Raw genomic sequence first — 46,910 nt, forward strand, 5'->3', positions numbered from 1 at the left:
GTTCGTGACGATCGCGAGCCGCCCCTCATTCGCGTGAGACGCGCGGAGTTAAATCACTGATTTGCCCGACGGCGAAAGCGGATTATTTTTTACGGGAGGGGTGGACAGACTTTTCGCTGATTTGCCCGTCGGGCAGTTTTTGCATAGCTCGCGTCTCAACACACGCCGTCATTCCCGGACGATGCGCCGCCTCGGGGCGCAGCTCCCGCGATTGTCAATTTCCGGACAAGGTCCGGGCTCTCGCTGGCCGCGCCTGCATCGACCGCGGCTTTCACAGTGCCAACGTCGCCTTGCACGATAATAGATATCGGTCCACCTCTGGGTTGTTGCCGAGCGACGAGCTTGACGTTAGCCGCCTTGGCCACGGCGGGCCCCTCCCAACAAAACTGCGAACTCATGCGTCCGTGCTTGAGATTCCTTTGTTTTCCAGACTACCGGCGAAAGTCGACAGCACCCGACTTCGGTTTCACGCTGCACCGCAAACCCTTTCGGCGCGCTGACGACAACTCCCCCCTGGTCGCGCGGAGATGATATAATGTTCGATATCAGGAGCCGCCGAAGCTCCGAGACCAAGGATTTCGCTTACGCAATCAACTGCGATCAAGACGACGGCGCACGAGGAGATGCACTCCGAAATCAGGCAGACGATCGTGACTGCGGTCAGCCGACGCGGGAAATGGAGGACGTTATGGCGTGGCGTGACGACAAGGCCCGAGCAACCCTGATCCACGAGGCCGGTGGGAGCGTGCAGCCGGGCAAGACGCCCCGGGCCTTTGCCGAGCTTCTGTTTGGCCACAGTAACATCGAGGACCTCGCCAATTACGACGCCGCGTCCCTGGCCTTTCTGGCGGAACAAGCCTGGGAACATGTGCAGCGGCGGACAGCTGATAGCGCCGACATCCGCGTCATCAATCCGATGATGCCCGACGGGCGCGAGATTTCCGTGCTCGAAGTTCTCAACGACAACATGCCCTTCCTGTTCGATTCCACCATGGCGGAGCTCGCCGAGCAGGGCATCGAGGTCACGCTGGTCGCCCACCCGATCATTGCCGTGGAGCGCAACGAGCAGGGCAAGCTGCTGCATTTCTACGGCGAGGCGCTCCCCGAGGGGATAACGGGCGAGCGCGAAAGCCTGATTCACTTCCACATCGCACGCCTGGACGCCGAGGCCGACCGCCAGAAGCTGATCGACGGCCTCTCCAAGACGCTGAGCGACGTGCGCGCCTGCGTCACCGACTGGCGAGCCATGCGCGCCCGCGTGGAGCAGGCGATCAAGACCTTCAGCTCCAATCCGCCGCCGATGCCGATCGACGAGGTCGCCGAAGCCACCCAATTCCTGCAATGGCTGTGCGCCGACAATTTCACTTTTCTCGGCCTCCGAGAATACCGCTTCGCACCAGACAGCGATGCGCCGGACGACATCACCACCGGCGAAGGCCTCGGCATCCTGCGCGATCCCGATGTGAAGGTGCTGCGCCGCGGCGCCGAAATGGTGGTGATGACGTCGGAGATCCGCGCGTTCATGCGAGAGCCTACCCTGCTCATCGTCATCAAGGCCAATGTGAGCAGCCGCGTCCATCGCCGCGTCCGGATGGACTATGTGGGCATCAAGCTCTTTACGCCCGACGGCCGGCTTGAGGGCGAATTGCGCCTCGTCGGCCTGTTCACCTCGGCCGCCTATACCCGCTCGGTGCGGCAGATCCCCTATGTCCGCCACAAGGCGGCGCAGGTGCTCGAGCGCGCCGGCTTCGAGCCGGACAGCCATTCGGGCAAGGCGCTCCTGCATATCCTTGAAGAATATCCGCGCGACGAGCTCGTCCAGGTCGACGTCGAGACTCTCTACAATTTCGTCATGGAGATCCTGATGCTTTATGAGCGCCCCCGCGTGCGGGCGCTGGCGCGCGCCGACAAATTCGACCGTTTCGTCTCCATCCTCGCCTTCATTCCGCGTGACAAATATGACACCGACGTCCGCACACGCGTCGCAGGCTTCCTGGCGCAGGTCTATAAGGGGCAACTGGCGGCCTCCTACGCAGCCTTCCCTGAGGGGTCGCTCGCCCGCGTCCACTACATCATCGGGCGGTATGAAGGCGACACGCCTGTCATCGAGCGCGCCACGCTTGAAGCCGGAATCAGCGCCATCGCCGCAACATGGGCTGACAAGCTGAAAGCCGCGCTTGCGACCACCGCTGACGGCATGCGGGCCCGCCTGATCGCCAACCGTTATGCACGAGCCTTTACCGGCGGCTATACCGAGGTCTTCGACACCTCACAAGCGATTGCTGATATCGCCATCATCGAAAAGCTCACTGCCGCTCGTTCCGTGGCGCTTTCGGTTCACCGCATCGACGGCGACGATCCGACGCGTTTCGGCCTCAAGGTCTTTTCGCGCGGCGCGCCCCTGTCGCTGTCCTATCGGGTGCCGGTGATCGAAAATCACGGCCTGCGCGTCGTCAACGAGCGCACCTATGAGATCAGGCCGAGCGCCACGCCCGCACCCGCGCCGGTTTGGCTGCACGACATGACGATCGAGGCCAATGACGGCAAGCCGATCGTCATCACCGCGGAATTCGCCCGTCGCCTGGAAGCCTCGATCATGGCGGTGGTGGGCGATCGCGCCGAATCCGACGGATACAACGCGCTGATCCTGCGCACGGTCCTGAGCTGGCGCGAAGTTTCGGCCATCCGCGCCCTCTCCCGCTACCTGCATCAGATCCGCGCGCCGTTCAGCCAGGACTACATGTCGGAGACTCTGCGCAAGAACACCGCGATCACCACCAGCATCGTCGCTCTGTTCCAGGCTCGTTTCGACCCGCGCCTCACCGCCACCGACGCCGAGCGCTCGGCGCGCGAGACGGCCCTCCTCGCCGAGATCGAAGAGCAGCTCAAATCCGTCGCCTCATTGGATGAAGACCGCATTCTGCGCCGTTTCACCAATCTGGTGCAGGCCGCCATCCGCACCAATCTATGGCAGCTCGGTCCGGACGGGCATCCGCGGCCGGTGATCTCCGTCAAATTCGACGCGCGCAAGATTGAGGAGCTGCCTGCACCTCAGCCGCTCTACGAGATCTTCGTCTATTCGCCGCGCGTCGAAGGCATTCATCTGCGCTTTGGCAAGGTCGCGCGCGGCGGCCTGCGCTGGTCCGACCGGCCGCAGGATTTCCGCACCGAGATCCTCGGCCTGGTCAAGGCGCAGCAGGTCAAGAACGCCGTCATCGTGCCGGTCGGCGCCAAGGGCGGCTTCGTGCCCAAACGCCTGCCACCGCCTTCCAATCGCGAGGCCTGGATGGCGGAAGGCACCGAAGCCTACCGCATCTTCGTGCGCTCGCTGCTCGAACTCACGGACAATCTCGACGGCGACACGATCGTGCCGCCCGAAGACACCGTGCGGCACGATGGCGACGACCCCTATCTCGTTGTCGCAGCCGACAAGGGCACCGCGACCTTTTCCGACATCGCCAACGCGATCTCGACCGAGAAGGGACATTGGCTTGGCGATGCTTTCGCCTCCGGCGGCAGCCAGGGCTATGATCACAAGAAAATGGGCATCACGGCACGCGGCGCGTGGGAAGCGGTCAAGCGCCATTTCCGCGAACTCGGCACTGATATCCAGACCATGCCCTTCACCGCTGTCGGCGTGGGCGACATGTCCGGGGACGTCTTCGGCAATGGCATGCTGCTCTCGCCGGCGACCAGGCTCGTTGCGGCTTTCGATCACCGCGATATTTTCATCGACCCCTCACCCGATCTCGCCTCCAGCCACGCCGAGCGCCAACGCCTGTTCGACCTGCCGCGGTCGAGTTGGCAGGACTACGACAAGTCAAAGATCTCGCCGGGCGGCGGGGTATTCTCGCGTTCGCTCAAGGCAATCCCGCTGGCGCCGGAAGTGCGGACCCTGCTTGATCTCGACAAGCCGCAGGCTACCCCCTTCGAGGTGATGACGGCGATCCTCAAGGCACGCGTCGACCTTCTCTGGTTTGGCGGCATCGGCACCTATATCCGCGCGTCCGGAGAAAGCGATGATCAGGTCGGCGATCGCGCCAACGATCCGATCCGCGTCACCGGCGCTGATATCCGCGCGCGGGTGATCGGCGAAGGGGCCAATCTCGGCGTCACGCAGCGCGGCCGCATCGAAGCCGCACAGAAAGGCGTCAAGCTCAACACCGACGCCATCGACAATTCGGCCGGGGTCAACACCTCTGACGTCGAGGTCAATATCAAGATTGCACTGGCGCGCCCCGAACGCGAAGGGCGTCTCAGTTCGACCGACCGCAATATGCTGCTTGCCGCGATGACCGACGAGGTCGGAGCCCTGGTGCTGCGCAACAATTATCTGCAGACGCTGGCGCTTTCGCTGGCCGAACGCAAGGGCCTGGCCGAGACCGGATTCCTCACTCGGCTGATGCAATCGCTCGAGCAGCGCGGGCTCCTCAGCCGCGCCGTGGAATTCCTGCCGGACGATGCCGCGATCGCCGAACGCGCCCGGCGCGGCCAATCCTTGTCTCGGCCGGAACTTGCCGTGCTGCTGGCTTACGCCAAGCTGACACTTTACGACGATCTGCTCGTTACCAGCGTGCCTGATGATCCATATCTCGCCCGCGAACTATCCGAGTACTTCCCGCGCGAGGTGCAGGACAAATTCCCCACTGCGGTGGAACACCATCGCCTTCGCCGGGAGATTATCGCAACCAATCTCGCCAATGCGTTTGTCAATCGCGGCGGCCCGGCTTGTGTCGTGCGCCTGATCGACGAGACGGATGCCGATGTATCGACCATCGCCATGGCCTTCGTGGCGGTTGACGAGTGCTACGGCCTGAAGCAGCTCAATGACGCGATCGACGGACTGGACACCCGCATCGACGGGCAAGTGCAACTGGGCCTCTACGCGGCGATACAAGATCTGCTGCTCTCCCGCATGCTCTGGTACGTGCGCAATGTTGATTTCAAGGCAGGCCTGGACTCGGTCATCGCCCGCTTCGGCCCGAGCATCCGCGAAATCGCCGCCGGACTCGACAAGACCCTGCCTGAGGATGTGCAGGCCGGGCGCAGCAAGCGGCGACAGGACCTGATCGATGCCGGCGTCCCGGCCGACCTCGCAGGTGATCTTGCGGATCTCGACGCCCTGGTCTCGGCACCGGATATCGTAACCGTCGCGGAGCGCACCAGGCGGACCATCGGCGACGCCGCTACAACCTTCTTCGCCGCCGAGGCCAATTTCCGCCTCGATCGCCTCATCGCCGCCGCACGCAGCGTGTCGGCAAACGATAATTACGAACGTCTCGCCATTGATCGCGCCGTCGACCAGATCGCCGCCGCCGAAAGAAGACTGGCTGCGGACATGCTTGCAACCGGCCAATGCGGCCAGCAAGCCGCGGGCGACTGGCTCGCCGCTCATCCTGAAGCAACGCGCATCCGCCGCTCGGTCGAGGAGATCGCAGCCAGCGGCCTGACGCTCGCCAAGCTGACGGTAGCGGCAAACATGCTGGGCGATATGGTGAAGAGCTGAGCGGGCTCGGAAGATCGCCTCGAGGCTGCCGGCTCGCACCGGCATTCGTCAGGCCGTCGGGAAGCGAGATTCCAGGAGATCGACCTCCCTGACCAACTTGCGGGCGATCTCGTCCGAGAGCTGTCGGCTGCGCGCGATGCGATACAGTTCGGCCCGTTCGGCGCGAAGTCCGACGAGACGGAGGCGGCGTTCGATGTCGTCGATTTTCTGCGCAAGTTCGGCTTCCTGACCGACCTTGGAACGTCCGTCGATACGCTGGCGATACAGCGCCATGATGCGAACGCCGGCATCGGTATAGAGATCGGCGTCAACTTGCCCTTCACCCATGTCATGCTGGGCCTGCTCGATCGCGCGGATCGCGGCTTCCGCCGCAGCGATGCGCGCTCGATCTTCTTCGGCCTGATGCGATGGCTCGGGTGGAAGCTCCAGATCCTTGAGCAAGAACGGCAGCGTTATGGTGGCGGCAACCAAAGATACGATGATGACGCCGCCGGCGAGAAAGATCGCGAGATCGCGTGCCGGAAATGGCGAACCATCGTTCATTGTCAACGGCAGTGTCAGTACGCCTGCAAGGGTAATGGCACCGCGCACACCGGCAATCGAGGTCGCCGCGATCAGGCGCCAGCTTGGAACATACGGCTTCTCGCCCTTCAGATGCGCGCGAAACAGCGTAAATCGTAGTGACGTCCAGACCCAGACGAACCGCAATGCTGCCAGAGCGAGATTGATCGCAACCACATAGACGAGGAGCCAGACTGGCGCATGATGCCCCGTCTCTTGGACCACTCTCGCCGCACCATCGAAGAGCTGCGGGAGCTGTTCGCCAAGCAGGACGAAGATCACGCCGTTCGCGGTGAACTGCACCAGGTCCCAGACGGCACCGCGACGAATGCGGGTCGCAGGTAATGCCTGGCCGCTCTGCTCGGCGTAGCTCATGGTGATCCCGGCGGCGACGGCCGCAAGAATGCCGGAACAATGCACGTATTCGGCCAGGAGATAGGCGCCGAACGGAATCAGTAAACTGATCAGTATCTGCGAGCCCGTCTCTTCGCCAAAATGGCGCGAGACCCAATTCTTCGCGACGGTCACGGCCCATGTCACAACGACGCCGATGGCGATGCCACCGGTAGCAAGCCAAAGGAACGTTCCGAACGCGGCGAACGCCGAAAACGAACCGGTCAGAGCGGCAGCAACGGCGAACCGCATGCAGACCAGGCCCGATGCGTCGTTGAGCAATGATTCCCCCTCGAGGATGTGCATCAGCCGGCGAGGAATTGGTATGCGAGCGGCAATCGCAGAGACGGCGATCGGATCGGTGGGAGAGATGACCGCGGCGAGCGCGAAAGCGATCGCGAGAGGCATCGCCGGAATGATCCAATTGACGAAATATCCGACACCGACGACCGTGAATACGACGAGGCCGAACGCCAATTCCAGGATCGTCCCCTTGTCGCGAAACAGTCCTTCCTTGGGGATGCGCCAGCCGTCCAGAAACAGCAGTGGCGGCAGGAACAGCAGAAAGAAAATGTCCGGCTTCAATTGGACGCCGAGGTCGGCCACCGCAGCAATGAGCACGCCGATGACGATCTGAACGAGCGGCATGGGAAGCGATATCGGCGACATGCGGGCAACCCCGCCGCTGACGACCACAGCCAGCAGCAGAATCAATGCAACGGTAATGGTCTCCACGCTCTCTCTCGCTTGCGTAAAGTCTGGGGATTTGCTTTGCGGGCATCATAGCGACGCCACCCGAGTCATTCCACCATCCATCCCGCGCCCCACCTCCCCGCGGGGTCTGTACTCGCGTTCCAATTACAGGTATGGCAATGCACTGTCTCGGTCCTCAGGTTCTGGATGAACTTCCTGATGAACGATCGATCGGCGAAATATCGCGAGTTCTTCGCCAAATTCGTTGCTGGAAACGCAAACCCAGGAATCGCGAACGCATTTGCGCTCGTCCCACGCGAACGGTTCGCGGGGCCGGGTCCGTGGTCGATCCGTTGCGGCGACGGTTACATCCGCACGCCGGACGACGATCCCGCATTCATTTACCAGGACGTCTTGATCGGGCTCGATCCCGATCGTGGCATCAATATCGGAATGCCCAGCGCCCATGCCGCCTGGCTGGACAAAATGGATTTGAGAGAAGGCGATCGGGTCATCCAGGTGGGGGCTGGAACCGGATACTACACGGCAGTCATTGCCGAGATCGTTGGAGCTTCCGGCACCGTCACCGCCTTCGAGATCGATGAGGATCTGGCCGCGCGTGCGCGACAAAATCTGAAGGACTACAGCCAGGTCTTGGTGCACACTGGGTCCGGAATCGGCCGCGAATTGCCTAAGGCCAACGCCATCTACGTCTGCGCGGCGGCAACAGCTCCGAGCTGGGCGTGGATCGATGCCCTGCTTCCCGGCGGTAGGCTGATGTTTCCGTTGGCACCGGAATTCGGACTGGGCGGTATGCTGCGCGTGACGCGGCCCCAGGCTGGTGACCGGTGGCCCGCAACCTTCGTGTCGCGCGCGCGGTTCATCGGCTGTACGGGATTGCACGGCGATCCAGAGGACCGTGAGCGTCTCATCAACGCCTTCACCGAAGGTTGGGATCGCGTGCGATCGTTACGGTTTGATGATCGAACCGACCGGACGTGCTGGTTTGCCGGCGATGGCTGGTGGCTCTCCACCGCCGAGCCGGCATGACGGTCTCTCTTCAGAGCGCGCGGCTGCTTCCCTCATCCAAGGGCCTTTGCTTGGCACCGATAATCCGAAGCCCGAAGGTTGACGAGCTGCCCAGCCTTATGGCTTGGCGCCGATCTTGATATGGATCGCGTCGGTGCTTTCCTGATTGTCCGGGACCTGTTTCACGATTGCGGTCAATCCCTCGTTCCGCATGGCGTGCAGAAGGACAGCGGCTGGCTTGCCAGCCGCTCCCCAATCCGAGTGTCGCGATTCGGCGATCTGCACTTCAACCCCTTTGAACACGACGATGCCGGCCGCGGGCTTTCCTGGCGGGATATATCCAGAGCCTTGTGCAACCGCCTGTCTCTTCCAGCCAGCGGCATCAAGCGCCTTTCCGACATCTTCCATCAAGGCAACAGCTTCGGGGTCAAGCTCGACCGAGAAATCGAACGGAGTGCCACGAAATTCCTTGAGGGCACCGGCAATCCGCTGTTGGGATGCGGGGCCGAACCTCCTCGGGCTATCGGCCCAATATTCCAGAGCGACGCCGACCAGGACGAGAGCGGCAAACGTGATCGCCAGTCCTCGCTCCCAGGCGCCTTTCGAAATCCCGAGAACCAGAAGAGCGACCTCGCCGCTCAACCCTACCAGAAGCAGGATCTCCCCGATCTCCTTCAGCCAACTGAAGAGGACCAGGGAAAAGGCGGCGGTATTTAACATCAAGCTCTCCAAGTCGCAGGCTGGCAGGCGGCTTGGGGGACCGCATCACTCGTAACTGCGGGTTCGACATGCGAAGGTCTGGACCTAAGCAACGGGAGATTAATAAGTCGCTAGCGGTCAGGGCGCGCGTCGTGCGGTGGTTCGTCGCGCGGATCACGCGGTCCTAAGATGCGCGCCGGGACAGCTCCGCTGGTGCAGCGCGCCGCTCAAAATAGAACTGCGAACTCGTATGTGATTAAGATTTTCAATGGTGCTGGACAGAGCGCGGCAATCAATGCGCGATCACCGCGCATTCGGCAAGGCCCGAGGCTCGACCAGCAGGCCCTGTCGTTCGTAGCGGCGGCGAGTTCTGCTGAAGCGCACGACGACGGCATATCGGGTACTGTTCGCCTTCGCTCGCCGCGTGAGCAGGGCATCGCCCGCCGGCAGAAACTCGAGATCATCGAGGCCAACGCAGTGCAGGCACGCCGGGCCGGGCGCCTCCATCATAAGGAGATCGCCGGTGCCGCCGCACCGATGGCATGTCCACTCCTTGTTCAATGGCTGGATGACCACCAGTTCCGGGCCACGGCTTGCCTTTTCCGCGAGGCGCTCACGTTTGGTTTCCGAGAGTTCCGGCGATACCCAATTTGTCCGATATGACACCTCGATCTCAGCGTTTCCACTTCGACTGAAGCGCAGCGCTTGGCGCTGCGGCGTACGAGCAACATAGGCTGTCGGGCTTGCGATCAGTCCTTTCGCTGTCACCCAAGACTGGAATAGCTGCATGGCTTCCGAGATGCGCGGTGGATTGACCTGGACAACTTCCTCCAGGCAATCGACCTGCCCGCGCTGCCAGCGCTCGACCGCTCCGGGGTCGAGCCACCCGATCCCGACGAGGACGTCGATGGCGCTCACAAAGTGCCGGGCGGCAAGTGCCTCTTCGGCTGCCCTGGCGACGCGATCGCCCAGTGGAACTCGATTCTTCCGGCTCATCGTAGCTCAGCATCACCCTTCTAATCGACGCCGGGTCCTGGCCTGCGGTAACGGGTCCCGCCTCGGCACTCGCGCTGAACAACGCCCGCGCGTTGCCCGGTCTCGACGGGCAGGATCGGACATACGGATGAGTTGAGCAAGAGCTCAACCCATCCGAGGCACTGAACAGATTTCTCTGTTTGCGGCCGACAGACTGCCGTTTCGCGAATCAACGTCCGGCGTTAACGATTGTGAAAAGCTGGCGGTCCAACTCGGGAGAGTTTCATGGCCTTTCCTCTCGTCCAACAGCAGCCGATCTTGGCTTCCGGCAGGGATATGCCTTTGACACGTGCGGACATCCTTGCCCGCTATCTTCGCCTTCGGGAAATCTCCAAGAGCCTTCATGAGGAAGTTCTTAGGTCCATATCCGACGACGCATTACTGAAACAAGCGCGTCGGCTCGGATTGGCACGAGGAAAGACGTTGCTTCTCGATGACATGGACGAGATCTACTACGTCTACGACCTCGCCATCTACACCGCGCCGCCGGATCGTTCGCGGGCGATCGACCGCTATGCGAAGTCGGCCAAGTTTGAGGCGCAGTCCGACGAACGACTGATGCTGGATGCGATGCGCAGGTCGCAGTTTGCAATACTCCAGATCGAACAACGTCACGACGTGGTGGGCCTGATCGCCACCGACATTCTCCACAACTCCAAAGTGTGGCTGCTCGATGTCGGGCTTGAGAGCTCGATGGACGATGGAGAATTGATCGCTACCAGGCTGCTCACCCCTGGGCCGTTCTCGATGACCGCCGGCGTCAACGTTCCGTTCGAGATCGAAATGCTCGAGCCGATTTGCATGCTGCTGCCGCAGCGCACGGGCAACAGCAAGCTCAGCCAGATAGCGGACAACAGGCACTTCGCCGAAGCCGTCTATAAGGTGGGGCTCGCGGACGGCGTCATGGATCGAATGGCCTATTTCGATCCTGCCGGCGGGGCCTGACCTCAGCTCGGACAAATTTGCGAACTGGCCAGTTCCAAAATAAAAATCCGCCGACCTACGGTGAACATTCAATTATCGAGCAACATCCGCTGGAAGCGCTGTTTTCTTATCGACGGGTCGCTTAGCTCCCTTGTAATGACTTCATAGTCCGCCAAAGCGGCCGTTCATACGCGATCCACGCACGCGATTGCGTCGATGCTAGCCCGCGAAGCAGTCTAGGCGCCAAAATCAAGAACAATGTTAGAGTGAACACGACTACGGCGGAGAGTCAGTCAACCCCCATTGAAAGACAAAGCATTTTTGTCCCTCCTAGACCAGACCCACCGTTTGAGCTACGGCCGGGAAATGGGGTTTGGAGCAGCTCAGGCACGAAGCAGGTTTGGATTGGCTCATCCCAACGGACACCTTCCGGATAGTATTTTACACTTGGATACTGCACCCGAATCCCTCCATGCAGTACCGCTTGGCGGTCTGCGCCGCATCCGAAGCGGTGCCGAACTATCCCTTACGATTGCTGCGGAACGCGGCTCCCGCGCCTGATCCACACGGCGATGGTGGGTCCGACGACTGCCACGACGCAAAGGGCCGAAAGCACGGCGCTGATCGGCCGCGTAACAAAGATCGTGAAATCCCCGCCGCTCAAAAAAAGCGTTTCGCGCAACGCCTTCTCGAAAATCGGGCCGATCACCAGCCCGAGAATCATCGGCGCGAGGTCAAAACCGATCTGCCGTAAGATTGAGCCGATGGCTCCAAAGCCGACCAAGACGCATAGATCCCAGTAGCTATTTCGCACCGTGTACACGCCGACGAAGCTGATGGCGAAAATGAATCCAATCAGAGCGTATTGCGGCACGCGCAGCAGCCGAACCCACATCCCGACTAGCGGCAAATTCAGAGCGAGCAGCGCTACATTACCGATATACATGGACGCGAGGAGACCCCACACGACGTCCGGATGTTGGGACAGCAGCAGCGGCCCGGGCTGTATGCCTTGAACGATAAGCGCCCCGAGCATCAACGCCACGTTCGGCGTGAAAGGAATCCCGAGACTCAGAACAGGCACCAGCGCGGACGTTGCGACCGCATTGTTCGCCGCTTCCGGCCCGGCAAAGCCCTCGATCGCTCCCTTGCCGAACTCGTCCCGGTGCGTTCGGGCAATGGCCTTTTCGACGCCGTAGGACGCAAAGGTCGATGTGAGAGAGCCCGGGCCGGGCAACAGTCCGATAAGAAAGCCGATGCCCGACCCTCGCACGATTGCAGGCCACGCACGCGACCACTCGCGGCGTGTCGGGATCATTTCCCGCAAACGCACGGTGGTGGCACGCGGAAATCCTTCGTTCGAGGCGAGGACGTGGAACAGCTCGCTCAGTCCGTACAGGCCCAGCGCGACCGGCACGAGATCGAAGCCCAATGCCAACGTACTCGTGTTGAATGTAAAGCGCGTGTCTCCACTGACGGCATCGACGCCGATCGTCGCCAGAGCCATGCCGATCAAAAGCATGACCATGTTCTGGGCTGGATCGTTTCCAGTGATGCGCACCAGCGTCAAACCGCCCAAAAGCGCCAGAAGGCAGAACTCCGGAGACGAGAAGCGCAGCGCAACGTCGGCTAGCAGCGTGGTGAACAGGCTGAGCCCGACAATGCTGATCGTTCCGGCGATGAACGATCCCACGGCGCAAATCATCAAGGCAGCGCCGGCTCGCCCCTTTCTCGCGAACTCGTGACCGTCGATCGTCGTGACGATAGATCCGCTTTCACCGGGGATCCGGAGGAGGATCGCCGTGGTCGATCCGCCATACATGGCACCGTAGTAAATCCCAGCCAACATGATCAGACCGGTCACTGCGGAAAAATGGATCGTGATCGGCATCAGGATTGCCATCGCGCCCAGCACGCCGAGACCTGGCAGAACGCCGGTAGCGGTGCCCACAAGCGCCCCGAGCAGTGCGGCCGCAATGTTCACGGGCTGGAGAGCCACGGCGAACCCGCCAAGCATGTTACCGAGCAGATCCATGGTCAGCCCCTGAAAATGACAGTGAGAAGGGAGCCGAACGGCAGCGATGCCTTCAAACCCAATGAGAAGACAATCCAGAACGCAACAGGAGTTGTCGCGCTGAGAACGACGGCACTCGTCCATGGTGCGCCGGCAAGACGTCCCATCAACAGGAGGAAGGCCCCCGTCGTCAGGAAAATCCCAAACAAGGGCAGCCCGACGATGAACATCACGCAAAGGAAAAAGGCGACCCCGACGCGCAGCGCCGCGCTGCCCCGGGGCCAGAGACCGAGATCAGCAGATGCGCCGCGGTTACGAACCGTCACGAATGCGCCGAATACCACCCAGCAGACCGCCACCAGGACGGGTACGGCGCCGACGCCCGTTCCCGGTGGGTCGCCCATCGGCAGTTTGATGGCCTGATAGAGATAGAACAGTCCCGCAGCCGTCAGAATGAGCGATGCGAGCCTGATTCCCGTGGTCGATGCCGGAGCATTGGCCGCTGTCGAAGCCTCGGTCTTGATGACTATCGCCTGGTCCATCTGCGGCCTACTTTCCGCTCGGAGTCGATGGAGCCGTGGCGTTGAAGATCTCCGTGAACTGACGGGTCATCTTCTCGCCATCGGTGAATTGCACCTGAATGTTCTGAGCGGTGAGCACCCGCACAAAGTCGGGATCGGACACGGCCTGCTTCACGGCCTCGACGATAACGCGACGTTTGGCCTCAGGAATTCCCTTCGGAGCATAGACCACGTAGTCGCTGGTGGTGACGACGTCGTAGCCCAGTTCCTTGAACGTCGGGACATCCGGGTTCGAGCTCATCCGCTCGGGACCGAACACCGCCAGCGGACGCGCTTTTCCGACTTCGACCTGGGCCTTCAGCCCCGGCCAGGTGAGCGCCGCAAGTTCGGTGTTCTTTCCGAGGAAGGAGGCAACGCCGTCCGCATCGCCGCTATAGGGGACGAACCTCACGTTGATGTTCGCCTTCTTGGCGAAAGCGTCCCAGGTGTACTGATTGATTCCGCCCGCAATGCTGGCGACCTTCAGCTTCCCGGGGTTCTCCTTCGCGTACTTCACCACGTCATCCAGCGTCTTCAACGGCGAGTCCGCCTGAATACAGACGGTGTTGTAGACGATGCCAATACCGCCCAGAATATCGTACGTGCTGGGGTTTCCCCAGGACAATCCCCTGACCGTATGCACGGCGATCGTCATCGGACTGTTCGTTGCGACACCGATCTGGTATCCGTCCGGCTCGGCCGTGACGACGGCGGTGACACCGCGCGTTCCGGCTCCCCCGGCAATGTTCTCAATCGCAACCGGTTGCTTGAGCGGCTTTTCAAGCGCTCGTCCAAGCGCGCGGCCAATCGCGTCCGATCCGCCGCCAGCGCCGTAATTGACGGTCAGGGTGACCGGCTTCGTGGGAAATTGACCTTCGGCGGCGTGCGCGCACGCGCCGGCAAGGGAAAGACTAGCAGCGAAGTTCATTACAACTAGCATGCGCATCTTGAGCGATCCTCGAATTGTCCGGTGAACGATCTGAGGCCGGCTATCGACCGGGGCGCCCTCAACTCTGGACGCGCAGATTCGCCCCTTATCCAGGAACCGTTGCCTCGAGATCACGAGCGTGACGATATTTTGATAATCACTTGTGTACAAGCACAAAACTTGTTCGCAAGCGCACAACTTGCGCGCAAATGAACTTGCGATTCAGGAATAGCGTTGCGCCGGCCGTCAGCCGGTGTGCATGGGTCCCGCCGCGCAGCCGTCCGAATGCTCTTTCTGACATCAGGCCCAGCCACGCTCCGTTACGATTGAAGGTTCGTCGGAGGGACGCGATCTATGTCGCCGGAACGACGCGTTCGCGGCGGTCAAGCGTCCTTCCACCAAAGTCAAACACGCGACACCGAAGCAGTCTTCATCGTGGCTTCCGTTTCCGTGTCGACCTTAAAGCCCTTCGCGGACAAATCACGACCGAGCGTCTCTGGAAGCAGAAGAGAGGCGATAATGAAGACAGTCGCAGCAGGAAGGGCCACCGCAACCATGCCGCTGAGCAAGCTTCCGCCGAAGTGGGCCGCCGCAAGAGGCACAATCACAGGCGCTATGCTGCCAAGCCCGCGACCGCCCATATAGAACGTCGACACCGCCGTCGCACGCAGGTTGACCGGATAGAGCTCAGATATCCAGACACCGGTCACGCCCAGCGCCACGTTGCCCATGCCGAAGGCGATGTAGAGCCAGAACATCGGCCACTCAAGCTTCGATCCGGCGTAGAGCTCGCTGCCCCACAAGGCCATACCGACCAAAGACCCGATCCAAAACAGCGCGGGCACAAGAGCTCCGAAGCGGCGGCCGGCCCTATCGTTGAGGAAGCCGTTCGCAAGATAACAGATGCCGCTGACCACGGAGAGCAACACAGCGGTCGAGCGAACGACATCACCAGGGGTATGCATGTCCCGCAGCAACAGCGTCGGAATGAAGGAGACGATGCTGTAGTAGCAGAGCATGTAGCTCATCAGCCACACAAAGGCGACGATGGTCTGCCGTGCAAGCGCGTTGCGGAATAGATCCGCAAGAGGAAGTGTACGGGCTTCTGCAGTAGCTCGGCCGGCCTTGCGTTGCGCCTCATACTCCAGCCAGATCTTGGATTCAGGCATAAAGAAGCGAATGAAGATAATCAGCAGGATGGGTACGCCGCCACTCAGCAAGCCGATTCGCCAGCTCCACTCGTCGCTGAACGTCGCAATCAGCCAGATGCCGACGATCGAAGCGGTGGATGATGCAATCACGGCGCAGCCCTGAAGCGCCGCCGCGCCCAGACCCCGGCTGCCCTTCTTCCAGGCCTCGTTGAAGAGCACCATGCCGACGCCGTACTCGCCGCCAAGACCGATGCCGGTGATGAACCGTAACACGGCAAGAGACCAGTAATTCCATGCGAACGCCGAAATGATCGCGGCAATGGAAAACAATGCGATCGTGAGTTGAAGCGAGGTCTTTCGGCCAAGTCGATCACCGATGACGCCGAATAGCGCTCCGCCGATGGCCGATCCGAACAATGTGAGAGCTTGCAGCGAGCCGACCTCGGTCAGCGATAGCGACATCGATCGCTGGATCGCAGGCAAGAGAAACGGAAATATCAGAACGTCGTAAAAATCGAGTATGTAGCCCAGCATCGCTGAGATCATAATCGAATACCGTTGCCGCGGCGTGTAGTCTTCCGAACTTGAGATGGTTGCCGACATTTGACGCGTTTCCTGTTGAAGGATTGAAGTCGATAGACGTGACCGAGACACTTGCCGCGTCTTCGAGAGTCGAAATGCGACTTCGGTATCATTGGGAGTCGCGAGCGCGACCCCGGCATCATTCGGAGTCGCATTCGCGACTCCGGGTTGCGTGCTTGATGCGCAGGGCCTAGCGGCCCGGCGCCCTCAGCTCCGGATAAGCAAACTCGCCCTTGTCGAGGATGTGGATATCGTCGAGCCACAGGCTGCAGCCGCGAAGCGGGATGTCCAAATGACACGGCGTGTCATTCGTACCGCCGAGCTCCGTGTTCGGACCCGTCGAGAACAGGACGTTCCCGTAGAAGGAGAGCGCATTCATGATGTGCTCCGACGAGAGCTCCTGGGAAGCCGCGATGTGATGCCAGGCGGCACGCTCGTTCGACCCCCAGCCGATATGCGAGATCGCCCAGCCGCGCGGATCGCCGAAGCTGTCGATGTAATTCTTGATGAGCAACGCGTCGGTGCCTTCGCCCTTAAGGTCGACGATGTAGCCATCCTTGATGGTCAGCATCACCGGCGACTGGATGTAACGCTTGAACGCGCAGACGATGTCACCGGGCATCAGCACCACGGTGCCGTTGACCTCGCCGTCGGTCGCCTGAGTGAAGGCAAAGCCTGACGGGAAGTGATCCCAGCGCCCGGGCTCATCCGTGTATCCGTATTCGGAAATGACCGGGTATTGCTTCAGGCCATAAGTTACATCCGTTCCGCCGGGCGACGTGATCCGCATTTTGCTGGCCGACTGCAGGAGGGTTCGAGAGAGCTCCGTTCGCCGGCGCAGATCTTCGGTCGGGAACATCTTCTTGAGGATGTGGAATGGCTCCATCACGCGCAAGATGCGCGTGCCCGCTTCCTGAATTTCGGCTTGCTCACGAGAGAACAGCAACCCCAGGAGATCGATCACCATATCCACGCGCTTGAGCGTATCGATCGCCGGCTGGTTGCCCGTGAGCGCATGCCGGCCCTGCAAGCCCGCGACCTTGCCCTGGCCGTACTTGGGCACGTTGAGATGAAAGGTCGTTGCGCCCAGGCTTTGCGCGGCCAGCATGAAGGCTTGGGCGTATTCCTGCTGATCCCCGCCGCCGCTCAGGACCGCAACGACTTCGCCCTTCTTCACCTTGCAGAGCGTCAGCTCGGCCTTGAAGAGCTCAAGCATTTCAACATCAACGATTTGTCGGGACATCTTCACTGATCTCCTGTTTGCCGAACGTAGACACGCGGCCGTCGAACCGATCGCGCGGTCGCGCTAGAAGCTCTTCAACGATCGAAAGGAAGCCCTCGGTATCGTCGATCTGCATTTGGTGACCCGCGCTTTCCAGCGTCCTGATCGCGATGGACGGCAGCAATCTGCGAATTTCTGTTTCATCTTCGGGCCGAATGACCCCTCCCCGCCCGGCGACGATCAACGCGGTGGGGACGCTGAGATGGGCGAGGTCGCGGTGAATATCATCGTGATGAAAGCCCTTGTGGCTCTCGATGAGCGCGCGCTCGTCGCAGGTATGCATCCACTCCGCCCGGGTGCGGATGTGCTGCTCGGGCCACCGCGGAGCAGAGGGGTTTCGCAGCGCCGCGTCGGCTTCTCCACGCTTCGCGCTTTGAAGCAATTTGAGAAGCGGTTCGACCGGAATCGGATAGGCGCGACGTCCAGGACCGGAGACCGGCGGATCGACCAGTATCAGTTGGTCCATGGACGATGGCCGCCAACGCGCGGCGCGGATTCCGATGCGGCCACCCATCGAGTGGCCCAGCAGCGTATAAGGGCCCATTCCAAGCGCTTCCGCGAACCCGATAAGGTCGGATGCGCATGCGTCGAGCGAATAGTTGAGGTGCGGGCCGCTTTCAGAAAGGCCGCGACCGCGGACATCGAGCACGAAAACGTCGTGTCCGGAGCACAGGCGCTCTGCGATGAAGGCCCATTGCGCCGCAGTCGTCGAGATGCCGGGGACAATGACGATCGCCGGCCCGGACCCGCCGAACCGCAGATAGTGCTGCCGAATGCCGTTGGCGCGCACATGCGCGCCGTAAAGCAATCCGGATGCCGCGGCGCCGCTCACGTCTGCTGATCCTTTATGCGGTCATCCGACAGCGCGTGAAGCCGCTCGATGGCGGCCTGCGTCGGCATGACATCCGCGTATTTGCTGGCGATATCGAACAGGTTGACGGCGTGGGATGTGGGCGAGCGGTCGTAGACGGCGTCGCTCGGCACAATCGATTTGAAGTTCAGCGCGCACGCATCCACGACCGACGCCCGCACGCAGCCGCTGGTCGTGCAGCCGGTCACCACCAGCGAGTCGACGCCGGCACCGATCAGATAAGTCGCAAGCGGAGTGCCGAAGAACGCGCTTGCCTGCGTCTTCGGCAGGAGCAACTCGCCGGGCTCCGGAGCCACCTCACGGACGAAGTCATAGCCCTCGGGCGGGATCCGCATGATACCCGGGATCTTCGCGGAGAACGCGCCCTGGTCCTGGCCCACCTTCCGCGCGACATGCGGGAAAATCACCGGCCACTTTTTCTCGCGAAACAGCGGCACCAATTCGGCGATGTGTGCGATGGCATGCCAACCGGCCTCGCCGCAGCTGGTGGGGTATTGCTTGATCGCTTCGCGGATCGGCATCGGCCGGTCGCCGACCGAACGATACTGCACGTCGATGACCAGCAATGCTGGTCGTTTGCCGAATCCCGCCGCGCCACCCAGCCCGGCGAGCGCATAGGTCTCGCGCTCGTCCAGCGGTATCACATCGTCCCAGGGTTGCTTGGTGCCAGTCACTGTTGCGCTCCAGCGGTCCCAATCGTGAGCACGTCAGTGAAGCGGCACGGTGGTCGCGTCGTACTGGTAGATCCAATCGTATCGCGCAGCCGTCGCTTCCGGCGCCCATTGGGTCTTGATGTAGTTACCCGCTGTTTCGGCCTTGCACAGTGCCTGGTTATGGAAGATCGGCAGCATGCCGGCCGCGGACTTCACGACCTTGGTGGTACGATCGAGCCGCAGGCCCTGATACGTCTTGAGTGCCGCCGCGATGTCATCGGGATTCTCCTCGAAACAACGCGCGAGGACGGATGCATCCTCCAGGGCCATGTTCACACCCTGCCCGAGGTACGGCAGCATCGAATGGCAGGCGTCGCCGAGCAGGGTGATGCGTCCCTTCGACCACGTACCCAGCGCCGGCCGCACGAACAGGCCCCACTTATTCAGGGTATCCACATTCTTGACCAGCTCGATGATGTCCGGATGCCAGCCCTCGAAGTCCTTCAGGCATTCCTCGACCGAGCCCTTCTCCGACCAGGATTCGAGCAGCCAATCGTTATGGTCGACCTGGCCCGAAAAGGTCATCATGACCGTGTTCTGCCAGCGCACTGGATAGGCCGTGACATGCGCGGTGGGCCCGATCCAGGTTGCCACCTCGGGTTCGCGCTGATGCGGCGCAAGGCGGTCGACCGGCACGAGACCACGCCAAGCGATGGCCTTCGTGTACTGGCTCTCGATGTTGCCGATGAGACCAAGACGGACCTTCGAATGAGCACCGTCTGCGCCGATCAGGGCGCGCCCTTCGATTTCGGAGCCGTCAGCGAGCTTGGCCCGAACCCCTTCGTCGTTTTGACTGAAGCCGACAACGTGGCCGTTCAGATGAATGGCACCCGGCTTCAACTGACGCACGCCGTCAACGAGGATCTTCAGCAGGTGAGCGCGCAGCAGCAAATAGGGCTGGTTGCGCGCCGCGTCGGAGCTGCGGTTGTAGAGGGGCCACCTATCACCGGTGTTCCAGAGGCGGATCGAGCGTCGCTCGGCCGCGATGCAGTTCTGCTCGACCTGTTCGGTGAGGCCGAGATCCCGAAGAACGCGCACGCCGTTCATGGAGATCCAAAGACCCGCTCCCACCTCGCGCAACTCGGACGCTTGCTCAAACACGTCACAGTCGATGCCGCGACGAAGCAGCGATAGTGCCATCGCCAAGCCGCCAATGCCGGCGCCGGCAATGAGAACGCTTGATTTACTGACCTGTTCAATGCTCATGGCATCTCCAAACGATAATTGCGCTATCTCGCAACGGGTTAGGCGGCATCTTCGGAGACTTGCTCGGCGGCAAGGCTCCTTACGGCCTCGAAAATCTTGGTGTATCCGGTGCAACGGCAAAGGTTGCCGTGCAGGTAGTGACGGATTTGTTCGTCGGTGGGGTGCGGCGTCGCCTTCAGCAACGCTGTGACCGCCATGATGAAGCCCGGCGTGCAGAAGCCGCACTGAAGGCCACCGTGAAGCACGAACGCCTTCTGAATCCGCGACAGGCCATCGGACGGCGTCACGCCCTCAATTGTCGTGATCTCGCGCTGATCGACATCGACGGCGAGTGTGGTGCAGCTCGAGATCGGCTCACCGTCGAGCAGAACGGTGCAGGCGCCGCACACCTCCATGTCGCAGGAGCGCTTGGTTCCCTTCAGGCCAAGGCGATCCCGGATAAGATCGATCAATAGCGTATGGGTCGGAACCTCGATCGCGATCGCCTGACCGTTCAACGAGAATGAAATGGGCAGCACATCTGTCATTTCACGCGCTCCCACCTGCGGCGATCGCTTCTTCGGCGTTTCGCAGAAGCAAGACACCTGCAAGGTGGCGCTTATAGTCGGCGCCGCCATGCCGATCCTCGTTGACTTCAAGCTCATCCAGCGCCGTCGGGAGCACCGCCTCGATAGCCGGGCGGACTTCGGCGATGGATATGCCCTGGAGGGCGTCTTCGACGGCCTTCAGGAGCTGAGGTCGCGAACCGAGCGCTCCGACCCGCACGCGGGCGCTTGTGATCGTCCTTCCGCCGGCGCCGAGCGACCAGGCCATCGCGACATTCACCGAGGGCCTCTCACCATGCTTGAACCGCCGATAGGTCACCGGCCCGGTAGGGCGCGGAAACGCAATGACCGTCAGCAACTCATCCGGCTCCCGCACCGTTTCCAGCTCGCTCCGGATGAAATCGTCGGCGTGAACGACACGCGTGCCGCTGGGGCCAATAAGCACCAGCCGCGCGTCCAGCGCCGCGAGCATAGTCGGCGGATCGGCGTGGGGCTCTCCGAAGCACAGATTGCCTCCGATCGTTCCGACGCTGCGGACCCTGACGTTTGCGACGTTGGCACAGAGCGAGGACAGCGCCGGCACGTACTCGCGAATAACAGGATCACTGGCGATCTTCTTGTGCGTACAGCGTGCACCGATTTCGATGTCATTCGCATCGTTCAGAGCAATGCGATCAAGTCCAACGATTCCCTTGATGTCGACAAGCCGGTCCGTACGGATGACGCGCATCTTCATCGCCAGCAGCAGTTCAGTTCCGCCGGAGTAGAACATGCCGTCGCCGGACTCCCCGACCGCACGCACGGCGTCGGCGATCGTCGAAGGCCTCTCGAATTCGAAGGGTGACGGCAGCATGATCAGGTCGCGCCCAGCATTTCTTTGAGCCGCTTCTCGAACTCTTCGAAGTTCTGATCGACGCGACGCTTGATGACGCCGAACCCCATAGTCGCGAGGCGACCTTGCACGTCGACCTTCGCGTCCACAGCGAATGTGGACCCCGCCCCTTCCGGCGTCACGGTCACGTCGAGAACAACCGCCAGCCTCGTCCCGGTGATCTTGTCGCGACCCGTGGCGCGCGTGCGGACGTGAGACGGCTCCGTTACCGATTCAACGATGATGTCGGCCGGGACCTCGACCTTGAAAGGACCGATCTTCTGTTTGACGGTCGCTTTGTAAGTTGCAAGCCGCTCGATTTCCTCGACGTTTTCGCAGCCGGGGATGCAACCCGATATGCGAGGGATGTCGAGCAGCGTGCTCCAAAGCTCCGCCGGCGTCGCTGGCACCACCATCGACATATTGAATTCCATGAATTCAGCTCCTCTTCTGCAGGGCGCGCCATACCTTTTCGGGCGTCATTGGTAGGTCGGTGATCCGAATGCCGTAGGTGGAGAACAGCGCGTTGGCGATCGCTGGCGCGACCGGGAGGATCGCTCCCTCGCCCATTCCCTTGGCGCCGCCTGGACCAGGTCCGTCGCCATTTTCGACAAGGATGGTGTCAAACACGGGGGGAACGTCGGAGATGCGCGGGATCGAATAATCGATCGGCGTCGCATTGATGGGTTGGCCATCCTCGAACTCCAGCACTTCATAAAGCGCGTGTCCGAGGCCCATGACGGCAGCCCCCTCGTCCTGCCCTTCCGCGGCGACGCGATTGATTACGCGGCCGACGTCAGCGGCGCTGGCATATCGAGGGACTTGGATTTCGCCGGTGTCTTCATCGACAACGATTTCAGCGAGGCCCGCCGAAGTCTCCCAGAACAGGGGGGACTCGACCAAGGCGCCCTTCCTCGAGCGCGGCGTAATCGCGCCGCGGCCGATGACCTCTCCCGAGTCGACACCCAACGTGCGGTGAAAAATCTGATGGAAGGTGAGAACCTCCGATCCAGTCGATACACCACCCTCAACGAGCGACAGGTTCTCCCGGGGAAGCTCCCAGACGCCAGCAACCATTTCGAGGATCTGATCAGCCGCGTCGAGTGCGGCATTCTCGACGGAAAGGCCGACGACAACGGTCGATCGGCTTGCGCCGGTGCCCCAATCGTAAGGGGCGACGGCGGTATCGGTGCGCAAGACGGTTACCGCCGAGGTCGGCTGCTTCAAGGTCTGCGCCGCGATCCGCCCCATTGTCGCGTGTGCACCCTGGCCGACTTCGATGCTGGAGACCGAAACGAGGATCGACCCGTCGATCTTGAGACGTACGATCGCGTTACTGATCGGCGTATTGGCCGGATCGGTTGCGGCGACTGCCAGTCCGCGCGCCTGCCGGTTGGATGCTTGCACCTCCGATGCGAACGACTGGGTCACCCGACCCATCAGCTCGCCCATATCCATGTCGAGCGCCCGCAGATCGGGGCGGATGCGTTCACCGCGGGACGCCAAATTCAGCAACCGAAACTCGGCCGGATCCATGCCGATTGCCGCCGCAACATTATCCATGTGCGATTCTTTGGCCCAAACAGCTTGCGGTCCTCCGATCGAGCGGAATGCTGCACCTGGAACGGTGTTCGTGTAGACCGCGCACGCCTCGAGACGCAGATTGGGCACCACGTAAGGGCCCATGATGCGATTTGCCGATTTCGTGGCGACGGCTGAGCCTGTGTCGGAATATGCCCCTCCATCGAGCAGCAGTTTGGCGCTCTTGGCGACGACCCGTCCCTTGGCGTCCACAGCCGTTCGAATCGTGATGTCGGCGCCCAGCCTTCGGCAGGTGAGCATTGAGTCAGTCATGGATTGCGCAACGCGAACCGGGCGCTGCACCTTCCACGATGCAGCGGCAACCAAAGGCTCGATCTTCACCGAGGCCTTGCCGCCAAACCCTCCGCCGACAAACGGAACGATCACGCGGACCTTGGCCAACTGCAGCCCATAGAGTCGCGACAGCACCTTCTGAACAGCGGTCGGCGTTTGTGCACCTGCCCAGACCGTCAGGGAATCGCCCTGGAAATCAGCAATGACCGCATGCGGCTCCATTGCGAAGTGAGAAATGGCTGGAAAGGTGAAACGATCTTCGTGGATGTAGGCCGCGGCCGCCTCCGCAGCCTCAACGTCTCCGACGTTATTCCGGTAAGTGTGGAATATATTGCTGTTCTGGGTCGGCCGGGCGCCGCCCTTAAAATAGAAGTCTTCGAGATTTTCGTGGCGCTCATGGATGAGCGGCGCATCTTCCGCCAGGGCTTCCCGGATGGTCGTTGCGCGCGGAAGCTCGTCGTATTCGACATCGACCATTTCTGCGGCATTTTCCGCGATCTCGATCGTCTCCGCGATCACCACTGCGACGGGCTCGCCCACATATCGCACGCGGTCGGTCGCGATGATCGGCCGGTCTTTAAGCACGACGCCCCAGCAACCGAACGAAGCGACATCTTCGCCGACGAGCACGTCCACGACGCCGTCCATCGATCGTGCGGCGCTCGTATCGATCGAAACGATGCGCGCGTGAATGGCCGGCGAGCGAACCACAAACCCGTGCAACATTCCCGGAACCGTCAGGTCGGTAACGTACTCGGCGCGTCCCGTGACCTTCTCAATCAGGTCGGGTCGAACGGAACTCATGTTGTCAGTTGCCGACATCCGCAAATCCGATGGTATCCAGATGCCTCCGCCGAAGGTTGCAGGGGCCTGCTTGGCTCCTCACGAAGGCAATCCGCGGACGCTAAGCTATTTATCACTCGTATGCAAGCGCTGCACTTGTACACAATTGGTGAGATCGTGTGCATCGGCCCCAGAATCGGAGGGCGCAACAATTCGCTTGCAGCCAATGTTCACCGCCGCGCGGTTTCAATCCTTCGATGTTCTAGATTTCAGCGCCCGGAAGACCGATGCGCCGGAAAAAGGACAGCCGTCGCCGGAGCGCCTCGACGCGGCAAAGCGCGATAAAGCAGACTGAGGTCGAACAAAGATGGATTCCTGAGTTCAACGAATGTAGACAAACGACCGGCGCCGAAGACTTTCGGAGCTGAACATTCACACTTTTCTGAAAACGAGCTAAGGCAACGTACCGCGAGGGGACGAAAGTCGTGCAACCGAAAACAAAGGGGCGCTCGGCGGAGAGGCTGAAGGAAGCTGTACAGTCCTACAGGCTGGATGACGCACCGGGCTTCTTATTGCGCGTCGCGCTCCGTACTCACACGTCCATCTTTGCCGCGAAGATGATTGAAGGACTAACTGCACCCCAATTCTCAACGCTGGCGAAATTGAGGGAGGTCGGACCTTGCTCTCAAAACCACTTAGGACGGCTGATTCACTACGACTCAGCCACGATCACCGGCGTTATCAATCGTCTCAAATCACGTGGCCTGATCAAGAGCTCCGAGGATCCTTTAGATCCACGACGGCGAGAAATCGATTTGACTGAAAAGGGCAGGCGGGTAGCGGACGCCGCGATCGAGACTATCGGCGAGATTTCAAGCGAGACATTCGCTCCCTTGACCCGGGAAGAATTTCGAACGCTTACCGAAATCCTCAAGAAAATCATACGCCGCTGAGCCGGCCGCGGTCCACATTACGATCATCGATGAGCCGAATTCGCTGGCCAAACGTTTTAGCCGGCTGTGGTGAGAGAAAATGGCCCGGCGATGGAGCCGGGCCAAGTAAGGGGAGGAAGCGAAAGATAGGGATCTCTCGCGAACGCCGAATGCAGATTTCGATCGAAGATGGCTCAACGAACGATCTCAGCGGCAGAACGATCGGACATTCCGCACAGCATTTTGTACCGAAGATGATGCCACCGCATGACTTTTCCGACATCTATCGCACGGATCTCGGTCACACACCGACAGTGCCGCGAAGAAATCAGCTGCGACCAAACCTGCTACAGTGAGATATTACCTGAGTGACTATCCTCTATTGCTTCTGCGGAGCGCGCGGATAACTTTTGTTCTGAAGCGCGCGAGGTCGAAGAGGAGTTTTGGTACTCTCTTAACCGCAATCGCTTTGCCCTCGATTGCGAGATGGAGAACTCGGACTAATCTAGCGAGACCGAGTTCTATAAATGCCTCCCGAACATGCAGGTCATTGGCTATCGTGAGTTGGTTGTTCACTATGACGATGGACGACCCTAGATTAGGCTCCCTCTCCAGAACGAAGTCTCGGCATGCTGCCGCAAACTCCTCATCTTGAGCGCTCAAAGGTACGCTGAAGACACTCCGAGCATTTTCCGCCATATTCCAGGTCCTCTATGAAGAGCCGGCGGCGAGACAGCTGCATGCTGCCTTTCGCTTTTCGGTTTCTAACCGCTCACGCGCTTCAGCGCTTTCTTCCCGCTCGGCAACACGCCCAGTTCCTTCGCGCGTCGATCCAAGACCGAAAGGATGTATCGGACACGTTCGGCTCCTGCGTTTCGATAAAGAGACCCGAGGGAAGCGAGCCAATCGGCTGTTTCATTTTGGTCCTGGTCATGCGATTGCGCATTGGCCACCTTGATCGGCGGATCGATGCGAACGGTCATTCTCGCAGCGCCAGCGAACTCCTTCCTTGGTAGCATTAGTTGCCCGGCATATTTTGCCGAAGATCCTACCCATCTGACAGAATGCGCAGCTAAAGGGGCGCGCTATCGCCTATACTCGGCATTCCCTGCCGCGCCGCACATAGGAGCAGAGCCGATAAGGAATCATCTGCACGAGACGCATGGAGCGCGCCATTCTGCCGCGGCCGGATTGACACGCATTAATTGCAGGCGCTTTCGTTGCGCAACTACGCGCAAACTGGCTGGGTCAAGGCTCTCTCAACGATCCGCAGGCATGATGCCAAGCGGCGACCGCAACCATCAGCGACCGATCGCCTCGCGGCCGCGCGTCAGGCGGGCCGCATTCAGTCTTCTGCCGCGAATTTTCCCTCGACCGCCTTACTTTTCCGTGACGATAATGTGTCAGCGGGCTATCCTTTGAAGGGATCCTCCGCCGGCCCTATCGCCGCCTAACAGATTGGAACCCAGTCTCCACGAGTGAATTCGATGCACAAGTCACCCGCGTTTGAAACGGATCACGGCTTTGCCCGAATGAATTTGCCGGACCTTCGGATCAATTACGATCCGATCGATCCAGACCAGTTCGACCGACCAATTGTCTCCTTCTGCATCGAGACAGGCCAGGACAACGATGAGCTACCACTTCATTCGCACAAGAAGGGGCAGTTGGTGGTCGCCTCTCATGGATCGGTCATGTGTCGTGCACCGGGCGGACTATGGATCGTTCCGCCGCAAGGTGCCGTGTGGATACCCGCGGGAGTTCTGCACAGCAACCGCGTGTCAGACAACGGAAAAGTCTACGTCGTCTTCATCGATCCGCTGGCGAGTATGCTTCCAACCACTTGCTGCACATTCACGATATCGTCGCTCGTCCGCGAGTTGATACATCGATTATCCGTATTTCCACCCTTGTATCCGATCGAGGGACCGACAAGTCGACTCGGGCGCGTATTGCTCGACGAACTGGTGCAGATGTCCACCGAACAGATGTACCTACCTATCTCTACCGATAGTCGACTTCAGCATTTGGCCGTCTCCCTTCTCAATGATCCTGCCGATCGGAGCACGGTCGAGGAGTTGGCTGCTCGATATGCGATGAGCGAGCGCACATTCGCACGTCTAGTATTCAAGGAAACCGGGATGACGTTCGGGCGCTGGCGACAGCGGCTCCACATCCTGGTCGCATTGCAGCGCTTATCGGCGGGATCTTCGGTTCAGGCCGTCTCACTCGACTTGGGCTATGAGACGCCAAGCGCCTTCATAACGATGTTCAAGAAGACAATGGGAAAAAGCCCTCGCCGGTTCCTTGCTGAGCGGTCCAGTTTCATCAGCCACGAGCCGTTCGCATAACGCGATAATCGGAGAGTCAGAGAGCTCAACCATCGAAGAGCTGCGGCCCCGGTGCGATTGTCCGGGGCCGCATCTCATCTCTTGTTCACCGCGCGTTGAACGGAACCAGCGGATACTGAAGTTCCGCTTCCGCAACGGCCCGCGGCGAGACCACACGGGGCCTTCCATTCTGGGCCTGTAGCATGGTTATGTCGCTGCCCATATTCTGGCCGGTAGCATCAAATTTGATCTTGCCGCTCGACATCAGGAACGGCGTCATGTCAGTCGCCTTGAGCGCAGCATGGATTGCTGCAGACTCCGGGGAAGCTGCGCGGGTCACCGCATCTCCGACAATCTGCACGGCTTCGAACGCGCATCCCGCGTTTCCATCGAACCAATCATTTGGATAGTCGGCGGCGAACCGCTTGAGAATGGCTTCGGTGTCCGGTGCCTTGGGGTTGCACCACAAGCCCGTCGAGATTCCGCCGTCGCCGTATTTGCCCAGCGCGTCGTAATACGCTTTATCCTGCACGCCGTTGGAGTTCGGCGAGAAGATCATCTTGGGATTCCACCCCTGCTTGATGCATTCCCGGATGATCATGATGGCATCATTGACGCGCGTCACCGACACAAGCGCATCGGCGCCCGACGCCTTGGCCTTCGCGACCTCAACCGAGAGGTCCTTGGCCCGCTCGTCATACGGAACGTACTGAGCGATCTTCAGCGGAACGTTCTCTTCCTTCCAGGCCTGATCGATGCTTGCAGCGGTCGATTGACCCATCGTGTTGTTGAGATGAAGAACGGCGACGCTCGTCGGCGAATCCTTCAGCGTCGACAGGACCGACTTCAAGTCGGCGAGAGACTTCCTGACGATCGTCAGCGACGTGGGGTAGTAGCGAAAGACCTGGGTGAACCCTTGCGAGGTCACCTGGGTCGCGCTCGCGATATGCACCACCATCGGAACGGCCGCGGCCTCCGCGGCCTGAAGCGCCGAGATGGTTGCTCCTGAGTCCCAGGCTCCAATGAGTACCCTGCAACCTTGCCTGATGAGGCTCTCGGCGGCGATTCGCCCGTTCTCCGGCCTGCTCTGCGTATCGGCGTGGATGATTTCGATGTCGATTCCGAACTTCTCTTTGGCGAACTTCGCACCAACATTGATGCCGCGCACGCAAGCCTGTCCGGGGAACGCCAACACACCGCTGCTCGGCATGATCGCGCCGACTCGCACCTTGGTGGGGGTCGCCGCCTTGACCGGCCACGATACAAGCCCGGCAGCGATGCCAACGCCGCTGCCGAGTACGGTGCGGCGCGTTATCCCGTTTCCGATGCGATTCTTCATGTGATGTCCCCTCTTGACTGCAATGAATATTGAGGCGGTTCGGTAGGAAACTTTATGGATGGATGACGGTGCGCGCTGTACCTCGAAAGCTGCTGCGACATGCACCCGGCACGTATGATTCGCATAAGCGGCAATGGTTCAGATCACATTCCCATCTCGGTCTTGATCAGGTTCTCTTCGGTGTCGTCGTAAAGTGTATCGATCAGCGACCGGTATCGTTCCATCAGTTGCTTTCGGCGCTTTTTTCGTGTCGGTGTCATCACGCCATTCTCCGGAGACAGCTCCTCCGGCAGTATTCGAAAGGCCTTGATTTGCTCGGCTCTCGCCAGCCGGCTGTTTGCTTTGGCAATCTCGCCTTCAATCATTCGGACGACCACCTCGGAATTCGCCAGGTCCGAATACTGTGCGATCTTAAGATCGCGCGATTTCGCCCAATCCATCGTCGCGGTCGCGTCGACTTCGATCAACGCGGTGAGATACTTCTTTCCTTCTCCGATCACCGCCGCTTCGGAGATGAACGGACTATGCCGGATCTCGTTTTCGATCTGGGTGGGGCTAATTGACTTGCCGTTGGATGTATTGATGATTTCTTTTTTGCGATCGATCAGCTTGAAAAGCCCGGTCGGTCCGACTTCGACGATATCTCCGGTATAGAGCCAACCGTCCCGCAGAGCCGACTTGGTTTCCTCGGGCTTATTCCAGTATCCAACAAAGAGTCCCGGTCCGCGGGTGATCATTTCCCCGTCTTCAAGAACCGCTGTCTCCCACGCCGGATCCTGCAAAGGCATTCCGACGGTACCGGCCTCAGGCCATTCTGCCATCTGGACCAGGTTGGCTCCGACCAGTTCTGTCTGGCCGTAGCACTCCTTAAGCTGAAGTCCCCACAATTGCCACAGAGACATCAGTTCGGAAGGCATCGCCGCCGAGGACGTGAAGGCAACCGTGAGTTCTTCGAATCCGACTTCGGCAAGCAATGGACGGAATATCTGTTTCCGGCAGACCTCGAAGAGCCCGGATATGAAAGGGTCTGGCTCACCACCAGCCTGACGATCATCAAGCGCCTTGCGGGCGATCTTCATCGCGAATTGATAGTCCTGCTTCTGCCTCGCAGACCCGGAATGAACCTTGCTGAGGATCTGCGTGGCAAACCGCTGAAAGAACCGCGGCGGCGCCATGAAGTAGGTCGGCTTGACTTCCTTGATCGTTTGAGCGAAATCCGCGCTCGTCTCGCCAAAATACGGAACCATTTTTGCGATCAATGGCATTGTCGTGGCTTGCGCGCGCGCGACGGTATGCGACATCGGCAGATGGACGACAACGCGATGAGTGTCGGTGCGCATGCGCATGGTGAACGTCGTTACGCAGTGCGCGCCGGCAAGCAACGAGAGATGCGTCAGCATCGCACCTTTCGGGAAGCCTGTGGTGCCGGAGGTATATCCGATGCTCGCCAGATCGCTGGCCTTGGCTTTCGCCGCCTGCTCCCGCAAAAATGCGTCGGTATCGACCGGAGCCGTCCCGCAAAAGTCCTTCAGGGAGACGACATTTGCCGCTCCGCCGGCCCCGTTCCATGCAGCATCCAGCATAATGATCTTTTTCAGCTTTTCAGCCTGTCCCGATCCAAGGACGATGCCCAGCTGAAGCTCGCTGCCGACGAAGGCGAAGGACGCTCCGGAATCGCTCAGATAGTAGCCGACTTCTTCCGGCGACGAGGTGAAGTAGACACCGACCATCACGGCGCCGGCGCAGATCGTCGCCATGTCCGCAAGCAGCCACTCCTGGGACACGTCCCCCATGATGGCGATGCGGTCCCCACGCTCGAGCCCGGCTTTCTGCAGGGCAACCGCCAAGCTTGCGACCCGATCCGAATACTGCTTCCACGTCACGGCGATCCACTCGCCGTGACGCTTCTGGTGATACGCGACCGCGTCCGGGCGTTCGGCTCTTCGCGCGCCCAAAAGCTGCGGAATGGTCACGTCGACGAGTTGAGCTCCCGACGTAACGGATTCGACGTCCATCTTATCGCTCCGCGAAGCGCTTCCGCTTCTCTGCAAATGCGGCTACAGCCTCGCGACGCTCCGGCGATGCGAAGGTAAGCATCTCCAGCGCGGCCGAAGTATCGAGAAGCAGGTGTGCGTACTGCTTGATGATCTTGTTGACGCTGTATTTCGTCCAAATGATCGATTCCTGCGGCCCCCCTGCAAGCATCTCGGCGTACTCGATTGCAGCGTCTCTGACGTCCCGGTTCGAAATGACTTCGTTGATCATCCCCATCGACGCCGCTTTCTCTGCGGAAATGAAATCGCCCGTCATGAGATAGTGCTTCGCTCGCACAGGCCCCATCAGAAGAGGCCAGATCACCGCGCCACCGTCGCCCGCAACGACGCCAGCGGTTACGTGCGTGTCGGCAAATCGCGCGGTCGGGTTTGCGAAGATGACGTCGCAAAACAAGGCAAGCGTTGCGCCAAGACCGACGGCAACGCCGTTGACCGCCGCGATGAGCGGAACTTCGACTTCGAGCATATTGCGGATAAGGTGACGTCCGCTCCTTGTCGGCGACGGAAGCTTGCCCTTGTCGAGCGACTTCTGATCGCCGCCCGAACAGAAGCCGCGTCCCGCGCCGGTCAGCACGATCGCACGGACCGACTTGTCCTTATCGAGATCCACGAAGACCTGCTCCAGTTCCTCGTGCATGTCCCAATTGATCGCGTTCAGAATTTCCGGCCGGTTCATCGTCACGACGGCAACGCCGCTGGCGCGCTTCTCGATGATCAGATACTTGTAGCTATGCTGTTGCATTGGTCTTTCCCTTTTGTTTCTTTGCGAAACTACTTCTGAGGCCGCATAGCTCGAATTTGCCCGAGGATGTCTTCCGTGGGCCGCACGACGTTGTTTCTGTCGTTGAAATGGGGAATCACGTAGCGCCCGACCATCTCGATCGCTTCCATGATCTTCTCGTGATTCACCGAATCGAGATGAAGAAGCACCTCATCGATCCCCAGGGCCTGGAACTTTTCGATCTGGCGAATGACGGTGTCGGGGCTTCCGCAGACCGTCGTCGCCGAGTGGTTAAGCAGGTAGTCCCAGTCCTTTGCGGCACGCTCCATCGCTGGAACGCTTTCGCTCATGTACGCATAGTCATCAGCAAGTTTCGCCAGGCGGGGATACGCGTCGGTGGAGATCCTCGCATAGTGCATCAGAGGCTCAGCGTAGTCGTCCTTCGCCTTCTGGTCCGTGGGGCCGATGCCGAAGAAGAGCGGAACGCCGATGCGAGGACGCTCAAGCGGGCCGAGTTCGTCCCGTCTCCAAGCACTGCGGTACGCGTTGATCAGCTTTTCCTGGATTTCCCACCCTTGGTAGATGTTGCTGCTCATCACGGCCAGCCCTTCGGAGCCGGCCCAGCTGTGACTGCGTTCGCTGGTCGCGGCAATGCCGATGACCGGATGCGGCTTCTGAACCGGCTTCGGGACAAGCATTCGCGGTGGAATCTGGTAATATTTGCCTTCGAAAGTGAAGATATCCTCGCGCATCGACTTCTTCAGAAGCGCGAGACCTTCCTCCATCTGCGCAAGCGTTTCACTTGGATCGACATTGAACGCGCGCATTGCGATGGTCGTATTGGCGCGGCCGCCGTAAAATTCCATGCGGCCATGGGATAGGATATCGGTGACCGCCAATCGCTCTGCCGACCGCAAAGCGTGATTGATCCTGTGCGGCATCAGGGTAACCGCGGACCGCAGCTTCACGCGCGACGTCACGGCGGCGAGGTAGCCATACACGACCTCAGGCGCTGAGCTCGAGATACCGCCGAGCGCGACGTGCTGCTCGGACAGCGCGACGCAGTCGAACCCAACTTTTTCCGCGAGGCGCACCTCGTCCACCAGTTCATGAAGTCGGCGCGCATAGCTCTGGCCGACCTGGGTTTCTTGCTCCGACCAAAACCCGAACGTAAGTGCCATCTTTTAAATCCTCTGAGCATTTCGAGATCGGCTCAGCGTTTCATAGGCGGAGCAACATTTTCGTTCGAATGCTGGTCGTCGTTACATAACTTTCCGAATTTTATGCTGTAAGCAGCCGAACCACGCTTCTGTCCCTGACCAACACCTCTTGCGGGCTGCAACGTCGTATTCCTTCGCTGGCAGCTTCCTGTGTTGGCGGCACGCATGAGGTGCAACAGGCGTCGACTTATTTACCGAACGAGACGACCAGAAGATCCGCTATCGCCTCAAGGCATCGCTCGCCGATTTCGACGGTCGAACCATGCGGATCGCCAATGATCCCGTTCTCCGTGATCGACTTGATCCCATTCTTCCACATGGAGTGAAGCTGCTCTTCAGACAGAGCGCCCAAGTGTCCTACTTCGAACCGATCTAGCCGCACTCTATCGGGGCGGAGACACATCATGAGAGACGTCTCCGCTATATCGGCATGCCCACCAACTGCATTCGGGTCACCCCCGGCAGCTTTGACCGCGTTTCGCCACCTGTCGATCCAAGCAATAGAGTCGCAGAACGCGTCGATCTCAACGTCTTTCGGAACCGCGCGCCTCAACCGAGGAAGAATGTCGCGCAAGACCGGAAAGTTTCCGATGTGTCCGGAGAATAGCAGAATGCGCTTGAATCCATGGTGTGCGAGACTTGTGCAGTAGTCCAGGCAGATTGCTTCGAACGTTTCCGGTCGAAGGGAGATGGTGCCGGGGAAGACAAGATGGTGAGCTGAACAGCCGACCTTGATCGTAGGGGCTATCAGGGCATTGCCAAGATGCCGTGCCACTCTTGCCGCGAGCGCGTCAGCGTGATCGGCATCCATGCAAAGCGGAAGATGCGGTCCATGCTGCTCGACAGCGCCGCATGGTATCAGGACCGTCGAACCTCCTTGCGCCAGGGCAGCCGATACCTCGTCGACGCTCATGAGCTCTAGGCGGATTTCATCAGCCAATGCTGTCATTTATTCCTTCTTTGAATTCTTCGATAGAAAGCGGGCACGCGCGTCTGCAGAACTATTATCGGTCAGATAGGCGCTGAGATCTTCAATCGTCATCGCCTCGAGCGAGGAGTCATCCATTTGTCCCGTCAAGTTCAACGAGCGCTTGATCGCGGCAAATAGCTTTTGTTCCTTTCCACGAAGATGCTTACATACTTCCACGGAACGAATCGTCACTTGCGCGGTGGTTGTGATCTCGTTGACCGCTCCAATTTCGAGGGCTTTCTGCGCATCGACTAACTCGCCCCAATAGAGCAATGCCTGTGCTTCACGAAGTCCCAGTTTCCGGACTGCTTGCCGTATTCCTTTGGCTGCAGGCAAGAGGCCGTGGTTGATTTCCGGAAATCCGATCTTGCACTCGCGATTTGCGACGACGTAGTCGGCATGAAGAAGAAATTCCAGCGCCCCTCCGACTGCATACCCTCGAACGGCACATACGACCGGACCCGGATATCTCTCTATCTCGCAAAGAAGCGCGTGGAAGACCCTCATGCGGGGTCTAGATATTTCGATGCCGGCCACTTCCTTTATGTCGCCGCCGGCACTGAAGAAGCGATCACCTTGACCCGTCAATACAACACCCGGCGGCGACGATTGAGTAGACAGTGCACGAAAAGTGGCCAGCAAGCGATTGATTAGTCCGTTATTCAAGGCATTTGCTGGCGGCCTATTCATGGTCATCGTGACTATGTCAAGGTCGCGCTCGACTATAAGGGCGTCATTGTTTTCCATAGGGAAAGCTTAAGCAACGCACCTCGGAATTGATTGCTGTACACCGTTTCCGTGTCAGCGCGCATCGACACAAATTGTGGCTAGAGCGCCATCTCGCGGCATTTTCTGCTACGGATTTCCAGCGCTTCCGCCGACCGTAAAGCCGGCTAGCCAGGAGAGATAGAACCACCCTCGTTGAGCGGCTTGATACATAAGGGCGAAAAGCCCGCTACATTCCGAGATATGCGCGCTGAATCTCGGAGTTGTTCAGCAGTTCGTGGCTCGATCCGTGGAGTACGATCGATCCGTTTTCCAAGACGTAGCCACGATTGCTCAACGCGAGGGATTTCGCGACGTTCTGTTCGACCAAAAGCACCGTTATCCCTTGCTCGTGTAAAGACTTCACCACTCCAAACATCACGTCCGTCAAAGCGGGCGACAGTCCAATAGACGGCTCGTCGAACATGACTACTTCCGGCTTCGACATGATTGCGCGTCCGATAGCCAACATCTGCTGTTCGCCGCCGGATAGCGTCCCGGCAAATTGTCGCCTACGCTCTCGGAGCCTCTCAAACAATTGATAGACGAACTCGAGTGTTTCGATCTGGTTGGCTTTCGCGCGCTTAAGTGATCCGCCCAGGAGCAGATTTTCCTCGACGGAAAGGCTTCCAAAAATCTGCCGCCCTTCGGCGACCTGCGCAATACCGAGTTCGCAGATCTCCCACGGCGGCATCCCGGTAATATCAACGCCGTTCATCCTCACGACACCGCTCGAAGATGGAACGATGCCTGAGATTGATCTGATCAGGGAAGTCTTTCCCGCACCATTCGCGCCCACGACACAGATCAATTCGCCCTTGTGGATCTGCAAGGAGATGCCGTTCAAGGCGTTCGATCCGTCGTACGCAACACAAAGACCGTCGATCGATAAAAGCGCATCGTCAAGCATGGAAGCCCGTCCCCAGATAGCTTTCAAGGACCCTCGGATCCGCGACCACCTCTTTAGGACTTCCTTCTGCGATTTTAGCTCCATGATGAAGTACTACGACGCTCGACGCGACCTCCATCACGATCCGCATGACGTGCTCGACGAGGAGGATCGTTAGTCCACTTTCGGCCAATTTCTGTAGCACGCGGACAACTCCCGCCGCCTCGGTGGGCCGGAGGCCCGCCATCACCTCGTCAAGCAAGAGCAGCTTCGGTCGCGTGGATAGCGCTTTAGCCGTTTCCAGCATCTTCCGATCCGGCAGCGTCAACTGATCCGTCCTCGCATTCGCCTTGCCGGCGAGCCCGACACTCTCGAGCGACTCGTATGCCGTCGCTCTGGCCTCGTTTACTTTCTTGGTCCAACTGAAGGCTCCGACCATCGCGTTCTCCAGGACCGACATATCGCGCATCGGTCGCACGATCTGGAACGTTCTCGCGATACCCAGCCTGCAGACGTCTTCAGGCGGTGTATTCTTTATCGAACGCCCCTCGAAGAACACCTGCCCACTCGTCGGCTTCAGGGCCCCGGCAACAAGATTGAAACATGTCGTCTTCCCTGCCCCATTCGGCCCGATGAGCGCGGTGATATGACCGGCTGCAAGGGCGAAGCTGACGTCGTTGACTGCGACTAATCCCCCGAATGATCGAGAGAGGTTCTTTACCTCGAGCAGGCTTGTCATCGCTCGGCCTTCCTGGGTTGCGGCAGCCACACGCTGGATGGCAACTGGATTGCCTTATAGAGCCGGACGATCGCCGGCCAAATGCCGTCCGGCAACAACCAGACGACCAAAATCAGAACGATACCGTAGGCGATATTGTTCAGCCCCGGGATCCCAAGACTGTCGCCGAGAGCGCTCATCAAATGGTTCAGAGGAATAGCGGCCAGCGATCCGACCAGCGGGCCGAACGTCGTACCCAGCCCGCCGACCACGGGCCCAATCAGGACGTCAACCGAGATTCCCATGCCCATGATCGAATCTGGAAATATCGATCCTTGCACGAGTGCCAGAATTCCACCGCCGACTGCCGCGGCCGCCGCCGATATCGAGATCACAAGAATTTTGTGTCGGAACGTGCGGACACCGAGAGCGCGGGCCGCCTCGTCATCATCCCTCATCGCCCGCCAGACATATCCAAGGTACGATCGCGAGATAAATTCAGTTCCGACAATGCCCAATGCTGCCAGAGCGAGCGCGAGAAAGTAATAGAACCGCGCATCTCCTCGGAGCATCGAGATGTCGATCGTGCCGCTTGGCGCTGGAAAGAACAGTCCCTGCATTGCGCCGACAAACTCCCAGCCACTGAACATGATCCTGGCGAACTCCGCGGCAGCGATCGTCAGCAACGCGAAATAGATTCCACGCACTTCGAACCGGAAGCTCAACCACGCCATCACCGCACCGACGGATCCGGCTATGACCATGCCGAGCAGAAGGCCTATCCATGGAGAGAGGCCGTACTTGATGTCGAGCACGGCCACTGAATAAGCGCCGAGACCAACAAAGAGGGCATGACCTATCGACAGCTGGCCGCCGATCCCGAGCATCAGATTCCACGATTGCCCCATGAAGGTGAACAGCAAGACGATCGTCATCAACGACAGGACATACGAGTTCGACACGGCGCCGACCAAAGCAAGGATGACGAAGAGCATTCCTCCAGCGAGCCACCGCTTCATCTCGGTCGCGCCATCAAAACTCTTTTGCACCGAAAAACCCTCTAGGACGAAAGATCAGGATGATGATCAGGAGTGCATAGGGAAGTGCTGTTTTCATCGACGGAGCGAACATCAAGGCCGCGATGGCCTCGGCCACGCCGATAGTCAATCCGCCCAGTAGCGCTCCACTGAAGCTGCCGAGACCGCCGACGATAACCGTCACGAAAGCGAGCAGAGTGAAGTCCACGGCCAGATATGGCTGGGCGTCAAACAAGGGAGATATCAAGGCGCCGGCGACACCTGCGCACGCCGTTCCGATACCAAAGGTCACCGCATATACCCGCGGAATGTTCAGCCCTACGACCAGGCCGCCCAACCGATTGTCTGCGGCCGCTCTCAAGGACCGGCCAAACGACGAAAACTTCAGATACGCTCCCAGCATGACGATGAGCACGCCTGCAGTCGCCGCCGCCTGCAGCCTCGCCAGATCCAGCGTCAAGAAGCCAAGCGATACGGTACGAAACGACAGCTGGGACGCAGTGGGACGGGGATCCGGTCCGAACGTCACCAGCAGGGCGCCGCTGAAAAGCAGCGATAGACCGATAAAGACGATGAATTGATAGTGATGGGGTCGATTGACGAACCGCTTCACGATCACGGTCTCCAACAGGTATCCGAAGACGAACATCACGATCGCTGCTATCGCTGCCGCGACAATGATTGGAACGTCCCAAAAGCGGACAGCCCAATACCCGATGTAGACACCGAAGACGACCATCTCACCGTGCGCAAAGTTGACGACACGCATGACGCCGAAAATGATCGTCAGGCCGAGCGCGACGAGCCCGTAGACCAGACCGAGCAGAATTCCGCTCGCGAGAACATTGAGCCAAAGCGACAACATTAGCGGCCACTAAACGGTACGAGTGGACATTGCGGCTTCGACACCGCGACGCTCGATGGCGCGACAACCTGCGGCCGATTACGTTTCGCTTGGATCATGACTACCCCGCCATTGATGCTCTGTCCTGGTTCGTCGAACTTTATTGGCCTCCCGGGGAGGAAATCATCTTCGGATTCCACTGCTGCTTGAGGCACTTTCGCGGCATCGTTGTCTCGCACTAAACTAGTGTCGTGGGTCTTGAATTCTGGGCACTGCAAATGCGCCCCTCACATAGACAAGAGGCTCCCGATCGGCGTTTGTCGCCTGCGCCACGACCTCGCCGACAAATATCGTGTGGCTCCCCGCATCGTGCGTCTCGACAACGCAGCAATCAAAACTGCAGATCGCCTCGATCAGGCTTGGCGCTCCCGTGACAAGCTCTCGCCACGAGCCTTCAGTAAATCGTATGTCGCCCTTGCTCCCGTCCTGCCCAGCAAATTTCTGGGCCAGCGCGGAATGATCCGCCGCCAGAATATTCCAGCAGAACAATCGGCTATTCTTGATAGTATCGTGCGCGCCAGCGGACTTATTGACGCAGACGAGCACGCTTGACGGCTCAGTCGACAATGAACAGCCTGCGGTCAACGTCAGACCGTGCCTGCTCGGCCGCCTACCGGTGGTGACGATCGAAACGGCGCCAGGCACGTTTCGCATTGCGCTGAGAAATTCCGCCGCGCTGAGCAATGGAGCTTCTTGAACAGGCATTAGCGACACTCGAGAGGTTATGATGGTCAATTGCCTCGATTTGGCAGGTCAAGTTCAATCAGCAGGATCCGCCCCTGCTGTATCTATTTGTGGCCTGATAGAGCTGAATCGTGTTGCCTTGCGGATCTCTTACCTGCACCACTCTGCCGTGCGCGCCCATGTCGCGAATTTCACCGAACACCTCAGCGCCCGCAGCCCGTGCGCGTTCGATTGTCGCTTCCAGATCTTCGACCTCGAAGACGGCAACGACATTCCGTGACTGACCAGACACGGACTCGGTCGGACCTGCGATGCAGAAAGCGGTCTTATCGTCTGCGAACTGAATCCACTTTCCGGTGTCCGCGAAGCGGATCGTCAATCCCAGAGCTTCGTAGAACCTGGCAAGACCTTCAGGTTCGATGGCAGTGAGATAGACTTGCTTGAGTTTCACTTTCCTGGCTCCGATTCATCGCAGGTCCGCCGATCGAAGATTTCCCGCGATTATCCAATAATAATCGCGCTGCCTTCCCAGCATTAATGTTCAAACACCCCGTCGCTCACATTGTTGATCAGCATTTTATGCTGCACCCGCGCGACCTGATGGCGCTTCTGTCCTACATGCTCGCTCGTGATGAGATCGCATGACTTATTCGAGCGTGATCGTCCGTCATTCCAAACGTGCGCCGGATTTCAAGGTGTCGCGCAGCAGATCATGTCGAGGAGCCATCGCCGAGATCCCTCGATGCGTCTTATGCTCATTATCGGAGCCACTTGACGTATTTTCAGACGCATCCGCGCTTATTTTTAGGACAATCGCACTGTGCTCCCGCGAGACGCATATCGCGATTGACTGTTTTGCGATACAAGTCGTCATTTTATCGAAATTCCGCAACCCAGCCGGCGGTTAGCATCCGTGTCATCGAGATGTCACCGCGCGACATAAGGCGCGGGACCGGGCCTCGATAAAGCGACCGTTTGCCTTGGAGGAGACAACGACATGACAACGACGGCTCTCGACAGGATCGACATAAAGATCCTGAATGAACTGCAGCAGAACGCGAGCTTGACCAATGTCGAGCTTGCCTCCCGCGTCAATCTTTCACCATCGCCCTGCCTTGCTCGAGTTAAGACACTTGAAAAACTCGGCGTGATCGATCGGCGAATTGCGGTACTGGATCCGGCCGTACTCGGCATCGGCGTAACCGCGTTCATCCAGGTCAAGCTTGAGAAGCAAGTCCAGCTATCTCTAGATAGTTTCACGCGCGCGATTGATCGCCTGAGCCAAGTCATGGAGTGTTACCTAATGACGGGAGACAGCGACTATCTGCTCCGTGTCATGGTTTCCGACATAGAGGACCTCGAAGACCTCATCGTCAACAAGATCTCGCGTATACCCGGCGTCTCGAGCATTCGTTCAAATCTGGCCCTGAAGCGGATCTCCCACAAGACGGTGCTCCCGATTGACACCAGCCGTCCGGTCACGATCAAGGCGTGCAATAGTACTTCGAAGTATATGGAGAGGCCCGCGAAGCCTCGGTACGACTCGGCCGCCCAAGCACGGGGTGATAGCGCGATGGGCGGTGAGGCCTTCCGCACCCTCAGCCATAGCGTGACCGGTCTCTGACGACCGAGCTGGTGCGAGCGGCACATGACGGCTTCGATTTCCGACGTTTTGAAAGCCCTCTCCGATGGGGAGATAGTCGTCGTTACTGACGATGACGATCGCGAAGGCGAGGGCGACCTCGTCGTGGCGGCATCGCTATGCACCGCCGAAAAGATGGCGTTCATCATCCGCCACACGTCCGGCATCGTCTGCGCGCCCATCACCTCCGAACACGCGCGTCGTCTGAGACTTGATCCAATGGTCAACAACAACGACGCCAACCATGCCACCGCCTTTACCGTTTCAATCGACTATAAACCTGATGGCGGCACTGGAATTTCTGCTGAAGAACGCGCTTCGTGTTGCCGCGCTCTGACCAACCCTAACGTCGGCGCAAGTGACTTCGCGCGTCCCGGCCATATCTTTCCGCTCATCTCGAAGGAAGGCGGCGTTCTGATGCGATCCGGCCACACTGAAGCCGCGGTCGACCTATGCAAGATGGCCAACTTGTCCCCGGTTGGCGTCATCAGCGAATTGATGAACGACGACGGCTCGGTGATGAAGGGTTCGCAAGTTCTTGAGTTTGCGGACAGGCACAATCTCAAGCACCTGACGATCGCCGACATCATCCGTTTCCGGCAAGCGCGTGAGAAATTAATTGAGCGGGTCTCAAGCGTCACTGCCGATAGTCCAATCGGTCCGCTACAAGGATACTCCTATCGATCGCCGTTTGATCCAATTCACCATGTTGCGTACGTGTATGGCGACATAGGAGATGGCAGGAACGTGCTGACCCGCTTCTACAAGCCGAACATCATACGCGACATGTTTTCAGGTCAGGCTCAAGCGAAGATGAACGCTGTGTTGCAGCGCTTCAAGGAGAACGGAAGCGGCGTGCTCATCTACCTGCGAGACGGTGCCGCTGGCGTTCCACCGGTACCGCTGGCCCCGTCAAGCTCCTCGGAGGGCGATCGCAATCGGCAATGGCGCGAGATCGGGGTCGGCGCCCAGATTCTGCGAGATCTGGGTATAACCTCCATCCGCCATCTGACATCATCAGTTCATCACTTCAAAGGGCTGTCCGGATTCGGAATCGAAATCGTTCGAAACGAACGACTTTGATTTCGATCCTCACGGTGACCGCTCGCGGCTTAAGTGCTCCGCACTTTCAACACTCTCGCCCTGTTTGTTGACGCGATCGGAGAAATATCGTGCCGGCGATTTGCCGAGCGCCTTCTTGAACATTGTGATGAACGCGCTGACAGACTCGTAGCCGAGCGATTCAGACACCGACTGCACGGAATCTCCCGCGGATAAGCGCTGAAGAGCGACGATGATATGGAGTTGTTGACGCCAACGACTGAACGTCATGCCGGTCTCGGCGACGACAAGGCGCATCAGGGTCCGCTCGCCGAGAGCAATGGTTTCGGCCCATTCCGCCACGGTACGGCGATCGCCGGGATTTTCCATCAAGGTATCGGCGATCGCGCGTAGTTTCGAGTGACGCGTGACCGGAAGATGCAGTTGCTCGGTCGGCATCTCGATGAGCTCGTTCAGCAGGACGGCGACGATCTGAGCCGTTGGTCCTTCCGGATCGTAGAGCGGCGGCAGCGTCGCCAGGCGATGAATCACTTCGTGCAGCAGAGGCGTGATCGACAGCGTGCAGCACTCCGTCGGAACGTGCGCCGCGTCCATGTCTACGTACAGAAAGTGAATGCTGGCATTGGCAGTCACGCGATTGCTGTGCGGCATGCCACCGGGAATCCAGACGCCGCATCGCGGAGGCACCATCCAAAGCCCGCTGGGGACCTCGCAAGTTACACCGCCGCGCTGTGTCAGGACCAACTGCCCTTTCCGATGTGTGTGGATTGGAAGCTCGTCCTCCTTCTCTTGAGTATCGACCATCAGTGCGACGACCGGACGATTCAGCGCGTCCGGATCGAATTCACGGTAATATTGGAGGAGAGAGCCGCGCATTGTCATGATTTAGCAATTATTTGGTAAAGTAGCGAAATTCTCGTTGCGCGACAAGTTCTATCGTCCGGGTGCTTCACAGACCCGACCTGGAACATGACCCGAACCCTTCTGTCTCGCGTTTTCGGAGACGCCGCACTCACTTTCGACCCCAAATGGGCGCTGTTTTCGGCCAATTCGTTCATCGCGGCGATGCTCGCGATCTATCTGGCGTTTCGTCTCGGGCTACAGCGGCCATCTTGGGCGATGCTCACTGTCTATCTTACCGCCCAACCGCTTGCGGGCGCCGTCCGTTCGCGTGCCGTTTACCGCCTGCTCGGCACGCTGCTCGGGGCCTGCGCAGCCCTGACGTTGGTTCCAATCCTGGTCGATCAGCCGACCTTGATGTCCGTCGCCATCACCGGCTGGGCGACGTTCTGTCTGTACGTCTCCCTGCAGGACCGGACGCCCCGCAGTTACGCCTTCATGCTGGCGGGATACACCGCGACGACCGTCGCGTTCTCAAGCGTAACTGCTCCGGAATTGGTTTTCGACACCGCCCTGGCACGCGTCGAGGAAATCGTCCTCGGCATCTGCTGTGCAACGATCGTCCACACCCTGCTGTTTCCGCGCGACGTCACGGGCGCGCTGATGAAGTCAATCGACGCCGCTGTTCGCGATGCTTCCGCTTGGACGGCGGATGCCTTGCTAAATCACGCACCGACGAAAGCAGACTCCGCACGCTGGCGGTTGGCGGCAGACGTCACCCACTTCGAAATGCTATTGACTCATCTCCGCTACGACACGGCTGCGACAAAGCCGGAGATATCGGCGATCCGTGCCTTGCAGGACAAACTCGCGCTCGTGCTGCCCATGCTGACGGCGGTCGAAGACCGGCTCGGCGCACTCGGCAACCGGTGCACGCCGGAGCTGAATCAACTTCTCTCGCAACTCGGCGAATGGGCGCGCGATCCAGTTGAATCGCGGCTGAGCGCGGACGAGTTGCTGCGCCGCTGCGCGGAATTCGAAGCCGCACTGCCCGCTGCGCAGGACGAATGGGATAGGCTTCTCGCATCTAGCACGATCGCCAAATCGGCGGCGTTGATTGAAGCATTGGCTGCGGCCCACGAATTGTCCGCGATCATCCATGGATCCAAGGCGACTTCCGAGCTGACTGCGGCACCTCGCCCCAAGATCCGCCGCGCCAGGAGAAATCTCCATCGTGATCAGGGTCTCGCTGCCTTGTCCGTCGTCGCTCTCTTCGCGGCCGTGCTTGGCTGCTGCACCGTCTGGATCGCAACCTCCTGGCCGGAAGGCGCCACCGCCGCACAGATCGCAGCGATCGCTGCAGCGCTGTTCAGCAGCCTCGACGATCCAGCACCGACCCTGGTGTCCTATACGATCTGGACAGTGGCGTCGCTGCCGATCGCGGCCATCTACCTGTTTCTGATCTTCCCGGCGATCGACGGATTTCCAATGTTGGCAGCCTCGCTGGCTCCGTCGTTCCTCGTCCTCGGTTATCAGCAGGCCAATCCGCGTCACGCTCTCAAAGCGTTGGCCCTCGTCCTCGGCCTGATCGGGGCGCTTGATCTTCAAAACAGGTTCTCGGCCGACTTCGCTTCGTTCATCAATGCCAACGCTGCCGCGGTCGTCGGCCTCGCTGCCGCGTTCCTGGCCGTGCGTACATTCCGCTCGGTGACGGCAAAGCGCGCGGCCCGGCGCCTGCTCCGGCACGGATGGGTCGACCTGGCGATCCTCGCCGGCGCCCGCCGACCAATGAACCGCGAGCGGTGGCTGGGCGTGATGCTCGACCGCCTCGGCCTGGTCGTTCCCAGATTGGCGCTGTCCGGCACGGACGTGGAGGCGGAAGCCGGCCGCTCGCTGGCCGCGCTGCAGATGGGCCTGGACTTGCTCGACCTGAAATCGAGCGTGGTGGGTTTCGACGACCAGCTCAGCAAGAACCTCGAGAGTCTGACCCCCAAGCTGTCGCACGCCTTTCGATGGTTCGCGACGGGGAACAGCGAGCTTCATCCGACCGAGGCGCGGGCCCTGCTCGCGGCAATCGATGTGGCACTGCGCGAGCACGGCGCATGGGAGCCCGCAATTCGACGAACGCGGCTGACTGCATTGGTCGGCCTCCGCCGCGCGCTCTTTCCGAATGCGCAAGCTCCGTCTTTCGACCGAGTTACGCAATGAACGAAGAGATCAACATCGCTGGTGTGTTCGTGCCGACCTTTGTCTTCGCCTGCGTCTGCGCCCTCGGGCTTGGAGTCGCCTTGTCTGCAGCGCTCAAGCGATTCGTGTCGCCGGATATCAAGAGTTTCGCGTGGCACCCGGCGCTGTTCGACTTCGCCATCTTCGTGATCCTCGTCGATATCTCCTACGCTATATTGGGAACGTTACTACCATGACCGCGAGAAGCTCGATCCTGCCGCGCATGTTCATCACCGCGTTGGCTCTCACCATCGCGGCACCGGTCGGCATCGACATGTGGGACCACTACGCAAATGCGCCCTGGACGCGGGACGGTCACGTCCGGGCCGACGTTGTCGCCGTTGCGCCGGACGTCTCCGGTCTCGTCGAAGAGGTCCTGATCAAGGATAATCAGGCAGTTCGCAAGGGGGACGTCATGCTCCGGCTGGATCCGGAGCGTTTCCACCTGGCCGTCCGACAGGCGGAGGCCGTAGTGGCAAGCCGGGAAGCCGCCGTCGAGAGAGCCGCGAGCGACCGCGCCCGCTATGACAAACTGAGCGACGGGGTCGTTTCTCAACAGCAGCACGAGACCGTCCGCGCTGCTGACCTTCAGGCCAGGGCTGCCTACAATCAGGCCCTAGCGGATTTGGACGTCGCGCGTCTCAATCTGGCCCGATCCGAGATCCGCGCGCCGGTGAACGGTCGCGTGACGAACTTCGATCTGCGTCCGGGCTCCTATCTTCCAGCGGGCCGAGGCATCATGGCCTTGATCGACACCGATACCGTGCGCATCGAAGGCTATTTCGAGGAGACCAAGCTCGCACGCATCCATGTAGGCGATGCTGCCGATGTCAGGTTGATGGGCGGCTCGACCCTGAGAGGAAAAGTTGATAGCATCGCCCGAGGAATCGAAGATCGTGAACGAAGTTCGGGTGCGAGCATGCTTGCCAATATCAACCCGACGTTCTCATGGGTCAGGCTTGCGCAGCGCGTTCCCGTCCGGATCAAGCTCGATCTGAAAGACAATGCGGACGAATTGATCGTCGGCCGGACCGTCACAGTTCAGATCGACGGCGACACCGGTCGCACTCCTGTGGTCACGTCGATGCTCGGGTCTGGTCTCTGGCGCCTCTTACGGGCATTCGATCTGGAGGACGGTCGCGGGCGATCAGCAATGCGTAAGCTTTGAACCAGCTCAAGTTGGCAAACCTGCGCTCTGTGCCAAGAACAGTGTCTGGCCTGACCGGAAGTCATCGATCTCGGATCAAACCGGCGCTGTTCATCCCAAAGCGCCTAGGGCTCTGCAGTGGTAGACTGCCGATTCAGCCCGAGATGCCGCTACACCGAACTCATCGACACGATTGCCACTGCGTGAGACCCGCGCCGAGTGCGGCCATCGTGGGTACAAAATCGCAGAAAATCGTAGTTTGGCGTGCAGAATCGTGGCCCGTGGTAGCGGGGGAGGGACTCGAACCCCCGTCATTCGGATTCTTCGTTCTCGAACTGAAATAGGAGTGCGCTTCCCGATCCAAAACGAGGGGCCCGTCCATCTTTAGCGAGCGAGTCCAGCTTTGGATCGCGACACTCTGCTTATTTCGAACCAAGCCACCGCATACGGGGGCTGCGTCGTACAATGTCGTAGAACATCGCAGAATATCGTGGCCTGGCGCGCCACTCAGAACAAAACTGCGAAGGTCGGCCATGCAACTTGATACCCGCTACCATGCGTATCGCACCGTGCCTTTGCCTGCGGGTGACGTTGGAGAACTCCCCTTCAAAGGTGCACGCTCCCAAAATATCGAAAACAACCCCATGCAAAGGTGCAGGCGGCCGCGGGCGCTCGAACAGCAACTTGACACGTCGGGCAAATCAGGGGCATTCCTTCATTATCCCGCAATCCTGTAACGCCCGTCGGTCCGCAATAGCGGGCGCGTCGGTTGCAATTGCGGTCCAAGAATCCTCACCCGAATCCTCACCCACGATTGAAATTGCACCGGCTCCGCGCAGCGAACGATGGCCTGCGCGTGGCCGAACCGCGCGCGCTTGCCGCGCGGGTGCCAGGGAGTCGCGACATGAACACCGCCCCAAGCCTCGCCATGCCAAAGACGATCGCCGCAACCGACCCCACCAAAGCTGCCGCAGCCCCGCGGATAAGGCTCTCATCACACGGATTCTCCATCGACCATCCCGATCCGGAGCTCGGCGAACAGCTCATGGCGAACGCGCTGGGGGCAACCGATCGCGAAGCGATGGATGGCATCCTCCGGCAATTGGTAAGGGCCAGCGTGAGCGGCGGGAGCCCCGACGAGGTCAACCTGTCCTTCATGATTTCAATGGTGAAGAGCATTCGCCCAAGGGATTCCGTCGAGGCCATGCT

Annotated in this window: 40 protein-coding genes and 1 pseudogene; 12 read left to right on the forward strand and 29 right to left on the reverse strand. The window is 59.8% G+C overall.

Annotation, left to right across the window (positions count from 1 at the left end; translation table 11 throughout):
* The first annotated feature begins 676 nt into the window (after positions 1-676).
* Positions 677-5,506: an NAD-glutamate dehydrogenase gene (locus OZ411_RS35645; protein WP_282531685.1), complete on the forward strand. Its 4,830-nt coding sequence runs from the start codon at positions 677-679 to the stop codon at positions 5,504-5,506.
* A gap of 48 nt (positions 5,507-5,554) precedes the next feature.
* Here OZ411_RS35645 and OZ411_RS35650 read toward each other — a convergent pair whose 3' ends face one another.
* The gene (locus tag OZ411_RS35650) at positions 5,555-7,195 is read right to left on the reverse strand and encodes a Na+/H+ antiporter (protein ID WP_130577208.1); all 1,641 of its coding nucleotides are present in this window, start codon (positions 7,193-7,195) and stop codon (positions 5,555-5,557) included.
* Positions 7,196-7,372: 177 nt separating this feature from the next.
* On the opposite strand from OZ411_RS35650, the gene OZ411_RS35655 reads away from it, so the two are divergent.
* Entirely contained in the window at positions 7,373-8,203 is an 831-nt protein-coding gene (locus OZ411_RS35655; RefSeq protein ID WP_282531686.1) for an rRNA adenine N-6-methyltransferase family protein, read from the forward strand.
* 96 nt (positions 8,204-8,299) lie between these two features.
* Here the strand turns inward: OZ411_RS35655 and OZ411_RS35660 are convergent, their stop codons facing one another.
* The gene (locus OZ411_RS35660) at positions 8,300-8,902 is read right to left on the reverse strand and encodes a hypothetical protein (RefSeq protein WP_130577206.1); all 603 of its coding nucleotides are present in this window, start codon (positions 8,900-8,902) and stop codon (positions 8,300-8,302) included.
* 282 nt (positions 8,903-9,184) lie between these two features.
* Complete coding sequence (locus OZ411_RS35665) at positions 9,185-9,877, reverse strand: hypothetical protein (RefSeq protein ID WP_282531687.1); 693 nt, start codon at positions 9,875-9,877, stop codon at positions 9,185-9,187.
* Between the two features lie 297 nt (positions 9,878-10,174).
* Between OZ411_RS35665 and OZ411_RS35670 the strand changes: the two genes are divergently transcribed.
* Entirely contained in the window at positions 10,175-10,861 is a 687-nt protein-coding gene (locus tag OZ411_RS35670; RefSeq protein ID WP_282531688.1) for a hypothetical protein, read from the forward strand.
* 505 nt (positions 10,862-11,366) lie between these two features.
* Here the strand turns inward: OZ411_RS35670 and OZ411_RS35675 are convergent.
* From OZ411_RS35675 to OZ411_RS35730, 12 genes are all read right to left on the reverse strand, one after another.
* Complete coding sequence (locus tag OZ411_RS35675) at positions 11,367-12,875, reverse strand: tripartite tricarboxylate transporter permease (protein WP_282531689.1); 1,509 nt, start codon at positions 12,873-12,875, stop codon at positions 11,367-11,369.
* 2 nt (positions 12,876-12,877) lie between these two features.
* Positions 12,878-13,396: a tripartite tricarboxylate transporter TctB family protein gene (locus tag OZ411_RS35680; RefSeq protein WP_282531690.1), complete on the reverse strand. Its 519-nt coding sequence runs from the start codon at positions 13,394-13,396 to the stop codon at positions 12,878-12,880.
* A gap of 7 nt (positions 13,397-13,403) precedes the next feature.
* Entirely contained in the window at positions 13,404-14,540 is a 1,137-nt protein-coding gene (locus OZ411_RS35685) for a tripartite tricarboxylate transporter substrate binding protein (RefSeq protein WP_282531691.1), read from the reverse strand.
* A gap of 206 nt (positions 14,541-14,746) precedes the next feature.
* Positions 14,747-16,096: an MFS transporter gene (locus OZ411_RS35690; RefSeq protein ID WP_282531692.1), complete on the reverse strand. Its 1,350-nt coding sequence runs from the start codon at positions 16,094-16,096 to the stop codon at positions 14,747-14,749.
* A gap of 169 nt (positions 16,097-16,265) precedes the next feature.
* Positions 16,266-17,318: a leucyl aminopeptidase gene (locus OZ411_RS35695; RefSeq protein ID WP_282531693.1), complete on the reverse strand. Its 1,053-nt coding sequence runs from the start codon at positions 17,316-17,318 to the stop codon at positions 16,266-16,268.
* Entirely contained in the window at positions 17,299-18,189 is an 891-nt protein-coding gene (locus tag OZ411_RS35700; protein ID WP_282531694.1) for an alpha/beta hydrolase, read from the reverse strand. Before OZ411_RS35700 ends, OZ411_RS35695 begins: the two co-directional genes overlap by 20 nt.
* Positions 18,186-18,902 (reverse strand): isochorismatase family protein, encoded by a 717-nt coding sequence (locus tag OZ411_RS35705; RefSeq protein WP_282531695.1) that lies wholly within the window; start codon positions 18,900-18,902, stop codon positions 18,186-18,188. The genes OZ411_RS35700 and OZ411_RS35705 overlap by 4 nt, the downstream gene beginning before the upstream one ends.
* Before the next feature lie 33 nt (positions 18,903-18,935).
* Positions 18,936-20,147, reverse strand: a complete 1,212-nt coding sequence (locus OZ411_RS35710) for an FAD-dependent monooxygenase (protein WP_282531696.1) — start codon at positions 20,145-20,147, stop codon at positions 18,936-18,938.
* 38 nt (positions 20,148-20,185) lie between these two features.
* Positions 20,186-20,674, reverse strand: a complete 489-nt coding sequence (locus tag OZ411_RS35715) for a (2Fe-2S)-binding protein (protein ID WP_282531697.1) — start codon at positions 20,672-20,674, stop codon at positions 20,186-20,188.
* A gap of 1 nt (position 20,675) precedes the next feature.
* A complete protein-coding gene (locus OZ411_RS35720) occupies positions 20,676-21,545 on the reverse strand; it encodes a xanthine dehydrogenase family protein subunit M (RefSeq protein ID WP_282531698.1) in 870 nt (289 codons plus the stop codon).
* Between the two features lie 2 nt (positions 21,546-21,547).
* Entirely contained in the window at positions 21,548-21,997 is a 450-nt protein-coding gene (locus OZ411_RS35725; protein WP_130577194.1) for an SRPBCC domain-containing protein, read from the reverse strand.
* A gap of 4 nt (positions 21,998-22,001) precedes the next feature.
* On the reverse strand, positions 22,002-24,260 hold the full coding sequence (locus OZ411_RS35730; RefSeq protein WP_282531699.1) for a xanthine dehydrogenase family protein molybdopterin-binding subunit: 2,259 nt from the start codon (positions 24,258-24,260) through the stop codon (positions 22,002-22,004).
* A gap of 178 nt (positions 24,261-24,438) precedes the next feature.
* Between OZ411_RS35730 and OZ411_RS35735 the strand changes: the two genes are divergently transcribed.
* On the forward strand, positions 24,439-24,576 hold the full coding sequence (locus OZ411_RS35735; protein WP_282531700.1) for a hypothetical protein: 138 nt from the start codon (positions 24,439-24,441) through the stop codon (positions 24,574-24,576).
* A gap of 130 nt (positions 24,577-24,706) precedes the next feature.
* Positions 24,707-25,174, forward strand: a complete 468-nt coding sequence (locus OZ411_RS35740) for a MarR family transcriptional regulator (protein ID WP_165420968.1) — start codon at positions 24,707-24,709, stop codon at positions 25,172-25,174.
* A 743-nt stretch (positions 25,175-25,917) separates the two neighbouring features.
* On the opposite strand, the gene OZ411_RS35745 is transcribed toward OZ411_RS35740, so the two are convergent.
* On the reverse strand, positions 25,918-26,136 hold the full coding sequence (locus OZ411_RS35745) for a hypothetical protein (protein ID WP_282531701.1): 219 nt from the start codon (positions 26,134-26,136) through the stop codon (positions 25,918-25,920).
* Between the two features lie 504 nt (positions 26,137-26,640).
* On the opposite strand from OZ411_RS35745, the gene OZ411_RS35750 reads away from it, so the two are divergent.
* Complete coding sequence (locus OZ411_RS35750) at positions 26,641-27,504, forward strand: helix-turn-helix transcriptional regulator (protein WP_282531702.1); 864 nt, start codon at positions 26,641-26,643, stop codon at positions 27,502-27,504.
* A gap of 85 nt (positions 27,505-27,589) precedes the next feature.
* Here the strand turns inward: OZ411_RS35750 and OZ411_RS35755 are convergent, their stop codons facing one another.
* The 12 genes from OZ411_RS35755 to OZ411_RS35810 all read right to left on the reverse strand — a co-directional run bounded on the left by OZ411_RS35755 (position 27,590) and on the right by OZ411_RS35810 (position 39,235).
* Positions 27,590-28,822, reverse strand: coding sequence for an ABC transporter substrate-binding protein (locus tag OZ411_RS35755; protein ID WP_282531703.1), 1,233 nt, complete (start codon positions 28,820-28,822; stop codon positions 27,590-27,592).
* Between the two features lie 143 nt (positions 28,823-28,965).
* Complete coding sequence (locus OZ411_RS35760; RefSeq protein ID WP_282531704.1) at positions 28,966-30,837, reverse strand: AMP-binding protein; 1,872 nt, start codon at positions 30,835-30,837, stop codon at positions 28,966-28,968.
* 1 nt (position 30,838) lies between these two features.
* Positions 30,839-31,618, reverse strand: a complete 780-nt coding sequence (locus tag OZ411_RS35765; protein ID WP_282531705.1) for an enoyl-CoA hydratase-related protein — start codon at positions 31,616-31,618, stop codon at positions 30,839-30,841.
* Between the two features lie 29 nt (positions 31,619-31,647).
* Positions 31,648-32,778 carry an LLM class flavin-dependent oxidoreductase gene (locus tag OZ411_RS35770; RefSeq protein ID WP_282531706.1) on the reverse strand — a complete coding sequence of 377 codons (1,131 nt, stop codon included), beginning with the start codon at positions 32,776-32,778 and terminating at the stop codon, positions 31,648-31,650.
* A gap of 226 nt (positions 32,779-33,004) precedes the next feature.
* Complete coding sequence (locus OZ411_RS35775; protein ID WP_282531707.1) at positions 33,005-33,766, reverse strand: creatininase family protein; 762 nt, start codon at positions 33,764-33,766, stop codon at positions 33,005-33,007.
* Entirely contained in the window at positions 33,767-34,534 is a 768-nt protein-coding gene (locus tag OZ411_RS35780; protein ID WP_282531708.1) for an enoyl-CoA hydratase/isomerase family protein, read from the reverse strand. It abuts the gene before it with no gap.
* A gap of 208 nt (positions 34,535-34,742) precedes the next feature.
* Positions 34,743-35,462: an ABC transporter ATP-binding protein gene (locus tag OZ411_RS35785; protein ID WP_282531709.1), complete on the reverse strand. Its 720-nt coding sequence runs from the start codon at positions 35,460-35,462 to the stop codon at positions 34,743-34,745.
* Complete coding sequence (locus OZ411_RS35790; RefSeq protein WP_282531710.1) at positions 35,455-36,180, reverse strand: ABC transporter ATP-binding protein; 726 nt, start codon at positions 36,178-36,180, stop codon at positions 35,455-35,457. The genes OZ411_RS35785 and OZ411_RS35790 overlap by 8 nt, the downstream gene beginning before the upstream one ends.
* Positions 36,177-37,178, reverse strand: coding sequence for a branched-chain amino acid ABC transporter permease (locus OZ411_RS35795; protein ID WP_282531711.1), 1,002 nt, complete (start codon positions 37,176-37,178; stop codon positions 36,177-36,179). Before OZ411_RS35795 ends, OZ411_RS35790 begins: the two co-directional genes overlap by 4 nt.
* Before the next feature lie 13 nt (positions 37,179-37,191).
* Positions 37,192-38,061, reverse strand: a complete 870-nt coding sequence (locus tag OZ411_RS35800) for a branched-chain amino acid ABC transporter permease (protein ID WP_282531712.1) — start codon at positions 38,059-38,061, stop codon at positions 37,192-37,194.
* A gap of 222 nt (positions 38,062-38,283) precedes the next feature.
* On the reverse strand, positions 38,284-38,805 hold the full coding sequence (locus OZ411_RS35805; protein WP_282531713.1) for a flavin reductase family protein: 522 nt from the start codon (positions 38,803-38,805) through the stop codon (positions 38,284-38,286).
* Between the two features lie 58 nt (positions 38,806-38,863).
* Positions 38,864-39,235 carry a VOC family protein gene (locus OZ411_RS35810; protein WP_282531714.1) on the reverse strand — a complete coding sequence of 124 codons (372 nt, stop codon included), beginning with the start codon at positions 39,233-39,235 and terminating at the stop codon, positions 38,864-38,866.
* Between the two features lie 546 nt (positions 39,236-39,781).
* Between OZ411_RS35810 and OZ411_RS35815 the strand changes: the two genes are divergently transcribed.
* Together OZ411_RS35815 and ribB are read left to right on the forward strand one after the other, a co-directional pair.
* Positions 39,782-40,408, forward strand: a complete 627-nt coding sequence (locus tag OZ411_RS35815; RefSeq protein WP_282531715.1) for an Lrp/AsnC family transcriptional regulator — start codon at positions 39,782-39,784, stop codon at positions 40,406-40,408.
* 24 nt (positions 40,409-40,432) lie between these two features.
* A complete protein-coding gene (gene ribB, locus OZ411_RS35820; RefSeq protein ID WP_282531716.1) occupies positions 40,433-41,509 on the forward strand; it encodes a 3,4-dihydroxy-2-butanone-4-phosphate synthase in 1,077 nt (358 codons plus the stop codon).
* A 9-nt stretch (positions 41,510-41,518) separates the two neighbouring features.
* Here ribB and OZ411_RS35825 read toward each other — a convergent pair whose 3' ends face one another.
* Positions 41,519-42,364: a helix-turn-helix transcriptional regulator gene (locus OZ411_RS35825; protein ID WP_282531720.1), complete on the reverse strand. Its 846-nt coding sequence runs from the start codon at positions 42,362-42,364 to the stop codon at positions 41,519-41,521.
* Between the two features lie 93 nt (positions 42,365-42,457).
* Between OZ411_RS35825 and OZ411_RS35830 the strand changes: the two genes are divergently transcribed.
* The 4 genes and pseudogenes from OZ411_RS35830 to OZ411_RS35845 all read left to right on the forward strand — a co-directional run.
* A complete protein-coding gene (locus OZ411_RS35830) occupies positions 42,458-44,536 on the forward strand; it encodes an FUSC family protein (protein ID WP_282531717.1) in 2,079 nt (692 codons plus the stop codon).
* Positions 44,533-44,751, forward strand: coding sequence for a DUF1656 domain-containing protein (locus OZ411_RS35835; RefSeq protein WP_282531718.1), 219 nt, complete (start codon positions 44,533-44,535; stop codon positions 44,749-44,751). Before OZ411_RS35830 ends, OZ411_RS35835 begins: the two co-directional genes overlap by 4 nt.
* The gene (locus OZ411_RS35840) at positions 44,748-45,722 is read left to right on the forward strand and encodes an HlyD family secretion protein (protein ID WP_282531719.1); all 975 of its coding nucleotides are present in this window, start codon (positions 44,748-44,750) and stop codon (positions 45,720-45,722) included. The genes OZ411_RS35835 and OZ411_RS35840 overlap by 4 nt, the downstream gene beginning before the upstream one ends.
* 835 nt (positions 45,723-46,557) lie before the next feature.
* Positions 46,558-46,910 (forward strand): annotated as a pseudogene (locus OZ411_RS35845) (hypothetical protein); the annotation flags it as partial.

It is taken from the genome of Bradyrhizobium sp. Arg237L (assembly GCF_029990105.1).
Classification (GTDB): Bacteria; Pseudomonadota; Alphaproteobacteria; order Rhizobiales; family Xanthobacteraceae; genus Bradyrhizobium.

Bases quoted from the DNA above. Each gene is read 5' to 3' on its own strand.
- OZ411_RS35760 (WP_282531704.1), bottom strand. From the start codon at position 30,837: ATGGACGTCGAATCCGTTACGTCGGGAGCTCAACTCGTCGACGTGACC.
- OZ411_RS35785 (WP_282531709.1), bottom strand. From the start codon at position 35,462: ATGCTTGACGATGCGCTTTTATCGATCGACGGTCTTTGTGTTGCGTAC.
- OZ411_RS35755 (WP_282531703.1), bottom strand. From the start codon at position 28,822: ATGAAGAATCGCATCGGAAACGGGATAACGCGCCGCACCGTACTCGGC.
- OZ411_RS35660 (WP_130577206.1), bottom strand. From the start codon at position 8,902: ATGTTAAATACCGCCGCCTTTTCCCTGGTCCTCTTCAGTTGGCTGAAG.
- OZ411_RS35690 (WP_282531692.1), bottom strand. From the start codon at position 16,096: ATGTCGGCAACCATCTCAAGTTCGGAAGACTACACGCCGCGGCAACGG.
- ribB (WP_282531716.1), top strand. From the start codon at position 40,433: ATGACGGCTTCGATTTCCGACGTTTTGAAAGCCCTCTCCGATGGGGAG.
- OZ411_RS35730 (WP_282531699.1), bottom strand. From the start codon at position 24,260: ATGTCGGCAACTGACAACATGAGTTCCGTTCGACCCGACCTGATTGAG.
- OZ411_RS35825 (WP_282531720.1), bottom strand. From the start codon at position 42,364: ATGCGCGGCTCTCTCCTCCAATATTACCGTGAATTCGATCCGGACGCG.
- OZ411_RS35695 (WP_282531693.1), bottom strand. From the start codon at position 17,318: ATGTCCCGACAAATCGTTGATGTTGAAATGCTTGAGCTCTTCAAGGCC.
- OZ411_RS35805 (WP_282531713.1), bottom strand. From the start codon at position 38,805: ATGCCTGTTCAAGAAGCTCCATTGCTCAGCGCGGCGGAATTTCTCAGC.
- OZ411_RS35775 (WP_282531707.1), bottom strand. From the start codon at position 33,766: ATGACAGCATTGGCTGATGAAATCCGCCTAGAGCTCATGAGCGTCGAC.
- OZ411_RS35645 (WP_282531685.1), top strand. From the start codon at position 677: ATGGAGGACGTTATGGCGTGGCGTGACGACAAGGCCCGAGCAACCCTG.
- OZ411_RS35750 (WP_282531702.1), top strand. From the start codon at position 26,641: ATGCACAAGTCACCCGCGTTTGAAACGGATCACGGCTTTGCCCGAATG.
- OZ411_RS35835 (WP_282531718.1), top strand. From the start codon at position 44,533: ATGAACGAAGAGATCAACATCGCTGGTGTGTTCGTGCCGACCTTTGTC.
- OZ411_RS35720 (WP_282531698.1), bottom strand. From the start codon at position 21,545: ATGCTGCCGTCACCCTTCGAATTCGAGAGGCCTTCGACGATCGCCGAC.
- OZ411_RS35655 (WP_282531686.1), top strand. From the start codon at position 7,373: ATGAACGATCGATCGGCGAAATATCGCGAGTTCTTCGCCAAATTCGTT.
- OZ411_RS35745 (WP_282531701.1), bottom strand. From the start codon at position 26,136: ATGACCGTTCGCATCGATCCGCCGATCAAGGTGGCCAATGCGCAATCG.
- OZ411_RS35665 (WP_282531687.1), bottom strand. From the start codon at position 9,877: ATGAGCCGGAAGAATCGAGTTCCACTGGGCGATCGCGTCGCCAGGGCA.
- OZ411_RS35680 (WP_282531690.1), bottom strand. From the start codon at position 13,396: ATGGACCAGGCGATAGTCATCAAGACCGAGGCTTCGACAGCGGCCAAT.
- OZ411_RS35815 (WP_282531715.1), top strand. From the start codon at position 39,782: ATGACAACGACGGCTCTCGACAGGATCGACATAAAGATCCTGAATGAA.
- OZ411_RS35765 (WP_282531705.1), bottom strand. From the start codon at position 31,618: ATGCAACAGCATAGCTACAAGTATCTGATCATCGAGAAGCGCGCCAGC.
- OZ411_RS35725 (WP_130577194.1), bottom strand. From the start codon at position 21,997: ATGGAATTCAATATGTCGATGGTGGTGCCAGCGACGCCGGCGGAGCTT.
- OZ411_RS35715 (WP_282531697.1), bottom strand. From the start codon at position 20,674: ATGACAGATGTGCTGCCCATTTCATTCTCGTTGAACGGTCAGGCGATC.
- OZ411_RS35830 (WP_282531717.1), top strand. From the start codon at position 42,458: ATGACCCGAACCCTTCTGTCTCGCGTTTTCGGAGACGCCGCACTCACT.
- OZ411_RS35780 (WP_282531708.1), bottom strand. From the start codon at position 34,534: ATGGAAAACAATGACGCCCTTATAGTCGAGCGCGACCTTGACATAGTC.
- OZ411_RS35790 (WP_282531710.1), bottom strand. From the start codon at position 36,180: ATGACAAGCCTGCTCGAGGTAAAGAACCTCTCTCGATCATTCGGGGGA.
- OZ411_RS35800 (WP_282531712.1), bottom strand. From the start codon at position 38,061: ATGTTGTCGCTTTGGCTCAATGTTCTCGCGAGCGGAATTCTGCTCGGT.
- OZ411_RS35840 (WP_282531719.1), top strand. From the start codon at position 44,748: ATGACCGCGAGAAGCTCGATCCTGCCGCGCATGTTCATCACCGCGTTG.
- OZ411_RS35770 (WP_282531706.1), bottom strand. From the start codon at position 32,778: ATGGCACTTACGTTCGGGTTTTGGTCGGAGCAAGAAACCCAGGTCGGC.
- OZ411_RS35795 (WP_282531711.1), bottom strand. From the start codon at position 37,178: ATGAAGCGGTGGCTCGCTGGAGGAATGCTCTTCGTCATCCTTGCTTTG.
- OZ411_RS35710 (WP_282531696.1), bottom strand. From the start codon at position 20,147: ATGAGCATTGAACAGGTCAGTAAATCAAGCGTTCTCATTGCCGGCGCC.
- OZ411_RS35675 (WP_282531689.1), bottom strand. From the start codon at position 12,875: ATGGATCTGCTCGGTAACATGCTTGGCGGGTTCGCCGTGGCTCTCCAG.